This window comes from Sorangium sp. So ce321, assembly GCF_051530195.1.
Classification (GTDB): Bacteria; Myxococcota_A; Polyangia; order Polyangiales; family Polyangiaceae; genus Sorangium.
In genome coordinates this window covers 5,391,614-5,448,824 of record NZ_CP150329.1, presented here as the reverse complement: position 1 = coordinate 5,448,824, position 57,211 = coordinate 5,391,614, and the positions used below count along the sequence as shown (strand labels likewise).

Below are 57,211 nucleotides of genomic sequence, written 5' to 3'. Positions count from 1 at the left end.
CCCTCGTTCCGCGCCTGGTGGACGCGTTGCCCAACGGGCCGCGACACTATGCGACGGTTCAGGTCTTCCTCGCGGGAGGCGTCCCGGAGGTCATGCTCCATCTGCGCGAGCTCGGCCTGCTGCGGCTCGGTGCGCGCACCGTCAGCGGCCGGACCCTGGGCGAGAACCTCGAGTGGTGGGAGCAGAGCGAGCGGCGCCGGCGCCTGCGCGACAAGCTACAGCAGCTGGACGGCATCGATCCGGACGACGTGATCATGTCCGCCGGGAAGGCGCGCGAGCGCGGCCTCACCAGCACGGTGACCTTCTTGCGCGGCGACCTCGCGCCCGAGGGAGCGCTCGTGAAGAGCACCGCGATCGCTCCCCAGGCGATCGGACCGGACGGCGTCTATCTGCACGAGGGGCCCGCGCGCGTGTTCGGCAGCGAGCACGCGGCGATCGAGGCGATCAAGAACGGCGCCGTGCAGCCGGGTGACGTGATGGTGCTGATCGGCATCGGCCCCGGTATCGGAATGCCGGAGACGTACCAGATCACCTCCGCCCTCAAGCACGTGAAGGACGGGCACCGTATCGCCCTGGTCACGGACGGTCGTTTCTCCGGCGTCTCCACCGGGGCGTGCATCGGCCACGTCAGCCCGGAGGCGTGGGCGGGTGGCCCCATCGGCCGCGTGCGCGACGGCGACAGCATCAGGCTCCGGATCGACACGCGCAGGCTGGAGGGGACGGTGGACGTCGTGGGCGTGGAGGCCGGCGGTCTCGCCGCCCGTTCGCCCAATCCAGCCCTTCAGCCCGACGGCCGGGTGAACGCGGACACGCGATTGTGGGCTGCGCTTCAGGACGCCAGCGGCGGCAGCTGGGGTGGATGCGTCTATGATGCGGACCGCATCATCGGGCTCCTCGGTCGCGCCATCGCGGCCGAGCGGAGCTCCTTTGGTTCATGAGCTATTGATCGCGTCATTTTTCCAGGAGGAAGGCGGATAGCGTAAGGTCTCGCGGCTCGACCAGAGCGTGCAGCGTGGCTGCACGATGGGAAGGCCACCACGACGTGTGATGGGCCGTAGAGGTCTCTATCCGACCACATCTCTTTGCTCGAAAGGTAGCGGCACGATGTCGATTGGCCAGTTGAAGTCTCGTGGACCGGCGCGGCGCGCAGCGGCGGTGTTGAGCTGCGCGCTCGGGCTCTGGGGCCTCTCTGCCTGTAAAGGTAAGCCCGACAGCACTCAGGCCGCAGATGGCCCCGCCAGCGCCGCGGCCGAGCAGGCGCCGAGCGGGCAAGGGCCCAAGATCGTGCCAGGGCCCGGCTTCAACCCCGAGTGCTTCGCGCCGTGGAAGAAGGACACCAAGTACCTGCAGTGGACGGCGCGAAAGCCGCCGTTCCGCCTCGCGCTCGTCAACGGCTACGTCGGCAACGCCTGGCGCATCCAGATGGTCAAGACGGCCAAGGCCTTCGCCAAGGACCCGGCCATCGCGCCGCTGCTCAAGGAGTTCAAGGTGGTGTCGACCGGCACCGACGTCGCGGCCCAGCTCGGCGCGATCGAGGACTTCATCAACCAGGGCTTCGACGGCATCGCCACGCTCGCCGTCAGCCCCGACGGCTTCGATCGCGTGATCCGCCTCGCTGACAAGAAGGGCGTCATCCTGGTCCCGTTCGACAACGTGCTCGACACGGACAAGGTGATGCAGGTCAACGAGGACCAGCTGGCGATGGGGCGCCAGTGGGGCGAGTTCCTCGACAAGCAGCTCGGTGGGAAGGGCAAGGTGCTCGAGGTCCGCGGCCTGCAGGGCAACTCCGTCGATCGCGACCGCCACGACGGCTTCCGCCAGGTCATGGAAGCGCCGGGGAAGAGCTACACCATCGTGGAGGTGGTCGGCAGCTGGGACGACGGCAAGGCGCAGAAGGCGGTGGCCGACGCGCTGGCCGTGCACCGCCAGTTCGACGCGCTCTTCGCGCAGGGCGGCTCGACGGGCGCCGTCCGCGCGCTGCTCGACGCCGGCCACAAGCCGATCCCGGTCGCCACCGAGGCCGAGAACGGCGTGCGCAAGCTGATCGCGAAGCACCACGAACAGGGCATGAAGGGCCTTTCGCTCGGCCAGTCGCCGGGGCTCGCGGCCATCGCGATGAAGGCGGCGCTCGAGGGCCTGCAAGGCAAGGCGCTGCCGCAGATGATCTCCGTGCCGATCCCCGCGGCCGATCACACCACGCTGAAGGACGGCGAGAACTTCTTCTCCCAGCTCTCCGACAACTTCTTCACGCCCAACGAGTTCCCGCCCTGCGGGGTCAACATCTCGGGCGTGAAGATCATGAACGAGTCGGAATCCGACGTAAAGTAGACGCAAAGTAGACGTGGAGTAGCGCCCCGCGGGCGCCCCAGCACCATGACCGAACCGGTGAGCCCTCCGCTCCTCCAGCTCCGGGCCGTCTCCAAGCACTACGGCGGAGTCACCGCCCTGAGCGGCGTCGACTTCGCCTGCGAGGCGGGGAAGGTGCACGCGATCCTCGGCGAGAACGGCGCGGGCAAGAGCACCCTGATCAAGATCATCGGCGGCGTGGTCGAGCCGAGCGCCGGGGAGCTCTTGCTCCACGGCCAGCCGGTCCGGTTCGACCACCCGATCGAGGCGAACGCCGCCGGCATCGTCTGCGTCTTTCAGGAGCTGTCCCTGATGCCGACGCTGACCGTGGCCGAGAACATCGGTATCACCATGCCGACCAACCGCCTGGGGCTCTTCGAGCGCAAGGCGCAGGTCCGCAGGGCCGAGGAGCTCCTGGCGCGCGTCGGCTGCGAGGGCGTGAACCCGAACGCCTGGGTGAGCGACCTGCCGCTCTCGCGCCGCCAGATGGTCGAGATCGCGAAGGCGCTCGGCAAGGACCCGCGGCTGCTCATCCTGGACGAGGCCACCTCGGCGCTGACCAGCGGCGACGTCGAGAAGGTCTACGCGCTCCTGGCCGAGCTCAAGGCTCAGGGCGTCGGCATGCTCTACATCTCGCACCGCATGCACGAGATCAAGGAGCTCGCGGACGTGATGTCGGTCTTCCGCAACGGTCGGCACATCGAGACCTTCGCCAAGGGCCAGCACAGCGACGACCAGATCGTCGAGCTCATGATCGGCCGTGACATGGGCCACGTCTTCCCGCCGAAGCCGGCGGCGCGCAGCTTCCCGGCGACGCTCCTCGAGGTGAGCGACCTGAGCTGGGAGCGGCAGCTCGAGCGCGTCTCGTTCAAGCTCGGCAAGGGCGAGATCCTCGGCATCGGCGGGCTCGACGGCCAGGGCCAGCGCGAGCTGTTGCTCGGCTTGTTCGGTGTGCTCAAGGATCTGCGCGGCGAGATCAAGATCGACGGCAAGCCGGTCAAGCTGGCGAGCCCGCGCCACGCCAAGGACCGCGCGCACGGCATCGCCCTCGTGCCCGAAGACCGAAAGACCGAAGGCCTGATGCTGCCGATGGCCATCGCCGCGAACATGTCGCTGGCCTCGCTCGACAAGTTCACGAGCGGCGTGGTGCTCGACCGCCAGCGCGAGGCCGCGCGCATCGACGAGATGGTGCGCCGCATCCAGATCAAGATCGGCTCGCTCGACGACCCGGTGTCGTCGTTGTCCGGGGGCAACCAGCAGAAGGTCGTGCTGGCCAAGTGGCTGATGACGGAGCCGCGGCTGCTGATGCTCAACGACCCCACCCGCGGCATCGACGTCGGCACGAAGCAGGAGATCTACCAGCTGCTCCGCGAGCTGGCGGACGCCGGTACATCCATCCTCTTCTACACCACGGACTACCACGAGCTGATCGGCTGCTGTGACCGCGTGCTCGTCCTCTACCAGAACCGCGTGCAGGGCGAGCTCGTGGGGCCCGACATCACCGAGAAGAACATCCTGGACCTGGCCCTCGGTCTGCGCGGCGGGCCTGAGGGCGCGAAGCCCGAAGCCGAGCGCGCGCAACCCGAGGCACGATGAAGGACTGGAAGCTCCGCCTGCGCCAGAACCAGGGCCTGCTCGTGGCCGTCGGTCTGTGCATCTTCTTCTACGGGCTCTACTCGCTGTCCCACCCCAAGGGCTTCAGCGCGTCGCTGGTGGGGCAGAACGCCAACGAGTCGTTCGTGCTGGTGGCTGCGGCCATGGCCCAGACGATCCCCGTGCTGACCGGCGGCCTGGATCTGTCCGTGGGCGCGGTGATCACGCTCGTCAACTGCCTGGCCTCGCACGTCCTTGCCGGCGGCGCGCTCGAGAATCTCCTGGGAATCCTGCTGTGCCTGGCCGTGGGCATGGCGGCGGGCCTGCTCAACGGCTGCCTCGTCGTGTACGGCCGCCTGCAACCGATCATCGCCACCCTGGCCTCGGGCACGATCTTCATCGGCATCGCGCTGTTCCTGAGACCGACGCCCGGCGGCCAGGTCGACGGCGATCTGGCGTTCGCGGCTACCTTCGATCTCGACGAGCTGCTGCAGGCCGCGGGCGCCGCCCCCCTCGACGGCGCGCTGGACTTCGTCGGCAAGATCCCGTCGCCCGCGATCTGGATGGCGCTGCTCGCGCTGCTCTGGACCTACTACCGCCGCACCCGCTACGGCCTCGGCGCTTACGCCGTCGGCGCGTCGCCGGAGGCGGCGTACATGTCGGGCGTCCGCATCAAGCGCGTCAAGCTGGCCGCGTACACGCTGTCGGGGTTCTTCGCCAGCGTCGGCGGCCTCTACCTCGCGCTGCAGACGACGTCGGGCAACGCCGACATCCCGCAAGCCGGCTCCTACACGCTGAACTCCATCGCCTGCGTCGTGATCGGGGGCACCTCGCTGTACGGAGGTATCGGCGGCGCCATAGGATCGCTCTTCGGCGCGCTGGTGCTCCGCTCCGTCGCCTTCAACTTCCGCGTCATCAACGAGGGCTCGACGCTGGGCTTCCTCGCCAACCCCCTCTACCAGCCGCTCTTCGAGGGCCTCATCCTGCTCGCGGCCGTCTGCCTCGGCGCGCTCTGGGTCGTCCGCGTCAAGAACCGGCTGCACGTCTTCAGGTGAGCGCGATGCGACAGCTCCCCTCCCTCAAGAGCCGCTTCGGCGAGATCGACAGGCCGACCTGGTACACGCTGCTGTCGATCGGCGTCGTCCTCGTGATCGGCTCGATCGGCACGCTGGTCACCCAGGGCACGCTGAGCTTCCTGAGCCCGTACTACATCCTGCAACAGCTGCAGATCGCCGCCTTCCTGGGCGTGGCCGCCACGGGCGTGATGATCGTGATCCTGCTCGGTCACATCGATCTCTCGCTGCCGTGGGTGCTCACCTCGAGCGCCATGCTGGCCGCAGGGGTCGGCGGCTGGGCCGCGTTGCCCTGCGGCCTGGCCATCGGCGCCGCCGCGGGCCTCGTGAACGGGCTCGGCGTCGCCTACCTCCGCGTGCCCTCGATGATCTTCACGCTGGGCACGAACACCGTGCTTCAGGGGCTGATGGTGGTCTACACCGGCGGCTTCGCGCCGCGCAGCGAGGCGCCCGAGTGGATGGAGGCCCTGGCCGTGGGCAAGACGCTCTCCATCCCGAACTCGCTGTTCGTCTGGATCCTTGTCGGCGGCGTCGGCACCTTCGTGCTGAAGAAGACCGCGCTCGGCCGCTACATCTATGCCGTCGGCAACCAGGAGCAGGCCGTCTATCTTTCGGGCGTCAGGACGCACCTCGTGCTGATCGGCGGCTTCGTGATGTGCGGCGTGTGCTCCGCCATGACCGGCATGCTGCTGGCGGGCTTTTCGCACAAGGCCTACCAGGCCATGGGCAACGATTACCTCATGCCGGCCATCGCCGCGGTGGTGATCGGCGGAACCAACATCATGGGCGGACGCGGGACGTACCTCGGCACCGTCCTCGGCACGATCCTGATCGTGCTGCTCCAGAGCATGCTCAGCGTGCTGCAGATGCCCGAGGCCGGCCGCCAGATCATCTACGGCGCCGTGATCATCGCCATGCTGCTGGTCTACGGCCGACAGCAGCAGGAGGGCCGATGACCAGTACGCTCCGCCAGCTCTCGCGCGCGCCGACCCGCTAGCTAGCGCCCGGCGCCGCGGGTGTTCAGGTAGACCGCGTACAGCGACGTCGTGCCGCAGATGAACAGGCGGTTGCGCTTCGCGCCGCCGAAGCAGACGTTGGACACCGTCTCGGGGATCAGCACCTTGCCGAGCAGCGCGCCGTCGCTCGCGTGGCAGTGCACGCCGTCGCCGGCCGACAGCCACAGGTTGCCGTGCACGTCGACGCGGAAGCCGTCGTACACGCCCACCGGGCAGGTCGCGAACACCTCGCCGCCGGTCAGCGTGCCGTTCGCGCCGACGCGGAACCTGCGCACGTGGTGCGGGCCGTCCTCCACGTGCGTCGCGCCTGTGTCGGCGATGTACAGCAGCGACTCGTCCGGCGAGAAGGCGAGGCCGTTCGGCTGCACGAAGTCGTCCGCGACGACCGTCAGCGCGCCGGAGCCAGGGTCGACGCGGTAGACGCGCTGCGCGCCCTGCTCGCTGGGCGACGCGTCGCCTTCGTAGTCGCTGTCGATGCCGTAGCTCGGGTCGGTGAACCAGATGCTGCCGTCGGACTTCACGACCACGTCGTTCGGCGAGTTCAGCCGCTTGCCCTCGAAGCGCGACGCGAGCACCGTGCGCGAGCCGTCGTGCTCGGTGCGCGAGACGCAGCGGCCGCGGTGCTCGCAGGAGACGAGGCGGCCCTGCAGGTCGACCGTGTGGCCGTTGGCGTTCATCGCGGGCTGGCGGAACACCGAGACCGAGCCGTCGGTCTCGTCCCAGCGCAGCATGCGGTCGTTCGGGATGTCCGACCAGACGAGGTAGCGCCCCGCTGCGAACCACGCCGGCCCCTCCGCCCAGCGGCAGCCCGTGTACAGCTTGTCGACGTGCACGTGCGGGAGCGCGAGCTTGCGGAAGCGCGGGTCGATCACCTCGAAGCTCGGGGTCAGCTCGATGACCATCAGGTTCTCCTCATTCACTCCAGATGCCTGCGACCGCGGCCGTAGACCAGCGGCAATCGCCACGCGTGCGCGGTCAGCGACCCCCTGGCGGCACTTTTTTCCGGCCGGTGGCCTTCAGCGAGGTCCCCTGCCCTTCGGCCGCGCGGCAGGCGCCTTCGCGGGCCCGGGCTTCTCGAAGCGCACCGCGAACGCGCCGGCGTCCTCCTCGACGAAGCGGAGGAGCGCCTCCCCTTCCTCGGCGAGCTGCTCGCGCGCCTCCCTGGAGAGGGCCTCGAACGGCGCGACGACGAGCGTGGCCGCGGCCTTTTTCCGCTCGACCGTCCACGTGCCGGCCACGAAGCCGTCCACGAGGAACGTCGGCAGGATGCGCAGGTTGGCGGACAGGAGGATCCGACCGCGATGCTCGTCCGCGATGATCCGCGTGCGGTCGTCGTGCGCGAGCAGGAGGTTGTCGTAATCGGGGAGGAACCGGGCCGGCGCCGCGGTGTCCGCGGGCGGCCGCGGCGCATCGGGGAGGTCGAAGAGCTCCCGGCCGCGCTCGTCGCGGAACGTGCAGAGCCGCTCCCGCAGCGGCTGGAGCACTTCCTTGATCCGGGCCAGGCCGGACCACGTCTGCACATCGGTCGCCGTCGCCGGGCCGAACGACGCGAGGTAGCGGAGCACGAGCGCGCGAGGCCCTTCGTGCTCACGGAACGGCTTGCCCAGCCACGACCCCGCCGGGGCGAAATCGGCCGTTCCCGGGTATCCCCACGCGGCCTCGGTGGGGACCTGGACGACCGGCAGGTGCATGCGTACCGCCAGGGCCATGGCCCGCACGTCGCCCTCGGGGTGGAGCTGGGCCAGGTGGTCGCGCAGCTCGTCCATGGTCCGCGGCTCCTCGTCGAAGTACGCGCGCGCCTCGGCGACGAGCCGCTCCACGTCGAGGGCATCCGCGCGCGCGCGGAGGACCGACCGCATCGCCGCGTGGAGCATGGGCGCGAGGATCGGGTGCAGATCCAGGTAGTCCTTCGCGCTCACGAGGTGCAGCGTGCCCCGCAGGAACGGCGCCCGGACGACCTCGCGGCGCAGGGCGAGCTGGACGAGCTCCTCGCGCCGGAACCCCGCGAGCCGCGACCAGAGCCCGATGAAAGGCGGCCGCGCGAGCTGGGCCTGGAGGGCGATCAGCCGCTCGAGCCCGTGGACGGCCGTGGCCCGCTCCCGCGAGAGCAGCATCTGTCGCGCGAGCGTGGCCCGGCTCAGCTCCCTCCGTGTCAGCGTCAGGGTGGGCACGCCGGCGAGCTTACTCGAAACGAGGTTGACCCCGACCAGGTGTCATCACCTTCACCGGGTTGCTCGCCGCGAGCTCGCTGGACAGCGCAGCTGCGCATCGTCGCGTGCTTCGGCCCTGACGCCCGGGTCGGCCTGTAGAGGCCGCCGACGAGCCGGAGGGCTGCCTTCATCGTCATCGTCCAGGCGATCCACGCCGGCGCCCCCGCGCGCCAGGGGCGCCCGCGCGCTAAGATCGTCCCCATGCGAATCTTCCGTTCATACCTTCCGTTGACGACGGCCTTGGTCCTTGGATCGCTGCACGGAGCCGGCTGCTCCGACGACGATCCGGCGATCGAGCCGGCCGGCGGCCCGTCCGGCAACGAGGGTTCCGCGTGCGAGCCGTCGGGCGGCGGGCCGCACTGGCTCCTGGAGGGGGAGACCGTGACGTTCCCCGTCTCGTGCGCGACCGGCCTCGCGCTCGCCGACGGCGCGCTCGAGGTGGGGCCGCTCCCCGAGGGCGCCGCCTACGACCCCGTCGCGCGCGAGGTGACGTTCTCGCCCGGGCTCGATCAGGCCGCGGTCTACGAGATCGAGCTCCGCGTCGCCCAGACGGGCGAGGTCGGCCGCGTGAAGGTCGGCGTCGCGGACAACTGGGCCGATCCGGCGAACGTGCCCGTCGTCGATCCGGCCCGCTACCCCGAGGAGTACGGCCTGCCGGTGCTCTTCCTCTCGCCGGGCCCTGAAGCGAAGGAGTACGCCCCGGCCACGGTCGTCTACCGCGGCCACACGTACGAGGCCGAGGCGGAGCTGCGCGGCGAGAGCTCGCTCTCGTACCCGAAGCAGAGCTACACCCTCAAGTTCCCCAAGGGGGACAAGTTCAACGAGCCTGACGAGGCCGGTGGGTTCACCGATCGTCGCAAGGTCGTGCTCGTCAGCACGTTCGACGACAACTCCTATATCCGGCAGCGCCTCGCCTACGACCTCTGGAACCGCCTCGATCCGGCGCACATCCAGATCAAGACCTACAGCGCCGTGCTGTACATCGACGGGGAGTACCGGGGGCTCTACACCGTCGGCGATCACGTGGATGGATACCTGATGGAGGACCACGGCTACTCGCAGGACGGCAATCTCTACAAGGCGGTCAGCCACGACGCGAACTTCGCGCTGACGTCCCACGAGAATGACGACGCGCCGAAGGAGACGCTGCACGACGGCTTCGAGAAGAAGGAGGGCCTGCCGGAGGAGGGCGAGCCGGGCGCGTTCGAGGACCTGGAGGACCTCGTGAATTTCGTGGCCACGTCCGACAAGGAGACGTTCCTCGCCGAGCTCGGGTCGCGCATCGATCGGCGCGACTACGAGGACTGGTGGATCTTCGTCACGTTCATCGTGGCCAACGACTCGGCCGGGAAGAACAGCTATCATTACCGCGACCCCGCGGCCGGCGGCGTCTTCCGCTACGCGCCGTGGGACTTCAACGCGAGCTTCGGCCAGTCGTGGGAGACCGAGCGCGAGTCGGCCTCGGCGCGCGTCGATTACGCCGGCACGAACCTCCTCTTCCAGCGCTTCCTCGAGGAGCCCGCGATCGGCGACCCGCTGCGCGCCCGCTACGACGAGGTGCTCCACGGCGCCTTTAGCGACGCCGAGGTGCAGGCGCTCGTGGACGGCTACGTGCAGCGCATCGACGCGAGCGCGCGCCACGACGAGGCGAGGTGGGGTGAGGCCTACCGGACCTACGAGGGCTGGAGCAGTCGCCGCGACTTCACGACCTACGAGGAGGAGATCGCGTACCTGAAGGCGTGGCTCTCGGAACGGTGGCAGTACCAGGACGCGCTCTACTGAGCGCCGGCGCGGCGGGTGGGGGATGGTGTGGGCCCCGGTCGAGCGACGTCCGTCATGGCGAGCGCGCCGCGAGAGGCGTTATCGCGAGAGGATCGACCGCGAACCACGGTACGCTGGGCCAGAGCACAGACCCGGCCGCAAGAACCATCTTCTCGCCTCATCGTCGTCATGCGAGAGGGCGGACCGCATGCCTTCCACAGCGTCCTCTGTGATGCGCCTCATCGTCTCTGAAGCGCTGCTGCTCGCCGTCGCGCTGGCCGGCGGCGCGGCGCGCGCGCAGCCCGCCGGCGCGCCGCCGCCGGAGCCCCCGCCCTCCGGGGGCGACGGCGACACGGGCGGCATCTCCGTTCCCCGCGGCGGGGCCGGCGCGGTCGTCGTCCCCCAGCCGGGCACGGCCCCGCCGGCGCCGGCCGCCGCCACCGAGCCGAAGCTGATCAAGTACTCCCCGCCGGCGTATCCGGAGGAGGCCCAGCGCGCCGGCGTCCAGGGGAGCGTCGTCCTCAAGCTCGACATCGACAGGACCGGGCGCGTGACCAAGGTCGAGGTGGCGACGCCGGGCGGGCACGGGTTCGACGAGGCCGCGCTCGCCGCCGCGCCCGGCCTGGAGTTCGAGCCGGCGCGGCGCCCGGACGGCACGCCGGCGGCGGTCCGCATCCTCTACCGCTACTCGTTCACGCTCGCGCCGAAGCCCGCCGAGGCGGCCGCGCCCGCGCCCCCGGCGGACGTCGAGACGGTCGTCGGGACCGTCATGGCCGCGGGCACCGGCGAGCCGCTCCCGGACGTCGCGGTCAGCCTCCTGCGCCCCGACGGCGGCCGCGAGGAAGCGAAGACGGACCAGGGCGGCAAGTTCCGGTTCAAGAACCTCCCTCCCGGCAAGTACCGTGTCGAGGTCGCCGCCCCGGGGTTCGAGCCTTTCGCGGCCGACGAGGAGATCGCGGCCGGCGAGGCGATCGACGTGCGTTACCGCATCTCGCTCGCGGCCCCCAAGGACGGCAAGGCGCCGGCTGGCATCGAGGTGACCGTGCAGGGGGAGCGCCCGCCGCGCGAGGTGACCCGGAGGACGCTCGAGCGCCGCGAGATCGACCGCATCCCTGGCACCGGCGGCGACGCGCTGCGCTCGCTGCAGAGCCTCCCCGGCGTCGCGCGCAGCGGCTTCGGGCTGCTCATCGTGCGCGGCTCCGCGCCCGAGGACACGCTCACGTTCATCGACCGCACCCCGGTGCCGATCATCTACCACTTCGGCGGCCTCTCCTCGGTCGTGCCGACCGAGATGCTCGAGAAGATCGACTTCTACCCGGGCAACTTCAGCGCCGTGTACGGCCGCGCCATGGGCGGCATCGTCGATGTAGGGCTCCGCTCGCCGAAGCAGGACGGCAAGTACCACGGCGTCGTCCAGCTCGACCTCATCGACGGACGCCTGCTCCTCGAGGGGCCCGTCCCGCTCCTCGAGGACTGGACGTTCATCGCGGCGGGGCGCCGGAGCTGGGTCGACGCGTGGCTCGGGCCCGTGCTCAAGGAGGTGGGCTCCAGCGTGACGCAGGCGCCCGTCTATTACGATTACCAGTTCGTCCTCGAGGGCCACCCCTCGACGAGCGAGCGCGTGCGCGCGAGCTTCTATGGGTCGGACGACGGCTTCGAGATCACGCTGGACAACCCGCCCGAGGACGAGCCCGCGCTGACGGGCGATCTCGGGCTGCACACGGCCTTCCAGCGCCTCCAGCTCAGCTACGAGAACCGCCTCGGGAGCCGGGATCGGCTCCTCTGGTCGCTGGCGCTCGGCCGGGACGTCTTCGACTTCCAGGTCGCTCCCCTCGCCTTCAACGTCACCACGAAATCGCTCGACCTCCGGCTGGAGCTGTCGCACCGGTTCGCGCGGTACCTCACGATGAATGTAGGGACCGACCTCTCGGGCGGCGTCGCCACGGTCAACCTCCGCGCGCCGTCGCAGAATCCCGCCGGACACCCGTCGAACCAGCCTTTCTCGCTCGCCCCGTTCCAGGACCGCTCGTTCGACGGCGTGTACTCCCGGCCGGCCGCGTATGCCGAGTTCGAGGTCGTCCCCTCGCCCCGCGCGCGGATCGTCCCGGGGGTGCGGGTCGACTACGCGCTCGACACGCGCACGCTCGACGTGAGCCCGAGGATCAACGCGCGCTACGACATCAAGAGCGGCTTCCCGCGGACGACGGCCAAGGGCGGCGTGGGCCTCTATCACCAGGCGCCCCAGTTCCAGGAGACCATCGAGCCGTTCGGCACCGCGGGGCTCAAGTCGAACCGCGCCATCCATTACGGCCTCGGCGTGGAGCAGGAGCTCACGCCCCAGATCGACGTGACGGTGGACGGGTTTTACAAGGCGCTCGATCGGCTGGTCGTCTTCTCTCCGGAGAAGGAAGGCTACGCCAACGACGGCACCGGGTACGCCGTCGGCGGCGAGCTGCTCCTGAAGTACAAGCCGGACGAGCGCTTCTTCGGCTGGGCGGCCTACACGCTCTCGCGGTCGGTGCGCACGGACGGCCCGGGCGAGGAGGAGCACCCCACGCCGTACGATCAGACCCATGTCCTCACCGTGCTCGGGAGCCTGCGGCTCGGCCGCGGCTGGGAGCTCGGCGCGCGCTTCCGCCTCGTGTCGGGCAACCTGCAGACGCCCTATGTCTGCGATCCCGAGGAGAAGGGGTGCAATCCGAACCGGGTGAACGCGATCTACCACGCTTCCTCGGCGAGGTACTCGCCCATCCCGCTCGGGGGCGACTACAGCGAGAGGATGCCGCTGTTCCATCAGCTCGACATCCGCGCCGACAAGACGTGGAAATTCAAGGATTGGCAGCTCGGCCTCTACCTCGATATCCAGAACGTCTACAACCACGCGGCGGCGGAGGGCATCAGCTACAACTTCAACTACACGAAGCGGGAGTACGTGACGGGGCTCCCCTTCCTGCCCACGCTCGGGCTGCGAGGAGATTTCTGATGAAACGGACCGCACTGCCCGCGCGCCGCGCGCTGCTCGTCGCGCTCTCGGCGCTGGCCCTGGGCGTCCCCTGCTGCGCGGGGAGCGACCTCTCGCCCTCGTCCGAGGTGGAGGGGCTCCGCGTCCTCGCCGTGACGGCGGACAAGCCGTACGCGGCGCCGCCGTCCGCGCGCGGCCCGGGCGAGGACGTGACGTTCGAGATGACCTACGCCGACGGGCTCGGCAGCCCGGAAGGCGGCGCGCGGCCGGTCGAGATCACGTGGCTGGGCGGCTGCGTGAACCCGCCTGTCGGCGTGGACGAGCACATCGGGTGCCTCCCGCAGCTCCTCGGCGCGGTGGCGCAGCTCGCCGCCGGGGGCGCGGACGACGGCGCGAACGAGGAGGGCGACGACGCGCCCCGGCTCTTCGATCGGGACATCCTCATCACACCGGAGCCGAGCGACGAGCCTGGCAGCGAGCCTCCCAGGGCCAGGTTCACGATGGATCTGCCCGACAGCATCCTCGACGACGCGCAGCCCACCGAGACGGGGACCGTGTACTCGGCGGCCTATGTGTTCTTCACCTTGTGCGCCGGCAAGGTGCGTGTCGCGTCGGCGCCGGCGGAGGCCGGGTTTCCGCTGGAGTGCGTCGGCGAGGACGGGGCGGTGCTCGGCCCGGACAGCTTCGTCGTGGGCTACACGCAGGTGTATGTCTTCGGGGACAGGCGGACCAACGCGAACCCGCGGATCGATGGCTTCACGCTGAAGCTCGAGGGCAACGAGGTCACGCCGAGCGAGGACGGTTTGTCCGTCGTGAAGCGGTGCGCTCGGCCAGAGGAGCAGGCCCAGGGCTGCAGCGCGACGCAGCCGGCGGACGGCGAGTGCACGACCTACGAGATCGAGGCGCTCGTGCCGCCCGACGCCGCCGAGGAGGACGTGGAGGCGGCCGGGCTCGGCGGGCCGCCGGTGCGCGAGGCGATCTGGGTCGACTATTACACGGACGGGGGCGAGTTCGACGGGGCGCGGCGCCTGGTGAGCGACACGGTGACCGGCGACCGCGCGGACAACGGGACCACGTGGATACCGCCCTCGGAGCCGGGGCGCGTGTCCCTGTGGGCGGTGGTGCACGACACGCGGGGCGGCGCGAGCGTGGAGCATCGAGAGGTGCTGGTGAAGTAGCGCGCGCGTCGCGCCGATCTACATCGCCGGCGCCCCGCTCGCGCGCGGCCACGTCGGGCACCCCGGGCTCACGCTTCTTGGCCGCTCGACCGCGCTTCCCCGCCCGACAGAAATGCGATGAGGCCGTGCGGGGCGGTCTCGCCGAAGCAAAGCTCGAAGGTCGCCGCGGCTTCGGGAGCGGCCTTCGCTCCACGGACGAACATCTCTTCTTCGTATCCGGCGAGCGCGGCTTCGAGGTCATCCGGGTGCGCGGCGATGGCCTTGCCGAGCTCCGCGCCGTCGTACATCGCGAGGTTTGCGCCTTCCCCGTCGGGCGGGCTCAGGTGCGCGGCGTCGCCGAGGAGCGTCACGCCGGGCACGCGATCCCAGCGATGCCCGGCGGGGAGCTTGTGGATCATGCGCGGGACCGGATCGGTCTCGCCGTCGGTGATGAGCGCGGTCAGGGCCGGGGCCCAGCCTTCGAGCTCCGCGGCGACGCGCGCCCGCGCCGTCTTCGGATCGGTGAAGTCGATGCTCTCGATCCACGCCTTTGGCTTCGTGAGCGCGACGTAGGTGTGGAGGACGCCGTTCTTCTCGCGGTGCGTGATGATGCCTTTGCCGGGCGTGAGCGCGTAGAGCGCGCCCCCGCCGACGAGCTTGGCGCTGGCGGAGTGCCGCGCGTCGGCGTCGAGCAGGTACGTCTCGATGTAGGCGGTGCCGACGTATTCGGGCTTCACGTCGGAGAGGAGCGGCCGGATCTTCGACCACGCGCCGTCGGCGCCGACGACGAGGCCGGCGGTCACGGTCGACCCGTCCGCGAAGGTGAGCTCGTGCTTTCCGTCGCCGAGCGCGCGCGCGCCCGTGAGCTTGCGGCCCCATTGCACGGTGTCAGGCGGGAGTGAGTCGAGGAGGATGCGCCGGAGGTCGCCGCGGAGCACCTCGGGGCGAACGCCGGTGCCGTCGTCCGGCTGGTCGAGGAGGACCGTGCCCTGCGGATCGACCATGCGCATCGCCTCACCGCCTTCGTGGACGATGCGGCGGAACTCGTCGAAGAGGCCGGCGGCCTTGAGCGCGAGCTGGCCGTTGTAGTCGTGGATGTCGAGCATCCCGCCCTGGGCACGCGCCTCGGCGGAGGCGTCCGCCTCGTACACGGTCGCCCGGATTCCGTGGACGTGGAGGACGCGCGCGAGCGTGAGCCCGCCCGGTCCGGCGCCAATGATGGCGATAGAAGTCATCGTGATCCCTCTCGGTCTTCAGCGTGGAACGGCGTTCCACTCATTTACTTGGAACGCCGCTCCAGAAATGTCAAGATGGAGCCTTGGCGAAGAAGGAGACGCGAGGGCCGGAACGCGAGAAACGCCGCGAGGATGCGCTGTCGCGCGAGCGGATCGTCGAAGCGGCGATCGCGCTGCTGGACGCGGACGGTGAGGATGGGCTGACGTTCCGCGCGCTCGCGACGAGCCTGGCGACGGGCCCGGGCGCAATCTACTGGCACGTCACGAACAAGAGCGAGCTCCTCGTCGCCGCGGCCGACGCCGTGGTCGCGCGCACGATGGGCGAGGTGCGCAGCTCGACCAGGCCGCGCGAAGCGATCCATCGCGTCGCGCTCGGCGTGTTCGACGCGATCGAGGCGCATCCGTGGGTGGGTGCGCAGCTCTCACGCGCTCCGTGGGAGACGGCGATGCTGCGGATCTACGAGCGCCTCGGTCGCCAGGTCGAGGCGCTGGGCGTTCGCGGGAGCGCCCAGTTCACCGCGGCGTCGACGCTGCTCAGCTACGTCATCGGCGTGAGCGTCCAGAACGCCACGGCGAGCCAGTTCGCGCGCCGCGAGCTCGCGCCGTCGACGAACCGCGTCGACTTCCTCGAGGCGGCAGCGGCGCGATGGCGCGAGCTCGACGCCCGTGAGTACCCGTTCACGCGAAACGTCGCCGCCCACCTCCCCGGCCACGACGACCGCGAGGAGCTCCTCGCCGGGATCGACCTGATCCTCGCCGGAATCGCGGGCTCGGAGTGAGCCGCGGACGTCGCGATGCGAGCGCCGGTCGGTGAAACCTCCGAGGGCGCGAGGACGCGCATCGTCGTCGCCGACGACGACGCGGACATGCGCGGCCACCTGGAGCGCTTCAGATCCGCTCTCTTTTCACAGGCTCGCGACATGTGCACGACCCGGCGTCGAGCGCGAGGTCGCGGGCCGCGTCGGCCGGCACTGCGAATCGCTGGGTTCTCACCCGGCTCAGTCTGGTCGCCCGGGACGCCGAGCTCCATCCAATGATCAGGCCGACATCACCTATGCGACGTCGGGCCGTGTCATCAATGGCGACCGCAGATGCAACATCAGATCGGGGCTGGTCAGGGGCACGGTGCTCCACGTCGCCACCGCTGTCCCCGCGTCGGCGTCGACCACCAGCCGGACCCGGTGCGGTGTGGTGATGACGTAGAGCTCGGCGACGAACGTGTCGCCCTGCCAGGCGCCGGCCGCGACGACAGGGCGGCCGAGCGGCGAGCTCTCCCGCCATTCGCCGTGGCCGACCTCGACGTCGAGGAGCGACCCGAATCGCAGGAGCCATCCACCGTCCACGGGCTCGACGATCACCGCGGTCCCGTCGGGCAGCGCCGACCCCGCGGCGGAGGCGTCGAGTCTCGCCTTGGCAGAACGCTCCGGGGCGGCCGAACCCGGCACCGGCGCGAAGGACAGCCGCCGCAGCCGATCGGCGAGGATCTCGTCGTCCCGGGTGCTTCCCGCGTCGTCCAGGCCGGGCAGCAGGCACTCCCACAAGGGGTCGAGCACTGCCTCACCCTGCGTTGTGGCGCCGGTCACGACGATCACGAGATCGTGCGACGGGACGACCACGCACAGCTGCCCGAAGGCGCCGTCACCGCGATAACCGTGGCGCGACATCCAGAACTGGTAGCCGTACCCGCAGAGTGAGTCGGGGTTCTCCGACCAGTCCTCGATTTGCACTGTCTCGATGTGCCGTCTGGTCGCGAGCTCCACCCATTCGCGCGGGACGAGCCGCCGGTCGCCCCAAAGGCCTCCGCGCAGCAGCAGCTCGCCGAAGGCGGCGACGGCCTCGGTCGTGAGGTGCAGTCCGTGGAATCCGAAGGCGGCGCCGCTCGCCACCCGGTCCCATTCGGCGTGCTCGACGCCCATCGGCTTGAAGAGGCGCTCGTCGAGCAGCTCCGGGAGGCCGCGGCCGGTGACCCGTTCCACCATCCGGGCCAGGACGAAGGTGGTCGAATTGTCATAGGTGTGCCGTGTTCCCTCCGCCTCGGTGAACGGTACGCGCAGGAAGCCTTTCACCAGGTCGCCCGGCTCCAGTTGCCAGGCCTCGGCGAGGCTGTCCGTGCGGTGTCCGGCCGTCATCGACAGCAGGTGGTGAACGGTGAGGCGGCGCCCCTGCTCCGGGATGTCGGCCGGAACGTGGTCGGGCAACACGTCCACCACCCGGTCGTCCAGCGAGAGCAGCCCGTCGGCGATCGCGAGCCCCACGGCGACCGAGGTGAACGACTTGGTCAGCGAGTAGAGGAGGTGCGGGCGCTCGGCCGAGTACGGCGCCCACCAGCCTTCGGCGACGACGTGACCGTGGCGTACGACCATGAGGGAGTGACACTCGACGGATTGCGCTTCGAGCCGGTCCAGCAGCGCGGCGATCGAACGGGACGACATCCCCGAGGCAGCCGGCGCCGATCGCGGCAGCAGGGTGCGCTGAGAAGGCATCCGGGCACCGTAGCAAGACCCGCCCGATCGAGTTGCCGGATTCGGCTTGGTCAGACGGGCCAGGTGACGCCGGTCAGGCGCTCGGAGATCTCACAGAGCCGCCGCTGCGCCGCCTCGTCGCGGGTCGGGTCCCCGGGCTGCACCAGCGATCGATTGTCGATCAACACACCTTGAGGGGGCGTCTCCGGCGCTGGAGGAACAGGCCGGCGAGCACCAGAAGGAACGCTGGCGTCGCGGCGGAGGACCCGGCCGCCATGTGGCATCCGCCGCCACCGCTGCTGCCGGCGCCAGCGCCGCCGCTGCCGCTGCCAGGGCCAGAATTGAACGAGACAGTGGCGATGTCGACCAAGGCGCGAGACCAGAGTATCACGATGCTAGAGCGTGGCGCTGGACTGCCCCATGTGAGAGGGAACAGCGAAGCTCCAGGCTTCGGCGAGCTGTTGAACGGGTCGATCCGTGATCGGATCGGCATGGGCCACGAGGATTCGCTGGAGTGGCAGCGCGCGCATCTGCGCGATCGATCCAGCCACCGCCGAGCTCGCACGAGTATGCATCCGGACGTCAGGGGGCGTCCGGACTTTTCCGTAGCGTCCCCAGATGCGCGCTGCAATTCGCCAGGTCCAGTGGTCGCGTGCGCAGGCGGACAGGAGCAGATCCGCAGCGATCAGGGAACCGCTGGCTGGGTGGAAGAAGACCGTCTCGTCAAGAAAAGGAACGCCCCTCAGCTGAATAGAGACCAGCTCAGGCGTGGAGCGGATATACGCGGCATCGTCCGCGCCCATGGTCACGCCGACGTGCGGGTTGCGCGACTCGGCAGACTTCGGTCCGACGACGAGCGCGCCTGGGTACCGAGCGGCAGTAGCTGGAGTTTGCAGGTGATGGAACCGATTCGGCACCACGATCCAGCGCACCTCGCCTAGCGCATCGAGCGCCGCGCACACATCGTCGGTGGGCGTGCAGGGGCTATGAACCCAGAGGGCATCACCCGAGAGTCGAACGACGGTAGTTCTCGATCGTAGGCGAACACCGCCGAACCATATCGGACGTTCGGTGACCCAGATGGATCCTGGCACGACGGCTTCGAAGACGCTGGGAGCTGCCACTGGCATAGCTTACCCTCCTTCGGGTCTTGCTGCGAGAAATCTGCTCACAGGGCGGCTCGCGCGCGGTCTGGCGCTGGAGCTCGCACCGCCGTCCGCTGTATGGCAGAATCCGGAGTGGGCCGGTGGATCCGGCCACCGTTCGGAGGACGACATGATCACGCTCTATGGCTTCGGAAATATCTTCCCCGAGGGGGTCGGCGAGACGAAAGACCTCCGGGCGCAGTGGGCGCTCGAGGAGACCGGGCTGCCGTATCGAGTCCACGCGCTCGACCACGCCGCCGGCGAGCTCGACAGCGACGCCTACGGCCGCATCAGCCCCTTCCACCAGGCCCCGGTCATCGACGACGACGGCTTCGTGGTGGCCGAATCTGCCGCGGTGGTGCTCTACCTGGCGGAGAAGGCCGGCAAGCTGATCCCGGGCGACGTCCAGGGCCGCACCCGCGTCGTCCAGTGGTGCTTCGCCGCGGTCAGCACCGTCGAGCCGACCCTGGTGTGCATCGACATGATCGGGATATTCGACAGCGGCAAGGCCGCACACAAGCTCCACGCGGAGGTGCCCAAGCTCGCCCGCCGCTGGCTCGGCGGCGTCGAGCGCCGCCTCGAGGGCCGCGAGTGGATCGCCTGCGACGACTTCACGGCGGCCGACATCATGATGGCCGGCGTCCTGCGCAGCACCCGCAAGACTGACCTGATGGATCCCTTCCCGAGGCTCAAGGCCTACTACGAGCGCTGTCAGGCCCGCCCGGCGTGGCAGCGCACCCTCGGCCTCTACGCCGAGCGACTCGGCGTGAGCGTCGACGACATCCGCTAGCGCGTAAGTCCTCGTCACGACGGGGCAGCGCAGGCAGCGCGAGGAGTCAAGAACAACGCGCACCAGCCGCCGCAATTGCTCGACAGGGCGGCCACCAGTCGGTCTGACGCCTTGCCGGTCTGCCGCGGAGCGCAGTGCCGCCGGCAGCTGCGGCTCGTTGGGCGGGAGACAGAGAAAGAGAGAGTACACAGGGAGGCGGGGAGGCGGGGAGGAGAGAGAGAGTACGGACAAGGATGGGAGGCGAGAGCGGGGGACCATCGTTTGAGCTCGCTCGGGGGCGGCTGCCTCGAGGTCGCTCGTTCGCAGGGCGGGTGCGGGGACGTCAATTCCGCGCAACTGGGTCTGCTGGCTTCGCATCGAAGACGACCACTCCGGCACCACCAGCCGCCCCGCATCAACGCAACCCGAAACAGCCGGCGCTGCGACTGCTGGTTCGAACGGCTGATCCCGGCTCTCGCCTCCCGGCCTCCCCGCCTCCCTGTGAATCTCTCCCTCTCCATCTTCCTCTCCGCCCAACGCCTTGCCGCGCAGCGGCGCGTCCGCCGCAACGGCGCTGGTTGGCCGGCATGAGCACCCCGCGCGGTGACATCCCTATCCCTCCCACAAGTCGAGGACAGAAAAATTGCGGGGGCGGCGCAGAGCCGCTCGCGCAGGCGGCGGAGCAGCGGATAGCGTGGAAGGATGAAGAACCATCTGCAACTTCCCCTGGTGATCGCGCTGCTCCTCGCCGCCTGCGACTCCACGCCGGGCTCCGGCGGCGACGGCGGCTCAGGGCCGGACATGCCCTCGCCGCACCCCGACGGCGGCGGAACGAGCGCTGGCGGCGGCGGCGGCGGAACGAGCGCTGGCGGCGGCGGCGACACATCGCCGCCCCCCGGCACGCTGAGCGAGCGCTACCCGGGCGACGTCGGGATCGCCGGTGACCCGGCCGTGCTCTTTCACGACGACTTCGAGCAAGGCTGGGGGCGCTGGGACGGGCCAACCGCCGACACGCGCTACCTTCACATCGAGACCGACCCGGCGACCGCCCACGCCGGACAGGGCTACCTCCGCTCGACCGTGACGACCGCCGATCTGGCCGAGGAGACGTACGTCTCGTCGTCCACATGGGTCACCCACGCGCGCGTCGACGCGACCTACTGGCGCTTCCACGTGCGCTTCCCCGAGCTCGCTCCGAACCCGCACCACTGGGTGCGCATGGCGGCGGGCACCGAGAGCTGGGACAGCAGCGGCCTGGCGAACACGGTGCCGCCCGGAGACGAGGGCTTCTGGTTCGACTTCGACACGAACACCGACGACGTCTTCAACTTCTACGCCTACTGGTACAAGATGCGCTCCGGCCGCTGTAACGACGGGACCACCACGCCTGGCTGCGCGGGAGATCAAGGCACGACGTACCACTACGGAAACGGCTTCCAGCCGCCGGGGCAAGCGCCGTTCCCGCGGGACCGCTGGTTCTGCGTCGAGATGCACGCGCGCGCGAACACGGTCGGCCAGAGCGACGGCGCGCTCGCGTTCTGGATCGACGGCGTGGCGGTCGGCGACTACCGCCCCGGCCACCCCGACGGCACCTGGCTCCGCGACCAGTTCCACACGGGAGGGTGCGATTTCAGCGCGTGCACGCCGCCCGAGCCGTTCGAGGGCTTCGACTTCCGATCGAGCGATGATGTGCGCTTCAAGAGCTTCATGCTCGACGCCTACTACGAGCGCGACTCCGACGCTCGCCGGCGGGCGGAGATGGAAGAGCGCGGGTTGACCGTCTCCGACGCGCACACCATTCTCTACGACGACGTCATCGTCGCGACCGAGCGCATCGGCTGCCGCCGCTGAAGCACGCGCCGCGGCCTCTCGCGCGCAGGCGCACGGTGGTGTTCCCTGTCTCCCCGACAGGCGCGCAGCGCCACGTCACGTTGCTCGGCAGAAAACGGAGGGGACCCGCGCCTTCGGCGACCCGCCGGCCCACGACCCGCGCGCCCACAAGTGGCGACGCCCATGACGCTGGCTGGGTGGTTACGCCGGTGCGGCGCTCGTGATACACGTCGTGATTGACGATGTCTGCGAACATCCGCAAGCTTCCGCTCTTCCTCGGCCTGCTCGCCCTGGTGGCGACGCCGCTCGCTACCCGCCTGCTGGTCCACGGCGACATGCCCGACACATGGGGCGTGTTCCCGCCGCCGAAGAGCCCGGACGTACCGGGCTTCAGCTGGTTCGTGTTCGGCCTCGGCGTCGCCCTGGCGCTGCTGATTCTCGGCTTCCTGTGCGCGCCGCGGCGGTTCGGGTTCGCCCCGCCGGCGGCGACCCAGCCCGCGCGCGTCCGACCGGTCCCGTTCCCGCCGTGGTGTGTGCCGGGCGTGCTGCTGGCGGCGGCCTCGTGGGGGCTGATGTGGGGCAAGCCGCAGGAGGCGGCGGCGCTGGTGCCGTACAGCTTCGTGCCGCAGTGGTGGGGCTTCATCCTCGCGCTCGACGGCGTGGTCTATCGCCGCACCGGTGGGGTCTCGCTTGTATCGCGGCGGCCGGCGGTGATGCTGGCGATCGCGGCGACCTCGTGCGTGTGCTGGTACTTCTTCGAGTACCTCAATTACTTCACGCGCTCGAACTGGTACTACCCCAACGACGCGATCTTCTCGCGGCGCGGCTACCTGGCGTGGTTCGGCCTGGCCTTCACCACGGTGCTGCCGTCGATCTTCGTTGTCTATCAATTGCTGACGACGATCGCGCCGCTGCGGGCTCGCTTCGAGCGTGGGCCGCAGATCGCGCTGTCGCGCGCGGCGGTCCGTCGATTGCTGTGGATCGGCCTCTTGTCCCTGGCCGCCCTGGTGCTGTGGCCGGCGCCGCTGTTCCCGCTGCTGTGGTTGAGCCCGCTGCTGGTGCTGACCGCGGCGGTGTCGCTCGCGGGCGCGTGGACGCCGTTCTCGGCGATCCGCAGCGGCAACTGGGCGCCGGTGGCGTTGATTGGCCTGGCGTGCGCGCTCAACTACCTGGTCGGCGAGATGTGGAACTTCTACAGCACGCCGCACAACCCCAACTTCTGGAAGTACGACGTGCCCTACGTGAACGTGCTTCTCGTGTACGAGATGCCGCTGCTCGGGTACTTCGGCTATCTGCCGTTCGGCATGCTGTGCTGGGTGTGGTGGATCCATCATGCACATCTGTGCGGCGTCGATCCGGCGATCGACGTCGTCGCCGGGGCCGGGCCGACGCTCACGCAGCCGCAGGACAGGTGACGTCGGAGTGCTGAGGCTGGCGTCTCTGGACGGCAGTTCAAGCCGATATCCCTTCGGTGGGATCACGCGCTCGGCATTCCGGAACTGCCAGCGGAGCCCAAGCGGCGCGAGGATCTCCCTCGCCCTCGCTGGCACAGTCACAGTACCTGAAAGACGCATCCTGCCGCCACGGCCAGTACAGGAGAGGTGCCGGGCCTCCCGCGGCGTGGCGAGAGCGCGCCCTCGCCCTTGTCACCCCCCTGATGGGAGGCCGACGCTGGCGAGGTAGGCTTCCAGAGCCGGTGCATGCTCGGACGACACGATGGCGCCGATGTATCCGTCCGGCCGCACGAGCACCCAGTCGCCGAGCGACACGCCATAGGCAGCGCGGAGATGGTCGCCATCCTCGACAATGTCGCCGCGCGGCCCGACGGCGTGGATGTGAAGCCCGGGGCGCGGCTCGACGGCCGAGAGCCGGTCCAGCCCGTAACCCAGCAAGGTCCAGTGCGGCCCCTGGAAGAGCTTGAAGAGCCGTGTCGGCATCCCCGCCACGCCGCGGACGGGCGCGTCGGGCGCTCGGTCGCCCGCCTTGATGCCGCCGCTGCGTTGCGGCTTTTCCATGGCCAGCGACGACTCCGGGTATCCCAGATCGAGCTGATGCACCTCGCGACCGCGGCGCATGACGCCTCTCTTGGCCGCGTCCAGGAGCTTCGTCGTCAGGCCGAGCGTCGCCGCGGCGACCGGCCGGCGCTCCTCCTCGTAGGTCGCGAGCAGCGTCTCCGGCGCGCCTGCCAGAACGGCGGCGAGCTTCCAGCCGAGGTTGTAGGCATCCTGCACGCTCGTGTTGAGGCCCTGCCCGCCCGTCGGCGGGTGGATATGCGCGGCGTCGCCGGCGAGGAAGACGCGCCCGTCCCGGTAACGGTCGGCGAGGCGCGCGTTCATGGTGTAGGCGGAGGCCCAGGAGACCGAACGGATCACGATGTCGCCTCGGCCCGTGCGGCCCGCGACCATCGCTGCGAGGCCTTCCGCGGAGAGATCGACATCGCCCTCCAGGGGAATCGGCGCCTGCAGCTGGAACATGTCGGTGCCGGCGAGCGGGCACAGCGACATATTCTTTTCCATCGACCCCTCGTTGAAGCGATGCCAGGCGTCCCTGCTGAGCCCATCCAGGACGACGTCGGCGACGACGGCGCGCACCCCCAGGGTCTTGCCGGGAAAGCCGATCGCGAGCGCGTGCCGGACGACGCTGCGGCCTCCGTCCGCTCCGACGAGATAGCGGACGCGGATGGTCTCCTCGCCCGTCGGGCCATTGATGCGTGCGTCGACGCCCTCGCCATCCTGCTCGAAGCCCTTCAGCTCGCGGCCGAACTCCGGGTAGCTCCCGAGCTCCGCCAGACGCTCACGCATCGCGGCTTCGGTCAGGAACTGGGGCACAAGGAGCGCCAGACGATAGGGCTCGCCAGGCGTCGGGTCCTGAGGCCCCATGACCTGCGACTCCTCGTAGCCTCCGTCGTCGCGATACTGCCGCGGGGGTGGGTACAGGCCGCCGGTCGCGACGACGCGGTCGAGGATGCCCAGATCCTCGAACACCTCCTGGCTGCGCGGCTGGATCCCTTTGCCGCGCGAGCCAGGAAACGGCCCGCCCAGCCTGTCGATGAGTCGGAACGCGACGCCCCGACGGGCGAGCTCGATGGCCAGGGTCAACCCGGCAGCACCTGCGCCAACGATCAGGACATCCGTCGAAAAATTGGGTTCCATTTCAAGCTCCGCTTTTCTTGGACTGCGTCTCAGATATGTGTACTATGCATATAGTCACACCCCCCGAAGCGTCAAGAGAATTTGTGCAAAATACACGCATTGCAAAAAAGAGGGTCCGCGAGCTCCACGGAGCCATGGTCGATCTGATCGCCTTCATGAATCAGCCGCAGCGCGATCTGGCGCTGCTCGCGGAGGCGGGCATCTCCCTGGATCGAGCCCTCTTTCCGCTGCTGGTGGGGATCGAGCGCTTCGGGCCGATCGGCGTGGTCGAGCTCTCGGAGCGAGCCGGGCGCGACTACACGACCGTCAGCCGCCAGGTCGCAAAGCTCGAGACCCTGGGGCTGATCGAGCGTCGGCCAAGCCCAGCCGATCGTCGCATCCATGAGGCGGTGATCACCGACAAGGGGCGGCAGATGACGGACGCCTTGGACGCCGCGCGCCAGAGGATTGCGGCCCCTATCCTCGCCAAGTGGAGCGAGGAAGACCTCGGCGATCTGGTGCGCCTGATGCGCCGGTTCGTGGACGATTTGATGGCGTCGTCAGGCGGAACAGACGGGACCTGAGGCTACGATGCGCGGCGGTAGACGATCTGGCCGCCGGTCTTCGACAGCGCGTAGGTGAACCCGAGCTCCAGGGTCGAGCGCGTGACGACGCTCCCGAGGTCCACGCCCTCCTCCACCATCAGCCGCGCCGTCGCCGCCGTGATGCCGACGAGCACGAGCTCGGCGCCGAGCAGCCGCGCCGCCCGCGCCGCCCGCAGGAGGTGCTCCGCCGAGGCGGCGTCGACGGCCGCCATCCCCGTGACGTCGACCAGCACCACGCGCGCTTGACGCTCGGTGATGTCCTGCAGCATCGACTCGATGAAGCGGGCGGACCGCTGCGCGTCCATCGTCCCGATGACGGGCATCACCAGGATGTTCCGCGCGATGGGCACGACCGGGCTGGAGAGCTCGCGGATCGTGTCGAGCAGCGACTCCTGCTGCCGGTTCGCCTGCTCGAGCTCATGGGTCCGCTCGGTGATCCGGTTGACGAGCTCTGCATTCTCGACCGCCACGGCTACCGTGTCGGCGACACGCTCGAGGAGCGCGACCTCCTCGAGCGAGCACGCCGCCCGGCGCTCGCTCTCCAGGACGAGGACGCCGAAGGGGGTCCCGCCCGCGAGGAGCGGGACGCCGACCAGGGTGTGCACCCCGCGCCCGCGCGCCTCGACGACGTCGGGCGCGCCGTGGAGCTCGCTCGCGTGCGTGTCGACGATGATCGATCCGGCGGTGCTCAGCACGCGCTCCACCAGCGACCCCGCCTCGAGAGGGGCGCGCTCCTCGCGGAAGTCCTGTTCCCCCACGTTCATGCCGGCGACGAGGAACTCGAGCGGGCGGCCGGCCCGGTTCAACCGGCGCCGCCGCTTCGTCGCCCTGCGGGTCGCGTCCAGCGTCAGGTAATCCGAGAGAGCGATGGACCACGGCGTGTTCTCGATCGTCACGACGTCGACGCCGGTGTCGATGAAGCGCAGCGCGTGCCCTTCCCCGGCGGCCGCGCGTGCTGGCAGCCCGGCAAGGGTCGCCTCGGCGCCGTTCGACACGATGTCGTGGAGCAACTGCACCGAGCGATAGCCCATGTCGTGCTCGCGCTGGACGATGGCCGCGTGGATGGTGCCCTCCCTGAGCATCGCGATCGTGTCCATGATGAGATCGAAGGCGATGACCTTGAGCTTCCCCTCCCGTCCCAGCTCCCTGGCGGCCCCCCCCCAGAACGGGCCATTCGCCGCGCAGACGCCGAAGGCGCCGGCGACGCCTTGGTCCTCGACTGCCTCCCGGACGAACCGCATCGCGGCAGGCAGATCGTGCAGGTCCTCTGTCGGCGGCTGCACGTCGAGGGGCGTGCCGGAGAGCGCCGCCTGGAACCCCGCGATGCGCTCCGTGCTGTGGATGGATGCGACGGAGTACGTCTGAACACCGATCTTGCCTCCGTCCGGGAGCAGCCGCGCCAGCAACTCCCCCGCGATCCGCCCCGCCGCCGCGTTGTCGGTGCCGACGTAGGCCAGAGCGCTGCTGCCGTCGACGGGCGGCGTATCGATCGTGACCACCGGGATCCCGGCCGCCGCCGCGCGCCGGATCGCCGGCTCGATGAGCTCCGGGTTCATCGGCGTCACGATGATGCCGTGGACTCCCCGGTCGATGCCCTCGTCGACGAGCTCGCGCTGGGCGATGTCGGCGGGGGCGCCGCCGCTGATGATGCTGGCGCTGCGGACGTCCATGTCGATGCCGAGGCCGCGCCCCGCGGTGAGGGCGCCGTCACGGATGTTGTTCCAGTACGCCACCGGCGGTCGCCGCGGGACGTAGTAGCTGCGGGTCTCCGGAGCCGTGGCGCCGCCGCGCGAGGCGGAGCCCCCGCGGGGGGCGTCGCTCAGCAGGACGAGGTGCACCGAGCTCCACTGCGGCCTGACCTGCACGCTCTTGATGCCTTTCGAGATCATCTCCACGAGCTCGTGCGGGCTGGTCCGCGCTGACACGGCGTTCAGCACCGCCTCCAGCACGCGGATCTCCTGCGCCGACTGGGCCTTGTCGTCGTAGAGCTTTCGCCGCTCCAGCGCCGCGCCGGCGCGGTCGGCCAGCGAGAGGAGCCGCGCCCAGCGCTCGTCCGAAGGCGCCTGCCCGTCCTGCTGCTCGACGGCGAGCACGCCCAACGTCTGTCCCTGCGCCCGCACCGGGATGAGGACCACGGCCGCGCCCGCGGGCACGAAATGCAGCGCTGGCTCGCCCGGCAGGTGCGCTCGGTACCACGCGGCGGCCGCGACGACGCGAGCGCTGTCCGCGGAATCGAGCATCGAGAGCTCGGTGGACGGCCCCGCATCGGCGAAGAGACGCGGCGGATTCGCGAGCACGCCGTCGAGGCCGACAGAGAGCCTGTGGACCAGCCGCTCTCCGTCCCGCGTCAGCAGGATCCCGCGCTGCGCGGAGGGCAGGATGCCCATTGCCTCCTTCACGATGCGATGGAGCGTTGCGAAGAGATCCAGACCGGTGATCATACACCTCCGCCCGCGACCTACCCCGACGACGGCGAGGGCTCACGTCAGAAGGCGCGATCGAGCGGCACCTTGTCAAGAGGAGACGGGGCCGCGCGGGGGCGACGCGCCCCCTCTCCGTCCTGGGTCCGCGTTGCACGGTGTACGCGCAGGTGAGCTGTAACCAGCCTCGCTGTGGGCTCGGTGGAGAGGAGGGCTCAGCGCGGCCTCACCTCATCGCGAAACGTGATCTCGGCCACCTTTGCTTCTCTGGATTCCACCCGGGAGTCGGTTTGCTCATGATGCTGCCTCAACCTGGCTGCTTCTCCATGTACGCCCGCACGCGCGCGAACGCGTCCGGCTGCGTATAGACGTCCCCGCGGCCGCTCAGGGCCGCGTCGCACAGCACATGCGCGACCTCCTCCGCCGTCTGCGTCGCGCCGCCGATGGCGGCGAGGACCTCAGCGGGGAGCTTCACGCTATCAGCCGTGCGCTGCCCCAGCGCGTTCTGACCGAAGTCGGTCGCGATCCGGCCGGGGTAGACGACCACCACGCGGATATCGGGGTGCGAGCCCGAAAGCTCGATGCGGAACGCCTCCGAGAGCGACATCATCGCGGATTTTGCCGCGGCGTAGGCGGCGCGCGGAGGTAGTGGGGTGCGGCCGAGGAGCGACGACACGTTCACGATCGCGCCCGTGCCGCGGGCCTGGAGGTGCGGCGTCACGACCTGCATGCCGTAGAGCGCCGACTTCATGTTGTCGCGGATCATCGCGTCTATATCGTCGTCGGTGATCTCGAGCAGGGGGCGGCCCATGCCTCGACCCACGTTGTTGATCCAGATGTCGACGCGACCGAACTTGGCGACTGCCTCGTCGAAGATGCGCTGTACGTCGGCGCGCTTCGTCACGTCGGCGACGACGGCGTGGGCCTGGTCCCCACAGCGCTTGACCACCTCGCCGAGCGGGCCGGCGCGGCGCGCGGCCAGCACGACCGACGCGCCACGCCGCGCGAGCTCCTCGGCGGCCGCAGCGCCGACACCCCCGCTCGCCCCGGTGACAACAACGACCTGGTCCGAGAAATCTCGGTTGCTCATGGTGTACCTCCACCGCCTTCGTACATCCCGCCCCCGCCCTCCGATTGGAAGGACCGGACATTTTCATCGTCCTTCCGCCCTGGCTTGAGCGACCGCAGCGGACGCGCTAGACTACGAGGGTGCCGCGCACGATGGATTCTGCCGCCATGACGTCCTCGCTCTCCCGCTTCGTCGAGGACGTCCGCACTTTCGTGCCAGTCGCCGGGCGCGCATGCCACGTTGAACGGCTGCCCGACGGAAGAACGACCCTTGTTGTCCGAGTGATCGACGGGGGTCGGAGAGGGGATGTGACCGTCGCTGGCCCGCGGACGCGGGCGCTGTTCAAGGACGCGACCGGCGTCGCGCGGGCGGTGATGCTCCAGTTCAAGCCAGGCTGGTCGGCGCCGCTGCTGGGCGTGGCAGCGAACGCGCTGACGGACCGGATCGTCCCGCTGGAAGACATCTGGGGCCGTTCGGGCGGCGACCTCTGCCTCGAGCTCCTTGCGGCGCGAAGCCTGCCGGAGGTGCTTGACCGACTCTCCAAGGCGATCGCCCTTCGTACCCACCAGACATCCGAGCCAGCGTCGGCGCGGCTCGCTCGCCGCGCGGTTCGCTTGCTCGAAGGGGACGAGGTCCGGGTGGAGAGCGTGGCGGAGCAGCTTGGCGTCACGGCGCGGCACCTTCGCCGCGCCTTCACCGAGAGCGTCGGCATCGGGCCGAAGGAGTTCGCGCGGACCGTTCGCCTGCAGCGTGCCGTGCGGATGGCGGCGACCTCGAAGGACTGGGCACGCATCGCCGCAGACGCGGGCTATTACGACCAGGCGCACCTCATCGCCGACTTCCGGGAGCTCGTCGGGCTCACACCGGGCGCCTTCCTGAAGCGCGCGGGCGATCCGGGCGTTCGGCTCGACTGCGGCGAGGCGGAGGCCGTTCTCCACCGGTCACCTCCGCCCCGGCAGGTGATGCCGGTACCCCTGCCCAGGTCGGCCTAATCGCCGCAGAACGGGATCGTGTGATCGCCGTCGACCGGCCAGTGGTCATCCCCGACGCCGCGCACCTTCACGACCACCGACGTCTCGTCGCTGCTGACGATCTCGATCGCTCCCCTGTGGCCGTTGCCCGCCCCACCCCCACCGCCGCAATCGGGAAGCATCGTTTCCTCGTGAAAGCCGATCCGGGTATCCACCCTGGCGGTCTCGCGCGGCCGTGCGGCCGGCTGCGGATCGACTTGGAGCGAGCATTGCGTCCGTTGCGTCATGACCCACGTCTACCCCCGGCGGGCGACCCGGTCTTGGACGCATTGGAAGCGGCAGGGCTCGTCGCCTGTCGCGCTGCAGTACGTCCGGGCACCGCGCCGATCCTTCGCGGTCATCGGATCAGGACACCTCGAGGTCGCGCGTGCTGCCGGCCCCTTCCCCGCGCCCCCTCCGGCGCGGCTGACGCGGCGATGGCGATGTGGTGCAACTTGACACGTTCGCGGGAGGACCGGGCGATGAGCGCGGTCGGCGAATCGCCGGAGAGGGCCACGAACTCGCGGATCAGGTGCGATTGATCGCAGAACCCTGACGTGGCAGCCAGCCGGGCCCAGTCCGGCTCGCGCTCCCGCTCGGCCTGCGAAAGCGCCCGCCGAAAGCGTGTGATCCGAGCGAAGGCCTTCGGGGCGAGGCCGGTCTCGGCGGTGAACACGTCGATGAGCCGGCGGTGGCTGATGCCGAGCGCGGCCGCGACGTCGGCGACGCGCCTTTCGCCGCCCTCGAGCGCCGCGATCGCGTGCGGCACCAGGGGATGACCCGGGCGCGCCTTCGAGAGGCGGTCGAGCAGCGCGCGCTCGAGCAGCGCGAAGCGAGCGCGCGGCTCCGGCGCCGCGCACAGGCGCTCGCGGAGCTCCGCCGCGCGCAGCCCCCAGAGCTCCGCGAGGTCGGCGTGCGCGTCGGTCAGCGCGCCGGGCGGCGCGCCGAGGAACGGCCACGCGCCGCCGGGGCGGAAGTGGACCCCGACCATCGACGCGTGCTCGCGTGTGTCGACGCCGAAGGAGGACTGGTAAGCGCCCGACACGACGACACCGGAGCAGCGTCGAATGGTGGGGCCGTCGTAGATGCGAAGCTCGTCCTCGTCGAGGTTGACGACCAGCTGGAGCGTACCGGAGGGCAGGATGCGCTCGGCCGCGCGAGGCGGAGCAGCCGAGAGGTACCAGAGCTCGGCGACGTGCGCCGAAAGCGGCGGGCCCGGCACGTGGCGGACATACAACACGTGGACATGATGGCCGACAATCATGTCGCCAGCCACATCGCTGCGCGGCACCGGCGATGGTGGATTGCGCAGAAGCACGCGCTCGCACATGGGCCTCGGCCGCCGGCGGCTCAGCGACCGCGCAGGACCGATGAGGGTCGCAGATCACCTGCGTGGCTCGATGTCTGCGCGGGAGACGCCGGGCGGAGGAGGTGAGCCGCGCGCGAAGCGTCTCGGTCACCCCCTTGACAAGGTGCCGTTCGATCACGCCTGCTGGCGTGGGCCCGCGCCGTCATCGGGGTGGGCTGCGGGAACGCAAGGCGCATGGTCACCGGTCTCGATCTTCACGCAACCCTGCATCGTATCGTGATGGATGCCGTGGGCACCCTGCCCTCCGCGCGGCGCGGGAGCCTCCTGGTCCGGGACGGGGAGCAGCTGGTCTACAGGGCCTCTGTCGGCCTCGCTGGCGTGCTGACGAGCCCGCTGGAGGTCGTCGGCGACGCGGGGCGGGCCACCACGATCGCGACGCTCGACGCCGCGGACAGCACCCGGGTCATGGCGGCCGCCGACTGGTACCGCGAGCACCTGCCGGGCGCGTCGGCGCTGCACCTCGTGCCCGCGGGCGCCATCGTGGCCCTCACCCCGGTGCGCGTGCAGGGACGGACGATCGGCGTGCTCGCCGTCGAGCAGCCGGACGACCAGGCGCCTTCCGGCGAGCGCTGGGCGCGGCTCCGCGCGCTGGCCGAGAGCGCCGGCGCGGCGCTGGAGCGGCGAGAGCTCTACAACGCTCAGGCGCGGTCGGCCCAGGAGGTGCGCGTGCTCGAGGCGGTGCTGAGCGCGGTGGCCGCGCAGAACAGCCCGCATGAGCTCGTCGAGACGATCTCGAAGGGGCTCAAGAGCGTGCAGCTCAGGCCCCAGTGGCGCTCCGCGCACCTCGTCCTGCTGAGCGACGCCCCCTCCGGGGGCTCGCGCGGCGACGCCGAGGCCCGCGAGGTCCGCATCTACCACGTCCCACAGCGGGCGTCGGTGGCGTTCTGGAACAACATCCGTGACGGCGCCCTCGTCGCGGGGCGCGGCCACGGCATCCACGTGGATGTCCGCAACGCCCCCGCCGGCAGCGCCGTCGAGCAGCGCGGGCTCATCGAGGAAGGCATCGACCGGCGCGTGCACGGCATCGCGGTGGCGCCGCTCGACCCGGAGGTCCTCGAGCCGGCGATCCGTCGGGCGGTGGAGGCCGGGATCCCGGTGGTCACGATCGACACGCCGCCCGTCGAGGGCAGCCGCGCTCAAGCCTACGTCGGCACCGACAACGTGGCGGCGGGGCGGCTCGCCGCGGAGATGATGGCCCGGCTGCTCCCGGGCGGAGGCAAGGTCGGCGCGCTGACGTTCTGGCTCAGCGCCAACAACAGCCGCGAGCGCATCGAGGCGTTCCGCGCGACGGTCTCCGGCGCGCGCCTCGACCTGCAGCCGCCGGCCGAGGACCGGTTCGACATCGAGCTCGGGATGCGGATCGCCCGGGAGGCCGTGCAGGCCGGAGGGATCGCAGGCGCCCTCGGCGTCTGCGCCGAGAACGGCCTGTCGTGGGGTACGGCCGCGAGGGCGCTGGGGCGGGCCGGGGAGCTCAAGATCGTCGCCTTCGATCTCCTCACGGAGACGCTCGCGATGCTCCGGGAAGGGACCATCCACGCGGCCCTGGTCCAGCGCGAGCACGAGATGGGCTACCGCGCGGTGCGGCTGCTCCACGACATGCTCTCGAAGGGCGTCGAGGCGGCCCTGGCCGGGCTGCCCACGCGCGCCGTCTCCGGGGGACGGTCCGCGCTGCGCTTCATCGACACGGGCCTCGACGTCGTGACCCTCGAGCGCACGCCCTGGTCGCTCCCCCTCTCCGACTACCTCGCCCTGGACACGAACCGCAAGGCGGCAAAGCGGCGGCAGCAGCTCCCCCACGAGAGCCGCGCGATGGATCTCCTCTTCGTCGGCGTGAACGCGGGGGAAGACAGTTTCCGCGAGGAGCGAGCCCCCCTCGACGCGCGGTCGATGGTCGGGCGGGTGCTGGGCACCGCCCGGCCGATCGTCGTCGACACGCTCGACACGCACGCGAGCGAGCTCCACGACGCGCCCGATGTCGTCGAGGCGCGCGGGCGCGGGGTGCACACCCTGGTCGGCGTCCCGCTCCTCGCGGGCGGGTCCGCCTTCGGCGTCCTGGTCCTGGAGAGCGGGCGCCCTGCGGCGTGCTCGCTCGACGATCTCACGACGATCGAGCGCGTCGTCGACACGATGGCCGTGGCGATCGAGAACGCGCGGCTCGTCCGCCGGATCACGGAGCGGACGTTCGAGCTCGAGCAGGCGAACCGGCAGCAGGAGTCGCTGCTCGGCACGATCCGCGAGCTCTCCAGCCCGGTCGTGCCCATCGCGCGGAGCATCCTCGTGATGCCGATCGTCGGGACGATGGACGCGCAGCGGTCCGGCCGCTTCATCGAGTCGATGCTGCAGGACATCACCGAGCGCCAGGCGCGCGTGGTGCTGGTCGACGTCACGGGGATGGCGGTCGTCGACGCCGCGTCGGTGGAGCACCTCCTGCGCGCGGCGCGGTCGGCGCGGCTGCTCGGGGCCGAGGTCGTGCTCGTCGGCATCACGCCGGCGGCGGCGCGCCTGATGGTGGAGGAGGGCGTGGACCTCGGGAGCGTCACCACCCGCTCGACCCTGGAGCTCGGGTTCGCTCACGCGCTGTCGAAGACCGGCGGCCAGATCGTCTATCGCCGCTCAGCGTAGCTTCAGCCCTCCTGAGTCGCGACCGGTATATCAGCCGGATCTGACACGAGATTGTCGCGCGTCCCGCTCGCCGATGCGCTCCATTTCCCGGAGCCAGGTCGCTCGCTGCACCGGGGTTCGGGTGTTCTGATTGAAATAGGTGGTCTCGCGGACAGGCCCGAAACCGACGAAGCGCAGCGTTGCGTTGACGAACGAAGCGTGAACGGAGCGTCGGTGCCAGAAGCGGTACCACCAGCTCGGGCTATCCATCGTCGTCACGACGCGCGCGCTGCGACCGGCGAGCAACCCCTCGGGCAGCGCGCTTCGCTTTCGATAGGCGAACGACCAGCCGGGCAAGAAGGTGCGGTCGATGAAGCCCTTGATGAGCGCAGGCGGCCCCGCCCACCAGGTGGGAAAGAACCACGCCACGTGGTCCGAGCGCTCGATGGCGGTCCGGGCCTGGAGGAGGTCTGGCTCGAGCTCCTGTCGACCGGTGAAGCCGGCGCGCAGGTGCGGATCGAAGGTGAGCGAACGCAGGGCCAGGTGCTCGACGCGGGCTCCGCCTCTCTCGAGGCCGCTGGCGTAGGCCCGAGCGAGCGAGTCGCTCAGGCTGTCGGGAGCTGGGTGACCTTGGATGACGAGGTGCATGCGTCGATCTTGGCCATGCAGCGGCATCTGGGTAGACGGATTTGAGCAGGCGTGCCATGCGTGGGTGCATGGCTCGCTCTCCCGCCCCCCCGCGCGCTGGCGTGCCGCCCGCCGACGTGGACTGGGCCGATCTGCGCCTCTTCCTGGAGGTGGCGCGCACCGGCAGCTTCTCGGCCGCCGCCCGCAAGCTCGGAGTCGAGCAATCGACCGTGAGCCGGCGCATGGCCGCCTTCGAACGGAAGCTCCGGGTGGCGGTGTTTGATCGGCTACCGGGAGGCTCGATGCTCACCCCGCTCGGCGAGCGGCTCCGCCGCCATGTCGAGGCGATGGAGGCCGGCGCCGACCAGCTCGTGCGCGAGGCGAATGGCCACGAGAAGGAGGTCGAGGGCCTGGTTCGCCTGGCGCTCACCGAGTCGATCGCCGTGCACGGCGTCATTCCGCGCGTTCTCCCGGTGCTCGCCGAGAAGCACCCGCGCGTGTCGGTCCACCTGCTGACAAGCTACGAAGCGGCGGAGCTCGGCCATCGTGAGGCCGAGATAGCCGTGCGCTTCTTCCGGCCGACGAGCGGCGATCTGGTGGCCGCGCGCATCGTCACCCTGCCCACGGTGCCTGTCGTCCACCGCAAGCTCTCGGAGAAGAGCCGCGACGAGCTCGACTGGGTCGGCGTCGATCTGGGCCGCATCCCCACCGTCGAGGAGGACTACCAGAGGCGGCACGTGAAGAAGGCCCCCAGGCTCGTCGTGAGCAGCTACATCGCCCAGATCGAGGCCGTGCGTGCGGGTCTCGGCGCCGCCGTCTTGCCGTGCAGCGCGCTCGATCTGGACGCCGACCTGGTGGAGCTCGATCTGGGTCTACCCGCAGGTCCAGTGCTCGAGCTCTGGCTCGTCACACCCCGCAGCCTGCGCCACGTGCCGCGCATTGCCGCCGTGTGGAGCGCTCTCGAAGAGCAGCTCCAGTTCCTGCACGACGCGCGGCGCGTGCGGGCCCGTCCGCGATCGCGGTGAGTCGCGTGGCCACCGCTGCGCCCACGGCTGGCGGAGGGGCCCCACCGCGGCATGACGCAACGCAGCACGAGGCTCGGACGAGGGCCGGCATCGTCGACGTGTCCGCGCATCCTGCACCCGCCCGCGCCCCGACCCGCAAGCCGAGGTCGGCTGTCAAGCCGCGTTGCACATCGTCGAGACCGCCCCTCTTGCGACAGTGCGCGAAGTGTTCAACAGGCCTGCATTCAGGGTCGGGCTCAGCGCCTGAACCGTAAGAAACGCGAGCTGCATCTGCAAGCACGTGATCAAGGCACCCTGCACCGGGAATGTCTCATGGGGTCGCGCTGCGGTCCGGTGTTCCCTATGGAGGAAGACGCGGCAGGACCGGTTCGAGCATGAGCATGCCGAGCCGCGGAGACGCAGCGCACGACATGCCTCGAGCATCCCGGCACGTTGCGCCCTCGGTGAGGCTACGGCTTTCCCTGTCCCCCGGGACGGGGATTCCGGCCAAGGAAACACGGAGAGAGCCACATGATCGAGCCCGGTATGTGGGGCGAGATCCACGTGGTCTCATGGTGGATCCGCCACGCATCGGCGGGCTCGGCGGCCGAGAGATGCGGCAGGGTCCGGGGTCCCCAGGCATCGTCATGCAGAGGTGCTGTACAAGGTCACCCCGACGGTCCAGTGCGATTCTTCGTGGAGCTTCACCGCAAGGGAGGAATGTGGCTGTACGCTTCACGGCAAGCTTCACGTCGAAACATCTGTGAGAAATAAAAGAGCCTTGCCTTCCGGCACGCATCTGCATAAATGGTCCAATCCCCCTTGGCGACCTGGGCCGTTTCCGGCCGGGCGCTGCCGACTCGGGGTGAGGTTACTGCCGGGATGCCTCGCTTCTTGCGGCTGCGCGTCCGAGCTGCTCTTGCTTCCTCTGATGCCCGGCCTCATCTCGCAGGGTATCCGCGATGTGAGTATCGCTCCGACAAACATCATCCATGCCAGGCATGTGGTCGGCACAGGTCCGCGGGTGCAACCGTGATCAAAAGCACGCTGGCCGGGAATCTTGATCTCTAACCGATGGAACGGGAGAGCTCGCAGGCGTCTCGCTGGTTCACATCCCCTTCTTGAGAGGATGCCCGCGGCTCAAACGGTCCGAACATGGAGAACCTGAATGCGCATCACTCGCTTGCTTGGCTACATCTCTGCTTCGCTCGCGTGCAGCCTGACGGCGTGCACCGGTGAGTACATCGAGGACGAGGACATCGACATGCTGGACTCCGGGCTGAGCAGCCCGGACGGCACCATGTCGGCGGAGCTGGTACTTCAGTCGCAGTGGGGTAGTGGCTACTGCGCGAACGTCACCGTGAAGAACACGAGCACCAGCCGGACCACGGCCTGGGGGATGGTCGTCGCGCTCAATGGCTCCACGGTGAGCAACTCGTGGGGCGCGCGGGTCACGCCGTCGGGCGGACAGCTGAGCGCGGCCAACGAGACCTACAACGGCGCGCTGGGCGCGGGCGCGTCGACGAGCTGGGGCTTCTGCGCGAACGGCACCGGGAGGCCTTCGCTGGTGTCGGTCAACGGCAGCGGCGGGTCGAGCGCGTCGAGCAGCTCCAGCAGCTCGAGCAGCACGGCGAGCAGCTCCAGCAGCAGCACTTCGAGCAGCTCCAGCAGCACCTCGAGCAGCTCAGGGACAGGCGGCGCAGGCGGCGCGGGCGGCGCAGGTGGCGCGGGCGGCGCAGGTGGCGCGGGCGGCGCAGGCGGCTCGGGCGGCGCGGGTGGCTCGGGCGGCTCGGGCGGCTCGGGCGGCGGAGGCGGCTCGGGCGGGACCTTCGTGGAGGATCAGGGGACCGATTGTGCGGTCTCCAGCCTGCCGGAGGCTGGGTCTCTCCCCGCCATCGCCAAGCTGCCCGACCCGTTCAAGAAGCTCGACGGGACGCGCATCGCCGCCAAGGCCGACTGGCGCTGCCGAAGGCAAGAGATCAAGAAGCAAGCCGAGAAGTACATCTACGGCACGAAGCCGCCGAAGCCTGAGAGTGTCACGGGGACCGTCTCCAGGACCAGCATCACTGTCAACGTGTCTCATCAAGGCAAGAGAACCAGCTTCACTGCCAGCGTCGAGCTGCCCACGACCGGCTCGGGTCCCTACCCCGCGATCGTCGGCCTGGGGGGAGGCTTCCTCGGGTTCCCGTTGAACACCAGCCTCGTCAAGGGCGAAGGCGTCGCCATCATCAACTACGATCCCTACGCGGTTGGAGCCGAATCCGGGTCGCGGAGCGCCAAGCGAGGGGCGTTCTACGACATCTACGGCTCGAACAGCACCACGGGCCTCCTGGCCGCGTGGTCCTGGGGCGTCAGCCGGATCCTCGATGTCCTCGAGCAATCGGGCGGTACCATCCTCAAAGCAGATTCCGTCGGGGTCTCGGGGTGCTCCCGCTTCGGCAAAGGGGCATTCACGATCGGCGCCTTCGACCAGCGCATCGCCCTGACCCTGCCGATCGAGTCTGGCAGCGGTGGCGTCCCGATCTGGCGCGGGATCCCCGGGGAAGGAGCCCAGAGCCCGAGCAGCGCCTACGGCGAGACCTACTGGCTGGGCGACGCGTTCAATTCGTTCACCAGCAGGGTCACGTCGCTGCCTCTGGACACGCATGAAGTGGTGGCCATGGTCGCGCCGCGTGGCCTCTTCATCATGGATAATCCGCACATCGCGAACCTCGGTCCCAAGTCTGCGCACGTGGCCGCTCTGGCCGGCGCAGAGGTGTACAAGGCGCTGGGGGCAGGGAGCAACATCTCCTATATCTCGGCGGTGGCGGACGGCTCTCATTGCGCGCAGCGCCCCGAGTGGAACGAGCCCCTGCGGCAGAACATCCGCAAGTTCTTGACGAAGACTGGAAGCAGCTCTGGCACCATCTCGGCGGCGAGCAGGGCGACCGGCAACCTGTCAGAGTGGAGAGACTGGACCACTCCGACGCTGCCTTAGTCGTCATCGAGCTCCAGGCCCGGCGCCAGGCGCCGGGCTTCCTCGTGTCGCCCGCTCCGCGAGCCGGTGAGGAGCACGTTGCCCGAGGAGTCCACCGCGGAGCCCTCGGCGCGGGACTCGCCGGGGAAGAGCCAGCCCGCGTCCGGCGGTGGGGTGCCCTCGTAGGTCCGGCTCGCGGGGACCCAGGGGGCGCCCCGCCTAGTTCGACTCGGACAGGAGCTCGCAGGCGGTGAGGCCCCCACGGAAATCCTGGGCCTTCCAGTTGGCGATGGCCTCGTCCACGTTGTTTCCACACACGACGTCGAACCCCGAGTTGAAGAACGGTTCGAACCGGCGATCCGTGGTCAACATGTCGAACGTCATGAAAACGACGTCGTACCCCCAGCCGAAGAGCTTCTGGCCGATAAGGGCGTTGGTGAGCCCGTCCTTCAGGTTGGGCAGCGAGGTGTCCGTCACGTCGAAGCCCACGGAGACGATCTCCCCCGAGCGCTGCCGGGACGACCATTTCGGTGCCTTCTGGGCCAGATCGAGCTCGCGCAGCACGCGCCCGCGCGCCAGGTACCAGCCTTTGATCTCCGGGTGAGCCTCGGTGACCTCCTCGAGGAGCTGGGCGCACCCGGCCTTTTCCATGACCTCGACGGGACCGCAAATGACGGACGTAGAGATTGATAACGAGTCGTGCTTCCCGATCTCGTCCTTGAACGCGTTGATGCGCTCGATGTACGCCCCGGAGGTGTCCTCGGAGGTCATGATCGCGATCTGGCCAGAGTACCCCATCAATTTCGCCAGCAGCCTGGCTGCCGTCATCGATGCGTCGATGGTGTCGATGCCGTAGTACGTGACGCGGTCGCTGTCGGGTGCGTCGCTGTCGAAGGTGAGCGTGGGGATGCCGCGCGCTGCGGCCTCGTTGATGAGCGGCGTCGCCGACGGAGGATCCAGGACGCTCATGTTGATCGCGTCGACGTTCATGTCGATGGCTTCCCGCACCTTTGCGGCCTGCAGCTCCGCGTCCGCGCTCGCCGGCTCGACGAGGAGCACCCTCACCTCCCGGCCGCTGGCGCTGGTCAGGTCCCGCCCAGCGACCAGCGCGGCTTGCCTGCTGAGGTCGAAGAACGGGTTGTCCGCCGCTTTGGACATCCAGGCGATGGTGATGGGTTCCTCCGCAGGGGTGCCGCCGCAAGCGACCGAACCGAGCGTGAAGGCGAGTGCCACCGACCAGCGCAACACGGTATGCATGGAACCCTCCCGACGCCATGCAGGGTACGTTCCTGCACTATACGCCAAGAAAGCTGTGCGCCAAGAGAAAAGCAGAATACCCTCTGAAGAGCCGCGGTGCTTGGACGAGTGAGCTGGACTTGTGTCCCCCGCGAGCGCGCCAGGGCACATGATCCCGAACGACTGCCCCGCCGGACGAGCACCCGTCCGGCGCACCCTGTCTCCTACGGGGGGAGAGAGGGGCCCGGAGGTGGCACGATGCCGGCCCGACGCTGGCTGCTGGCGCTGCCGCCAGCCTCTTCACCGCGATGCCCCGGGCCGAGCGATGCAACGACGGCGGCTCGAGGCATCCTCGATGCCACGACACTGCCGACAACCCCCCTCCACTATTGCGCGATTGCGCGGATCGAGTCGAGAAAGTAGTAGGATGCGTCAATCTTGTTCGCCGGCACCACGTCGAGACCGATATCGAATCGGGCATCGCCCAGCATCTGTGTGGCAAGGATCTGCTTGGTTGCGTCGAGGAGGCAGGTGTCGGGGATCCGGTTTCGCTTCGGCGCTCGGTTGGCTTTCGATATCTGGATCGACGACATCTCGTTCGTGACGTGAGCGGAAGCCCGGCATGGCACGGTGCGCATGCAAGCGGACTCCTTTTCTCACGGCTCCCGTGGCGCCCGCAGTTCCGCCATGGCGTCGCCAGGCATCATCGCGGCAAAAGGTTGGTCGCCCGCGCCCGCCTCCCCGGCACAGGTCTGCTGCTTGCCGACAGCACTTCGGAGGTCGTGTATACCGGGTCGGAGCCGGGAGCGTGTACGGCGCCGGGGGGCGGGTGGCCGGGACGGAGCGCTGCGCTGGACGCGTCGGCGGCAACCTGGGTGCGGGCGGCGGCCCTGGCGGCGCTGGGGGCGACCTGGGTGCGGCGGCGCTGGGGGCGCGGGGGGCGACCTGGGTGCGGGCGGCGCTGGGGGCGACCTGGGTGCGGGCGGCGGGCCCTGGCGGCGCTGGGGGCGACCTGGGTGCGGGCGGCGCTGGGGGCGCGCGGCAACCTCGGCGCCGGCGGCGAGGAAGGCCGCGGCGATGAGCCCCGGGCCGAGCAGCTACGGGTCTGCACCGCGAGCGGACAGCCGCCTGCCGGGAGGGCGCGCCGGGCTTCGCGACGGTGTCCAGCGCCGGAAAGTACTCGGTCGAGGGGGACGTGAACCGCGCTGAGCCCACCGAGCTGGAGGCGCTGATCAGGGGCGAGGACGTCGGAAGGCGCTTGCGCTGACTCGCCTCCCGCGGCCGCTCCACGCCACACCGCGACGCCACTGTAAACTGCCGCCGTCAACCCGTGTCAACCACGGGTTGACAGCGCACACGGGGGCGCTCGTCCGGCGGGGGGTCAGTCACGCGCTCCCGCCGAAACCGACGAGGTCTCTCCTCTTGCGGGCCAGCCGCGTCTTATCTCTTGCGGGCCAGCCGCGTCTTATCGCGCTGGCTCGCCGTGTGCATCGAGCCGTCCAGCGCTCGCCATCGTGAGCTGACGATGAGGACGGCACACGTCGCCACATGCAACGTCCGGTGTTCGTTCCCGTTGCTCACGCCCCTCGACTCCCGCGGCGTGGCCGTGCCGGGCCGACCATGGCCCGAGAGCTCGGGCACGATGGCGCTGCGAGCGAGCCTCTCGACGCCGAGCGAGATCATGCGCGTCGGTTCACATGGACTCGAGACAGCGTGCCAGGCGGCCGCCGTCGCCGCGAGCCATGGAAGCGCCGAGACGATTGCGTCAAAATAAAATGACGCTTGAAATGCACACACGATTGATTATTGTCCTACACACGGATTGCGGTCCCTGGAAACGCTCGTGAGGAGTGCACGCATGACGCATCGTGGGACGCTCGCGGTAGCCGCTTTTTCATTGTTCGTCGCTTCGCTGGCTGCACCTGCAGAAGCGCATCGGCCCGCATATACGGTCCGCGTGGCGACGCCGTTTGCCGCGGGTCACATCCTCGCCGACACGGCGAACAAGTTCAAGGAGCTGCTCGAAACGAAGACGAACGGAAGGATCACCGTCCAGGTGTCGACCTCGGTCCTCGACGAGCAGACCATCGATCCGGCCATGACGAGCTGCGCGGCCGAAGAGCGCGTCGCGGATATCATGCTCACCGGTGGCCAGCCGATCCAGGACTGGGCTCCCCGGTACTTCTTCTTCAACGGTCCTTACGTCATCCGCGACTACGAGCACTTCCAGAACGTCTGGGGCGGCGAGCTCGGGCAGGAAGCGCAGGACCTTCTCCTCGCCGGAGGCAACCTCGAGACGCTCGGCACCGTGTACCGCGGCTTCCGTCAGTTCACGTCCAACGCGCCCATCAACGGCCCGGCCGACCTCGTCGGCCTGGACCTGCGGCTCCCTCCGGTGCCGGACTGGATCGCCGTGTGGTCCTCGCTCGGCGCCGCGCCCGTTCAGGTCCCGCTGACCGGGATCCACGCGGCGCTGGCGAACGGAACCGCGGATGCATCCGAGGGCGACCTCACCCAGATTCGCTCGCTGAACCTGCACGAGGTGCAATCGCACCTCTCGCTCACGAACCACCTGGTGGGCTTCGGCCTCGTGCTGGCCAACGACTGCTTCATGGACGGGCTGTCGGCCGGAGACGAGCTGAAGCTCCGCAAGGCCATGAGGAGAGCCGTGAAGTGGGGCTCCGCGGACATGGCCGCCCGTGAATCCACGCTGCTCGCCGAGCTCGAATCGCTCGGTATGACCGTGGTGACTCCGGCCGCGGCGGCGGTCCGCGCCGCGGCCGAGCCCGCCATCGACAGTCTGTTTGCCACCAGGTGGAACGTCACCACCTGGAGCGAAGTCCTCTCCTACTGATGAGATCGGCTCCGGTGCTCGCGTGTCCGCGTCCGCCGCGCGCGGGTGCCGAAGGAGGGCTGACGCTCCCCGCGCTATCTGCGGCGTCCCCACGACGCTCCGCGCAGCGCTACAAACCGAAGAGACACCATGCGGAAATGGTTGATCCCCATGCTCGTCACCGCCCTGCCAGCATGCTCCAGCGGCGAGGATCCCGGTGCGAAGGGCGTCCTTCAGCTGGGAGGGGTCGTCGACCGCACCGGCGACATCGCCAACCCGAACTGGTACTCGGCCATCGTGATGGCGCAGGACCAGATGAACCACGCTCTTGACCGAGCGGGCTACAAGGATCTGGCCTTCGATATCACGCTGAGGGACTCCAAGAACACGAAGTCGCTGGCCATCTCGCTGGCGCAGGAGCTCGTGGAGGGCGGAGCGAAGGCGCTCGTGCTCGACTCCAGCCCGAACACGGAGGGCGTGGCGAGCCTGAGCTATGACCCCGACCCCGCGAGGCGGGTGGGCGTGCCCACGGTGTCGATGGCGGCCTCGTCGCCGTTCTTGAACAACCCTGACGACCAGAGCACGGATCCCGTCGTGCGGGCAGCGCGGCGCGACGCGGATGGCTGGGTATTCCGCACGTCCATGAGCGCCTTGCCCCAGACGCGGGTCATCATGAACATCCTCATGCAGCGGGGCATCGCCGACAGGGAACAGCTCAAGATCTCGGTCCTCGGACCGAAGAACGCCTTCGGCGTCGGCTACGTCTCGGCCCTCGCCGACGCAGCGAAGGACGTGCGCTCGCCGGGCGCTCCCGCGCCGATCGTCGAGGGGATCTTCTATGTGCCGAGCGGCGCTGGAGGCGTGCCCACGGACTACAACTTCGCGGATGAGCTCAACCGTCTCGTCGACGATATCACGGAGCTGACCGACGCAGACGGCAACAAGGTCGGTGAGGCCGCGCCCAGGAGCCCGCCCGACGCCATCATCGATGCGTCGAACTCGGGTCACAACATCAACGTGACGAAGAACTACAGCGGCTCCATGCCCCTGCTGCACCATGATACGTTCCGGCGCGCGCAGGTCGTCGAGGGGCTCGGGAGCGCCGGCGACGGGCAGGAGGGCACTTCACCCGTTCTGTTCGAGCCAGGGCCGTCGGGCGAGGCGTTCGTCCGGGCACTCGAGCGCGTCGGCGCGTTCGAGCTCGGCGCCTTCGACGCGGTAGCTTATGACGCCGCGGCCGTGCTCATGCTGGCGTCGCTGGTCGCGTCCGCACCGCTCCAGGACCCGACCGCGGTGACTCCGGCACAGATCCGCGACGCGCTGACGAAGATCAACGAGCCGTCCGGGGACGTCGTCCGCCCCGGCGGTGACGGGTTCGCACAGGCGATCTCGCTGGTCGCCGAGGGCAGGCCGCTCAACTACGAAGGAGCCTCTGGCAGCTGCGACTTCGATGCCGAGGGCGATGTGCTCATGAAGGTCGCGCGCTGGAAGATCGAGCAGCGGATGTTCCGAGATCTCGACATTTTCGACTGCGTCCAGCCCACGTGTCCGCTCGTCCCGAACCCGTGACCCGATCTCGTGGTGACAGCATGACGAGTCGGGCGTATACGGTTCGAGCTCCCGTGTTTGTGGCTGCGCTCATGGGCGGAGCGACGCGCGGCGCGAGCGCACAGCAATCCAGCGCGCCGCCTCCGCAGGCGACCTCGGTCCATGAGACAGCTGCTCTGGCACAGATGTCGCTGGAGGAGCTGCTCAACGTCCAGGTGGTCACCGCGAGCGGCGGTGAAGCAGAGGACAAATCGGTCGCCGCCGCGAACCTGGTGGTCATCAGCAAGGAAGAGATCAGGACGCGCGGGTGGCGCTCACTCGTCGAGGTGCTCGCGAGCACCCCGGGGCTGTATGTCGTCGACGACCTGGTGCTCCCATCCGTCGGCGTGAGGGGGGTAACCGGCGGGCTCCGAGCGGGCTCGCGGATCGTCAAGGTGATGATCAACGGGCACTCGGTGATTTTTCAGCCCGATCTGACGGCGCTCCTGGGGCCGGAGTACATCCCGATCGAGTGCGTCGAGCGAGTCGAGATCGCGAAGGGTCCCCTGTCGTCCCTGTATGGAGCCAACGCCTTTCTCGCCACGGTGAACGTCATCACGCGGAATGCCAGCGACGGCGCGTCCGGGGCGGCGCTGTCCGCGCGAGGCAACTGGATCTCGAAGCAGCCTGGCTACGGTGGGACCATCCTGGCGCACCAGGTGACGGGCAGCTTCGGCATCCTCGCCGCGTACAGCTTCGACCGCATCGATCGTTCGGGCCTGAGGATCGAGCGTACGTTCCCCGGGCAGCGCCCGGAGCTCCCGGCTTACGCGCCGTTCTTCTCTGACGAGAGCCGGAACGACATCGCTGCGCCTTCGAGCTTCTACGCCCAGCTGAGCGTCGAGACCGACGCGATCGGCAGCCTGAGGGTCCAGGGGGGCTTCCAGAGGCTCGATTCCATGGGGGAGTTCCAGCTCAACTCCGCGCTCACCCACGGCTCTCGGTATTCTCTTCAGAACGCGTGGGCGAGCGTTCATCACGACAAAGCGTGGACGCCGCGCATCGCGACGCAGCTCTCGGCCGGCTTCTCGCGCGGCGCGCCGACCAGGGACGAGGAGCTCTTCCTCACGGGCGTCCGCGCGACGTCGTTCCGCCGCAACTTCTCGTCGACCGCGTTCCAGGCGGGAGCGCGCGTCGATGCGTCGCTCGCAGCGGACATCACCCTGAGCGGCGGCGCGGACGCCATCGTCGACCTCGCCGACGTGCTGTATTACACGGAGATCTACCGGTCCGACCTCGGCGGCCACTCGAGCGGCGACGAGGTGGACCTGGTGTCCGATGAGGATCTGCGCACTGCCATGCTCTCGACGGGGGGCGCCTTCGCTCAGATACAGGTGGACCGGCCTCGATGGCTCGAAGGGCTCCACCTCTCTGGAAATGCCCGGCTCGACAAGCCCAACCAATGGGGTGCACAGGGGTCCTGGCGGGCCTCCGCTGCGTACCGCTGGAACGACAGCCTCGTGACGAAGCTCATCGTGGGCAGCTCCTACCAGACGCCATCGGCCGTTCTCCTGTATGGCTTGACGGGCTTCGGCCGGAACAATAATGTCATCGGCAGCGAGACGCTGCCTTACGTGCCGCCGCTCGAACCGCAGAAGAGTCGCTCGGCCGAGCTCGTCGTGAGCGGCGGGCTCTCGATGGTCCTGTTCGAAGCCGCCGTCTACGGCCAGGAGATCGCCGACCGGATCGAGTTCACGTCGCTGGGCGCGAACTTCGTGGGGCGCAACCAGGGCGATGAGACGCACGTGGGCGCCGAGCTGAGCTTGCGGCTGGCCCACGATCGGATCGCGCCTTACGTGAGCGTCGCGGCGAACAGCCGCGTCGCCCACGTCGAGGACGGGAAGCTGGTCTACGAGACAGACACGAAGCTCCCGCTGTATCCCTTCATCTTCGCGCTGGGTGGCGTCGACATCCGGATCCCCGAGATCTACTCCAACATCAACGTCCACGCGAGGATCGTGGGCGCGCGAGTCGCCGCCCAGGGCAACGTCTTGCAGAACGACGACGAGCCGTACACGTTGCCGGCCTATGCCACGGTCGACGTCACGCTCGCGAGCGTACGCGCGGATCTGCTCGGTGATCGCTCGGAGACGGCGGCGAGCCTGTCGGTCAAGAACCTCTTCCACCAACGGCACTCGGAGCCCGGATTCGGGGGCTTCGACGTCCCTTCTATCGGGCGGAGCCTGACGGTCAACGTGACGCATGGATTCTAGGCGCCGCCTCTACCCGAGCCTCTGGATGATGATCGTCGTGAGCGTGCCGGCGCCTGCCGGCGCGCCAGCGGCCATGCTCCTCGCGTCACGCGAGGACAGAGCCGTCGAGCTGGGGCCGTGAGCGACCGGCGTACCACCAGTCAGACGAAGCCGCCGACCGCCGGCGCGCCGGATGATGCAGACCCTGCGCCGAGCGCCTCCGCGCGCTCTGTGATTCCTCCGAGCGGAGCGATGACCGCGCCTGTGGTCGTCATCGACGACAGCGAGATCGCGCGCGAGGAGGTGTCCCGTATTCTGCGGGATGCAGGCTGGCAGGTCATCGCGCTGCCGTCTCCCATCGGCGCGACGCAGGCGATCGTGCGATATCAGTCGCGCGTCGTCATCGTCGACGTCTTCATGCCGACCCTCCGGGGAGACCGGCTGCTCACCCTGTTCCGGAAGAACCCGCGGCTCGGGCACCTCAGCGTCATCCTGATGTCCGGGCATTCCGAGCGGGAGCTCGAGCGCCTGCGGGCGGAAGCCCAGGCGGACGCGGTCATCTCGAAGCGCAACCTGCAGCGCTTGCCGGCCATCGTGAGGTGGCTCGCCAGCAAGGACCGCTGACGTGGGGACCGTGGTCGCCATGCTGCACTCCCCCTCCCTGCCGCCGAGCCCGCGGCGGCGCGCCTCGCAGCTCCGCCGAACCGTCTCAACACTGATCAGAGAGGCACGATGTCTCCGAGCTCTTCAGTCCGGATGTTGACGGCGGTCGCGATCCTCACGACGTGCAGCAGCGAGGGGCTCTCTGCGCCTGCCGTTCCCCACGAGCTGCGCGGAGCCATCCTCCTGCGGTCGATCGGCTATGAGAGCGGATTCGCCAGCAGGACGGGCGCAGCGGTGTTCGCGGTCGTCGGCGACGAGTCGGGCGAGAGCGCGGAGGACGCGAACGCGATGACGGCCGTGCTCTCGAGGCTGGCGGCCAGGACCTCCGTGGCCAGGCGGCCGGCCACCGCCGTGCGCGTGACGTACGGCTCCAAGGTCCAGCTGCAGGAGGCGCTGCGCAACAGCGGGGCCGAGGTGGTCTACGTGGCGCGCGGCCTGTCCTCGATCATCCCCGAGATTGTGACGCGCGAGGGCTCCGTCGTCCGTATCATCGTGTGCGGCGACGGTGATGACGTCAAGCGCGGCTGCGCCGTCTCCGTGGGGCTGGCCGGCACCAAGCCCGAGCTCTTGCTCAATGTGAAGTATGCGAACGCCATCGGCCTGCGCTTCGATCTACAGCTCCTCCGGCTCGCGCGCATCGTCGAATGAGCCCCCCGGAACGTCAGCCGCCGCGACTCCGGCTTCACGTCGCCTGCGAGGGTCGAGCGCGGCGAGCGCCTGGATGTTCGGGGGACACGAGAGCTGGGCCATCGGCGAACAGCCCTGTGAGACGGGCTCTCTTACCGAACCGTCAGCGACGAAGGATGCTCGTCGCCGACCGTCACCGAGAGGTTATGGACCATGATGCAGAAATATGCGCGCCATGCGCCGGGCGCAATCGCGGCCGTTCTCTTGACCATGCTGGCTGCTGGCCCTGCGGGCTGCGGGGGATCCGATCACGATCCCCACGGGGGCGGGGGGCCGGGGCGCGAGGACATGCCACGGGACGTCTGGTCACCGCGCAGGAAAAGCGAGCCCGAGTTGGCGGGGCCGGACGAACGGCCACGTATTTCCGACAAAATGTCATGGTCGCGCGTCGCGCCGCCTCCAAGAATGTAGGCCCGGCCCCCCGCACGAAAGCGAGAGGCAGTGTCCGGAGCGATCGATCGCTCGAAGGGAGCGTGGACGTGAAAATCGGCGTGATCGGCACAGGGAACATGGGACGTACGTTCGGCCTGCTCTGGGCGTCGAACGGGCACGACGTCCTCTTCGGCTCGAGGGACCGCGCCAAGGCCGAGGCGGTCGCCGCAAAGCACGAGCGGGCGCGCGCGGGCGACTTCGACGACGCGGCCGCGTTCGGCGACGTGATCCTCTACACGGTGCGCGGCGTGTTCCCGTCGACGCTGCTGCGCGCCCCGCAGGCGCTGGCCGGAAAGGTCGTGATCGACTGCAACAACCGCGACTTCGACTCCCGCATCGATCGCCCGACGCCGGAGGTCTCGCTGGCCGAGCGGCTCGCGGCGGACGTGCCGCAGGCGAAGATCGTCACGGCGTTCCAGACGATCCCGCACGTGGTCGCCGAGCTCGGGCGCGACAAGCTCGCCCCGCAGCGCATCTCCGTCTTTTTATGCTCGGACGACGCGGCCGCAAAGGCCGCCGTGCAGGGGCTCGTCGATGAGCTGGGCCTCGTGGGCATCGACAGCGGCGAGCTCAAGCGCGCCCGGCTCCTCGAGGCCGTGGGGGATTTCATCCGGCTCCACATCGGCGCCAGGGGCCACGGTATCTACACGTCGCTCTCCATCCAGCCCGTGCAGAGGTGAGCAATCTTGCTGGCGAGATGCTCTTTCACTCCACAGCCGGCGGGGGGGACAGGTCTAGTCCGCGCAGGGAGCGGGTGCGACGGCATCCGACCGCGACGCCCCCGGTCATCCCCGTCGAGCCCGGCGGCCTGCGCCCCCGCGCGGGGCGCGAGGGCGCTCAGGTCGCGGAGAGCGACGCGCTGTCGATGACGAAGCGGTAGCGCACGTCGCCCCGAACCATCCGCTCGTACGCCGCGTTGATCTGCTGGACAGGGATGATCTCGACATCCGAGACGATCTTGTGCTTGGCGCAGTAGTCGAGCATCTCCTGCGTCTCGGCGATCCCGCCGATCATCGAGCCGGCGAGCCGCTTGTTCCCGGCGATGAGGGAGAACGCGGCCACGGGCGTCGCCTCCGGCGGGACGCCGACGAGCACCATCGCGCCGTGGGGGCGCAGCATTCCCAGGTACGCGTTGTAGTCGTGCGGGGCGGAGATGGTGTCGATGAGCAGGTTGAAGCGACCGGCCAGCTTCTGGAAGGTGGCCTCGTCCTTCGTGACCTCGAACGCGCTCGCGCCCATCCGGCGCGCGTCGGCCTCCTTGGCGCGCGACGTGCTGAGCACGGTCACCTCCGCGCCCATCGACGCGGCGAGCTTGACGGCCATGTGGCCGAGCCCGCCGAGGCCCACCACGCCGACGCGGTCGCCTCGCTTGCAGTTCCACTGGCGCAGCGGCGAGTAGGTGGTGATGCCGGCACAGAGGAGCGGCGCCGCGCCGGCCGGGTCGAGGCCGGCCGGGATCTTCAGCGCGTAGTGCTCGGCGACGACGATCTGCGACGAGTACCCGCCCTGGGTCGGCGTCTTCCGGTCCATCTCGGTGCCGTTGTAGGTGGGGGCCATGCCCCGCTCACAGAACTGCTCCGTGTTCCCACGGCACGGCTCGCACGCGCGGCACGAATCGACGAAGCACCCCACCCCGGCGAGATCGCCGACCTTGAGCTTCGTGACCTGATCGCCGACGTGCTTGACCCGGCCGACGATCTCGTGCCCCGGCACCATCGGAAAGATGGCGCCCCCCCACTCGTCGCGGACCTGATGGATGTCGGAGTGGCACACGCCGCAGAAGAGGATCTCGATGAGAACGTCGTGCGGCCCCGGATCACGTCGCTCGATCGTGAACGGCCGGAGCGGCTCCTTCGCGGACACAGCAGCATAAGCGGGAGTCTTGAGCATGAGGCTGTCCTTTCGCCCGGGAGTTTGCGCTCTGCGTCGCGCCCGTAAAACCCCTATTTGCTCTTATTTCGCTCGCGCGCTCAGGGCAGCGAGGCGACAACCGGGCTGAGCAACGGCCCATGATCCGAGGCGCCCGCCGAGCGCGGCCTCAGAGCAGCCGCACGGGGAGCCGGGGCGCCACGATCTTCACCAACGTCGCCACCGGGTAGACCGACGCGTGCCCCGTGCCCGGCGCGTCGCTGCGCGCCTGCTCCAGGCTGAACGCGAGCACCGCCGACTGCATCTGGATGCCGGCAAGCATGCCGGTGAGGGTCCCCATGGGGATCCGGAGCAGCCGGTGGCCGACGAGGAGCGTCCCGAAGGCGAGAACCGCGGTGGTAACCGCGCCGCTCCCGATCAGCGCCGCGGCACCGCCTTGCTGCAGCGTGCGCGCGAACGAATAGCCAGAGGAGCTGCTGGCCGCGGTGGATGCGGCCGAAGAGCACGTGCAGCCGTGCCGCTGTCGGATCTCGCCGGCCGGCACGCCGAGCGCCTCGTCGCGGGCGACACGCACGGTGACGTTGGTGAGGCGCTGCCCGATCGTCCCGGCGTCGAGGCGGCTCTGCAGCTCGGCGTCATGGGCTGGCACATCTCGGCGCCCGGCATGACGCGCCGATCGGTCCGGCCCCGCGCTGGGCAGTGCGTTCGGCGCCGAGCGCGCCTCGGAGCTCGTTGGCCCCGCGATTGTATCGGGCTCGGCGTCCATGTTCACCTGGCGGCGCGTCCCGACGGCGGTCCCCTTCCTTTGCGTGGCGCTCGCCGTCCGGGCCGGGGCGGCGCAGGAACACCCCATCGCGCTCACGTGGCAGGCGCCCGACACGTGCCCTTCGAGCGCGGCCGTGCTCCGGGAGGTCGATCGCCTCCTTGGCGGGAGGCCGCGGGCGAACGAGGGGCAGCGGCTCGTGGCCAGGGCGCAGGTCACCCGCGCCAGCGATGGCCACTTTGCGCTCACGCTGCGCACGGAGACCCGCGACGGCACGGGCGAACGCGCGCTCAGCGCGCCGACGTGCGAGGCGCTCGCCGGCGCGGCCGCGCTCGTCATCGCGCTCGGCTTCGACCCGGCGGCGGTGACGACCGGACCGGCCGAGACCCCCACGGCGGGTCCGCCATCGCCATCGCCCGCCGCTCCAACCGCCGCGCCGCCCCCAACCGCCGCGCCGCCAGCGCCTGTCTTGCCCACCCCCGTCGCTTCCGCCCGCGTCGACGCCGCTGCCCGTCCGGCGCTGCCTCCCACCTCGCCTGCGCCCTTCGGCCTCGGAGCCGGCGTCGGCCTCGGCGTCGACGTGGGCGCGTTCGACGGGCCTGTCCCGGTGGTCCGCGCCTGGGCGACGCTCCTCGTCGCCCGCCTCCGCTTCGACGCGGCGCTCTCGTACGTGCCGACGACGTCCATCGCCGTGCCGGAGCGCCCTGCGGCAGGCGGCCGTTTCACCTTGCTGGCAGGCTCGACCTCCGCGTGCTTCACGCTGCGCTCCTGGACGGCGGCCACGACAGCGGCCTGCGCTGGCCTGGAGCTCGGGCAGATCTCCGCGGAAGGCTACGGCGTCTCGCGGCCCCGCGAGGGCCACGCGCTCTGGATCGCGCCACAGGCGAAGCTCGACCTCACCCTGCTGATCGCGCCGCCGCTCGCGTTGCGCCTCGACGCGGGCGTCGAGGTGCCCCTCGGCAGGCGGCCCTTCGTCCTGGAGAACGTCGGCGTCGTCCACGAGCCGTCCTCCCTTGCGGGCCGCGCGGGTCTCGGCGCCGAGGTCCATTTTTGATCATGGATCCGGGCGCGCGACGTCACTCAACGATCATGGCTTCCTCCAGCGCGGCGTACGCGCGCCCGCATCCGCTCGCCGGCCCTCTCGCTGCCCCCCCGGCGGGCCGCGGCGCCGGCGCCGGCGGCCGAGCGGTCGCGGAGGGCCGCGCGGCCGCGGAGGGCACGGCGCGCGCTCCTGATCCGGTGCACCCGCCGTGCTTCGAGGCGCTCTACGACGAGCACTTCGCCTTCGTGTGGCGCAGCCTGCGGCGCCTCGGGGTGATCGACGCCGCCCTCGACGACGCCGTGCAGGACGTGTTCCTCGTCGTTCATCGGCGGCTGGCAGAGTTTGAGGGGCGCTCGTCGATGAAGACGTGGCTCTTCGGCATCGTGCTCCGCGTCGCGCGCACGCACCGCCGCGCCGCGCTCCGCGGGGGTCCGCGCGGGCACGCGGCCGAGGCGCCGGCGGACCCGGAGGCGGTCGCCGGCCCGGAGGCGGATCAGCCGGATGCGCGGACCGAGCAGGCCGAGGCTGTGCGCATCCTCCACGAGCTGCTCGACGACCTCGACGAGGAGAAGCGCGAGGTGTTCGTGCTCGCCGAGCTGGAGCAGATGACGGCGCCCGCGATCGCGGAGGTCGCAGGCATCAACGTGAGCACGGTGTACTCGCGCCTGCGCGCCGCGCGGCACGACTTCGAGCAAGCCGTCCTGCGGCACCGGGCGCGGGGCACGTGGAGGTGCGCGTGAAGCCGCTCAGCCGCGATGCTCGCCGGATCATGGACGCAGCGCGCTCCGCCGAGGAGCCATCGAGCGCCGATCGCGCGCGTATTCGCGAGAAGCTCCTCCGACGCGCGGGCGCCCTCGCCGCCGCGCAGGCGACAGCCTCGGCGACGACCTCGACGGCCTCGGCCACGCTCCCGGCGGCGCCGTCTGCAGTCGCGGGCGGCGCGGGAGCGGGAGGCGCGGCGGCCACCGGCGCGGGAGGCATGGCGGCCACCGGCGCCGGCGCGGCGGTCCCGTTCGCGGCCGGCGGACTCGGCGGGCTGCTCGCGAAGATCGGCGCGGCGGCCGCGTTGCTCGGGGCGCTCGGCGGCGGTGCCGCGGTCGCGCTGCGCGAGCCTCCAGCCGCGCCGGCCGCGCGGCACGCGGCGGTTCACGTCACGCGCATCACCGAGGCCGGGATCAACGCACCGCCCCCTGCGCTCGCCACGGCAGCTGCACCCTCCAACACCGCGGCTGCAGCTCCTCCGGTGCCGCCGCGGCTCCCCGCCGCGCCTCCGGCTGCGGAAGCGTCTGGTCCCGGCGAGCCTTCGCCGGTCACCCCGACGCCCGCGCGGCGCGTACCTCCAGCGTTCCCGGTCGGGTCGGACGCGCGAGCGCCCTCTGCGGCCAGCGCCTCCGCGTCTCCGGCGGGCAGCACCTTGCCCGGAGAGCTCGCCCTGCTGCGGGGCGCGCAAGGCGCCCTTCGCGCGGGCGACGCGGGCCGGGCGCTCGCGCTGCTCGAGGATCACGCGGCGGAGTTCCGCGACGGCGCGCTGCGAGAAGAGCGCAGGGCCGCGCGCGTCTTCGCGCTCTGTGCGCTCGGCCGGATCGACGAGTCGCGGGCCGAGGCCGCGCGCTTCCTCCGCGATGCGCCCCGCTCCCCGTTGGCCGAGCGCGTGCGGGCGGCATGCACCCGCGCCGCCGCGCCCTGACCCGCGCGCGGCAAACGCGCAGCTCGGCCTGCGACCGGGGCGGCGGTCTCGCCGGACACGAGCGCTGACGGCACGAGTGCCCCGAGGCATCCGACGCCCCCAGAGCTCGATGGACTCCACCCCGAGCGGTCCTCTCCATTGCTTCACATCCAGCGCCCTGGTCCTCCGGCGGACGTCCGGCTGCGCGCCAGCGCAGCCGTCTTGCGCAAGGACGCGCGGAAAGACGATTCGAAGATGGATCCGCCGCGCTCCAGTCACCCATCCAATGAAGGCCGGCGCAGAGAGCGGCCGGCTGAATACGCGCTCATTCAAGGAGACACAGGACCATGAACATCTCCAGCAAACATCGTATCGCCATGGCGCTCGCGCTGCTGGCTCTGCCGGTGCTCACCGGCGCCAAGGCGAACGGCTGCAACGACCCCGTGGTGATCGGCGGCGATGGCGGCAGCGGAGGAGGCGATGACAGCCCCGCGTGCCCGGGGTTCGAGCGCCTCGCGACGCCCGAGGAGCTCGCCCTCACGCCGATGGACGACCCCGGGGCCGAGGTGCTCGCCCGGGAAGCGACGCAGTCGTTCATCGCGCCCCTCGACGTCTACGAGCGGGTGAAGCGTGATCTCGCCGCCATCCACGCCATGGATCCAGATCTCGCCAACATCTCCGGCGCGCATCGCTCGCTCGTCGAGCTGGGGATCGGCTGGACCGAAGCCGGCAAGGCAGCGATAGACGCCGGGACCTATCATGCGTGGGACTGTCTCAATGAGTATTACGGAGCGACCTCGTTCACGAACTTCGATCGGACGCCGGTCACGTTCCTCCGGTTCGCCGGCAACTTCGACATGGAGATGCTTGCGCGGGAGTACGCGAAGCTGCCGGAGGTCGAGTCCACGGACGCGGCTGGGCTGTCCGGAGACGGCTCCACCGCATGCCTGAGCATCGACGGCGAGGAGTACAGGTACATCCTGGATCTCGCCAGCGGCGAGGACTGCATGGCGGGTTGCTCCGACCACCTGTACTTCGGCTTCTCGACGACCCCGGACGGGATGGTGACGCCCCTCGGCAGCCATGCGAACTCGGATTCCGCCGTGCCCGCCTGGTTCACGGAGCTCGAGGATTGCCGCAGCAGGCTCTACTGAGCGCCCCTCGGCGGCGAGCTCGCGGTTCACCGCGCTGCAGAAGCCGGCCAGCCCGAAGGCCTTGCGGGCGAGAGGATGGCGTCACGGGCCACGCCCCTCGGTCGGCTGCTGCAAGGCGGCGGATGACCTCGGTCCGTCGCTCAGGTGGCGGCGCGTCCAGCCCGAGCAGCTCCGCCATCCACAGGCCGTCGACGGCGAGCCGGACGACCACCCGCTACGCAGGCGCGCGGCGCGTGGATTCATCGTCTCCGGCGTCGGGCGGAGCCATGGAGACGAGCCCTCCATCCTCCGCACCGAGCGTGCGGCACCTCGTCGGCGGAGCGGTCTCGCCCGCATTCCCGGCGCGCGTCGGCTGCGCGCACAGTCGGGCCAGTACGGGCCTTTCCGTGTCAAATTGTGCCAGCAACGCAAAATTCCAGCGTCAAGACCGAGGGGCAGAGCCTGACCTACCGCCGATGCCGAGCGGCCGGATCTGCGCGCTTGACCAACCATAAGCCTTGGCTTATGGTTGATCATGCAGAGCGCGGCGGTGGCCGAGAACAAGATCTTCCAGGCGCTGGCGGACCCCAGCCGCCGGGCGATCTTCGAGGCGCTGACGCGCGGCGAAGCGGCGGTGAAGGACCTCACGGCGCGCTTCGACATCTCGCAGCCGGCGGTCTCGCAGCACCTCGCCACGTTGAAGGACGCCGGCCTGGTGAACGGCCGGCGCGAGGGGCGCTGTGTCTACTACCGGGTGGAGCCGCGCGGGATGAAGCCGCTCATCGACTGGATCGCGCATTACCGCGCCTTCTGGACGGAGCACGTCGATCGCCTTGAACAACTGCTGGAGAACATGGACGAGTGAACCTCATCGACAAGACCGCCTCATCGCAAACCGACTCCATTTCGTTCGAGTTCGATCTGCGTCATTCGCCGGAGAAGGTGTGGCGCGCGATCACCGACCCCGTGCTGCTCACCGAGTGGCTCCTGCCCGTCGCCGGTTTCAAGCCCGAGCCGGGGACCGCGTTCACGTTCAAGACGCAGCCGTACCCCGGGTGGGACGGCACCGTGAACTGCCGGGTCCTCGAGAGCGAAGCGCAAAAGAAGCTCAGCTACGCGTGGGTCGTCGGCGACATGGAGATTGACACCGTCGTGACCTTCACGCTCACGCCCACGGCGTCGGGCACCCGCCTCTCCCTCGTGCAGTCGGGCTTCAAGCCGGAGCAGAAGCAGAACTTCGGCGGCGCGCGCTACGGCTGGAGGATGATGGGCGAGAAGCTCGTCGACCTGCTCGAGAGGAACCCATGAGCGCTCAACTTCAATCGGCTTCGGGCTCGTCTTCGGAGGACGTGCCGTTGAGCTGGAACAACTGGGTTCGGCAGACCCACCGCTGGCTGTCCATCGCCTTCACGGTGGCCGTCATCATCAACATCGCCGTCATGGGACAGGAGAAGGCTCCGGTCTGGGTGGGCCTCCTGGCGCTGCTCCCGCTCGCCTTGTTGCTGTTCAGCGGTCTGTACTTGTTCGTGCTGCCGTACGCCACGAGGTGGCGCCGCGGGCGACGTACTGACTGAGCGCCCCCTCGGTGCACGAGTCAGGCGCTGCGGCCGGTCGCTCGCTCACGGCTCCTCATACCCGCCAGGACGGGAGCGTCGCGGTCGGGCACCGTCATCGTCGAGCCGTCTACCGGTATTGAGCCAGCAAGATAAGCCTCGACCACGCCGGATGCTTGGCACCCATCACTGACCAGCCGCCCAGACGCATATCTTCCTTCGCCAAGCACCGCGACATTTCCAGCACAGGCCCCGGAACGCCACGGTACTGCCGAAACAGCAGTGGCAAATCCCTGCTGGGAACATGCTCAGAAATAGAATAAGAAGACCACTGCCCGTCGGAGCCGACGTATGAGGTAAATGTCGCGAACTGTAGTCGAAGCTGAATCCATCCCGCGTCGTGGATCACTGGTTCTGCGGCAACGAGGTCCACGCTCTGCACACGGCCTTCATCGGCAGCATCGAGCATCCACTCATGATTTCGTAGCTTCACAAACAATGCTCTTGCGACCGCGCCTTCATGCGATTCGATATCCTCGCGCTCCTCCGCGCTCAACCATTGGTCGACCCGGGAACAATCATCGACGTCAAGGACAATGAATTCACAAGACGTGTCAGGGTGAGCGCCACCAGCATAGCGCCAGTCACTTTGTGTCACCAGAAAGTAAGGACCAACTGACCCGCGAATTGTGACGCACCGGTCGTATTCAAAGTATTCGCAGTGCGCGAGCGGCGCTGGGTCGGTACTGGCTAGCGGCATGCGAAGGCCCGTCTCGTGCTCGACGAGCGCCAGATCGACGAGATGAATGGCCTTTCGGGCATCACGAGCGGAAAATTCTCTACTATCCTCCAGCCATCGGGAGAGCACGTCCTCCGGCAAGATACATACAGGACGGCGCTCCTTGCGGAGCTCCCACAGGCGCTGCGTGGTCGCATGCAAGAGGCCAGAGATTCTCACCCGGCGAGCGCCGGCTGTTGCATCGGCCGGCACTGCGAAGGTGACGTATTCACCTGTTCCGCGTTCTTGTGCCCACACCAGATAGGAATCCTCCAACTTGATCGGAGGATTTCGCTCGAACGACACCATCTTGGTTTCAGCTGTGCCTCCGCCTGCCGATCCAGCTCCACGGCGCGCCGCGCTCCCGCGCGAAGAGAGATTTTGTCGCGCGAAGGCAATCACACACTCAGCAGAGGCACGCGCGGC

50 protein-coding genes (2 of these 50 cut by a window edge) are annotated in these 57,211 nt (G+C 69.6%); 31 read left to right on the top strand and 19 right to left on the bottom strand.

Annotated features, from left to right (window positions below):
- The 5 genes from WME89_RS20045 to WME89_RS20025 all read left to right on the top strand — a co-directional run.
- Positions 1–938, top strand: the final stretch of a protein-coding gene (locus tag WME89_RS20045) for a YjhG/YagF family D-xylonate dehydratase (protein WP_438010725.1). It extends 1,012 nt beyond the left edge of the window; 938 of the gene's 1,950 nt are visible here — the last part of the coding sequence; the start codon falls outside the window, past its left edge; its stop codon occupies positions 936–938.
- 181 nt (positions 939–1,119) lie between these two features.
- A complete protein-coding gene (locus tag WME89_RS20040; protein WP_438010724.1) occupies positions 1,120–2,328 on the top strand; it encodes a sugar ABC transporter substrate-binding protein in 1,209 nt (402 codons plus the stop codon).
- A 45-nt stretch (positions 2,329–2,373) separates the two neighbouring features.
- Positions 2,374–3,942, top strand: coding sequence for a sugar ABC transporter ATP-binding protein (locus tag WME89_RS20035; protein ID WP_438010723.1), 1,569 nt, complete (start codon positions 2,374–2,376; stop codon positions 3,940–3,942).
- The gene (locus WME89_RS20030; protein ID WP_438010722.1) at positions 3,939–4,994 is read left to right on the top strand and encodes an ABC transporter permease; all 1,056 of its coding nucleotides are present in this window, start codon (positions 3,939–3,941) and stop codon (positions 4,992–4,994) included. Before WME89_RS20035 ends, WME89_RS20030 begins: the two co-directional genes overlap by 4 nt.
- A gap of 5 nt (positions 4,995–4,999) precedes the next feature.
- On the top strand, positions 5,000–5,968 hold the full coding sequence (locus WME89_RS20025; protein ID WP_438010721.1) for an ABC transporter permease: 969 nt from the start codon (positions 5,000–5,002) through the stop codon (positions 5,966–5,968).
- A 41-nt stretch (positions 5,969–6,009) separates the two neighbouring features.
- Here the strand turns inward: WME89_RS20025 and WME89_RS20020 are convergent, their stop codons facing one another.
- Positions 6,010–6,930: an SMP-30/gluconolactonase/LRE family protein gene (locus tag WME89_RS20020; protein ID WP_438010720.1), complete on the bottom strand. Its 921-nt coding sequence runs from the start codon at positions 6,928–6,930 to the stop codon at positions 6,010–6,012.
- A 114-nt stretch (positions 6,931–7,044) separates the two neighbouring features.
- Positions 7,045–8,199 (bottom strand): winged helix DNA-binding domain-containing protein, encoded by a 1,155-nt coding sequence (locus tag WME89_RS20015; protein ID WP_438010719.1) that lies wholly within the window; start codon positions 8,197–8,199, stop codon positions 7,045–7,047.
- A gap of 279 nt (positions 8,200–8,478) precedes the next feature.
- On the opposite strand from WME89_RS20015, the gene WME89_RS20010 reads away from it, so the two are divergent.
- From WME89_RS20010 to WME89_RS20000, 3 genes are all read left to right on the top strand, one after another.
- Positions 8,479–10,020, top strand: a complete 1,542-nt coding sequence (locus WME89_RS20010; protein WP_438010718.1) for a CotH kinase family protein — start codon at positions 8,479–8,481, stop codon at positions 10,018–10,020.
- Between the two features lie 211 nt (positions 10,021–10,231).
- On the top strand, positions 10,232–12,982 hold the full coding sequence (locus WME89_RS20005) for a TonB-dependent receptor domain-containing protein (RefSeq protein WP_438010717.1): 2,751 nt from the start codon (positions 10,232–10,234) through the stop codon (positions 12,980–12,982).
- Complete coding sequence (locus WME89_RS20000) at positions 12,982–14,139, top strand: hypothetical protein (protein ID WP_438010716.1); 1,158 nt, start codon at positions 12,982–12,984, stop codon at positions 14,137–14,139. The genes WME89_RS20005 and WME89_RS20000 overlap by 1 nt, the downstream gene beginning before the upstream one ends.
- A gap of 68 nt (positions 14,140–14,207) precedes the next feature.
- On the opposite strand, the gene WME89_RS19995 is transcribed toward WME89_RS20000, so the two are convergent.
- Entirely contained in the window at positions 14,208–15,353 is a 1,146-nt protein-coding gene (locus WME89_RS19995) for an FAD-dependent oxidoreductase (RefSeq protein ID WP_438010715.1), read from the bottom strand.
- 83 nt (positions 15,354–15,436) lie between these two features.
- On the opposite strand from WME89_RS19995, the gene WME89_RS19990 reads away from it, so the two are divergent.
- Positions 15,437–16,132 (top strand): TetR/AcrR family transcriptional regulator, encoded by a 696-nt coding sequence (locus tag WME89_RS19990; RefSeq protein WP_438011952.1) that lies wholly within the window; start codon positions 15,437–15,439, stop codon positions 16,130–16,132.
- A gap of 273 nt (positions 16,133–16,405) precedes the next feature.
- On the opposite strand, the gene WME89_RS19985 is transcribed toward WME89_RS19990, so the two are convergent.
- From WME89_RS19985 to WME89_RS19975, 3 genes are all read right to left on the bottom strand, one after another.
- Positions 16,406–17,836: a serine hydrolase domain-containing protein gene (locus WME89_RS19985; RefSeq protein ID WP_438010714.1), complete on the bottom strand. Its 1,431-nt coding sequence runs from the start codon at positions 17,834–17,836 to the stop codon at positions 16,406–16,408.
- 160 nt (positions 17,837–17,996) lie between these two features.
- Positions 17,997–18,308: an MYXO-CTERM sorting domain-containing protein gene (locus WME89_RS19980; protein WP_438010713.1), complete on the bottom strand. Its 312-nt coding sequence runs from the start codon at positions 18,306–18,308 to the stop codon at positions 17,997–17,999.
- Positions 18,211–18,945 carry a DUF4336 domain-containing protein gene (locus WME89_RS19975; RefSeq protein ID WP_438010712.1) on the bottom strand — a complete coding sequence of 245 codons (735 nt, stop codon included), beginning with the start codon at positions 18,943–18,945 and terminating at the stop codon, positions 18,211–18,213. Before WME89_RS19975 ends, WME89_RS19980 begins: the two co-directional genes overlap by 98 nt.
- A 145-nt stretch (positions 18,946–19,090) precedes the next feature.
- On the opposite strand from WME89_RS19975, the gene WME89_RS19970 reads away from it, so the two are divergent.
- The 3 genes from WME89_RS19970 (at position 19,091) to WME89_RS19960 (ending at position 22,974) form a co-directional block, all read left to right on the top strand.
- Entirely contained in the window at positions 19,091–19,750 is a 660-nt protein-coding gene (locus WME89_RS19970; RefSeq protein ID WP_438010711.1) for a glutathione S-transferase family protein, read from the top strand.
- 681 nt (positions 19,751–20,431) lie between these two features.
- The gene (locus WME89_RS19965) at positions 20,432–21,580 is read left to right on the top strand and encodes a hypothetical protein (protein WP_438010710.1); all 1,149 of its coding nucleotides are present in this window, start codon (positions 20,432–20,434) and stop codon (positions 21,578–21,580) included.
- 221 nt (positions 21,581–21,801) lie between these two features.
- Entirely contained in the window at positions 21,802–22,974 is a 1,173-nt protein-coding gene (locus WME89_RS19960; protein ID WP_438010709.1) for a small-conductance mechanosensitive channel, read from the top strand.
- Between the two features lie 231 nt (positions 22,975–23,205).
- On the opposite strand, the gene WME89_RS19955 is transcribed toward WME89_RS19960, so the two are convergent.
- Positions 23,206–24,711, bottom strand: a complete 1,506-nt coding sequence (locus tag WME89_RS19955) for an FAD-dependent oxidoreductase (protein WP_438010708.1) — start codon at positions 24,709–24,711, stop codon at positions 23,206–23,208.
- 44 nt (positions 24,712–24,755) lie between these two features.
- On the opposite strand from WME89_RS19955, the gene WME89_RS19950 reads away from it, so the two are divergent.
- Entirely contained in the window at positions 24,756–25,274 is a 519-nt protein-coding gene (locus WME89_RS19950) for a MarR family winged helix-turn-helix transcriptional regulator (RefSeq protein ID WP_438010707.1), read from the top strand.
- Between the two features lie 2 nt (positions 25,275–25,276).
- Here WME89_RS19950 and WME89_RS19945 read toward each other — a convergent pair whose 3' ends face one another.
- Complete coding sequence (locus tag WME89_RS19945) at positions 25,277–27,736, bottom strand: substrate-binding domain-containing protein (RefSeq protein ID WP_438010706.1); 2,460 nt, start codon at positions 27,734–27,736, stop codon at positions 25,277–25,279.
- Positions 27,737–28,022: 286 nt separating this feature from the next.
- Complete coding sequence (locus WME89_RS19940) at positions 28,023–28,805, bottom strand: SDR family NAD(P)-dependent oxidoreductase (RefSeq protein ID WP_438010705.1); 783 nt, start codon at positions 28,803–28,805, stop codon at positions 28,023–28,025.
- A 287-nt stretch (positions 28,806–29,092) separates the two neighbouring features.
- Here WME89_RS19940 and WME89_RS19935 point away from each other — a divergent pair, with 287 nt between their 5' ends.
- Complete coding sequence (locus WME89_RS19935) at positions 29,093–29,776, top strand: helix-turn-helix domain-containing protein (RefSeq protein WP_438010704.1); 684 nt, start codon at positions 29,093–29,095, stop codon at positions 29,774–29,776.
- Here the strand turns inward: WME89_RS19935 and WME89_RS19930 are convergent.
- The 3 genes from WME89_RS19930 to WME89_RS19920 all read right to left on the bottom strand — a co-directional run bounded on the left by WME89_RS19930 (position 29,773) and on the right by WME89_RS19920 (position 32,021).
- The gene (locus WME89_RS19930) at positions 29,773–29,937 is read right to left on the bottom strand and encodes a hypothetical protein (RefSeq protein WP_438010703.1); all 165 of its coding nucleotides are present in this window, start codon (positions 29,935–29,937) and stop codon (positions 29,773–29,775) included. The genes WME89_RS19935 and WME89_RS19930 overlap by 4 nt on opposite strands.
- Positions 29,938–30,152: 215 nt before the next feature.
- The gene (locus tag WME89_RS19925; RefSeq protein ID WP_438010702.1) at positions 30,153–31,058 is read right to left on the bottom strand and encodes an AraC family transcriptional regulator; all 906 of its coding nucleotides are present in this window, start codon (positions 31,056–31,058) and stop codon (positions 30,153–30,155) included.
- 219 nt (positions 31,059–31,277) lie between these two features.
- The gene (locus WME89_RS19920) at positions 31,278–32,021 is read right to left on the bottom strand and encodes a PAS domain-containing protein (RefSeq protein ID WP_438011951.1); all 744 of its coding nucleotides are present in this window, start codon (positions 32,019–32,021) and stop codon (positions 31,278–31,280) included.
- Between WME89_RS19920 and WME89_RS19915 the strand changes: the two genes are divergently transcribed.
- Positions 31,914–33,785 carry a substrate-binding domain-containing protein gene (locus WME89_RS19915; protein ID WP_438011950.1) on the top strand — a complete coding sequence of 624 codons (1,872 nt, stop codon included), beginning with the start codon at positions 31,914–31,916 and terminating at the stop codon, positions 33,783–33,785. The genes WME89_RS19920 and WME89_RS19915 overlap by 108 nt on opposite strands.
- A gap of 30 nt (positions 33,786–33,815) precedes the next feature.
- On the opposite strand, the gene WME89_RS19910 is transcribed toward WME89_RS19915, so the two are convergent.
- Complete coding sequence (locus WME89_RS19910) at positions 33,816–34,439, bottom strand: NAD(P)H-dependent oxidoreductase (protein ID WP_438010701.1); 624 nt, start codon at positions 34,437–34,439, stop codon at positions 33,816–33,818.
- Positions 34,440–34,480: 41 nt separating this feature from the next.
- Between WME89_RS19910 and WME89_RS19905 the strand changes: the two genes are divergently transcribed.
- Positions 34,481–35,416 (top strand): LysR family transcriptional regulator, encoded by a 936-nt coding sequence (locus tag WME89_RS19905; protein WP_438010700.1) that lies wholly within the window; start codon positions 34,481–34,483, stop codon positions 35,414–35,416.
- 1,147 nt (positions 35,417–36,563) lie between these two features.
- Positions 36,564–38,372: a glucuronyl esterase domain-containing protein gene (locus WME89_RS19900; RefSeq protein ID WP_438010699.1), complete on the top strand. Its 1,809-nt coding sequence runs from the start codon at positions 36,564–36,566 to the stop codon at positions 38,370–38,372.
- Positions 38,373–38,570: 198 nt separating this feature from the next.
- Here the strand turns inward: WME89_RS19900 and WME89_RS19895 are convergent, their stop codons facing one another.
- Both WME89_RS19895 and WME89_RS19890 read right to left on the bottom strand, forming a co-directional pair.
- Positions 38,571–39,509, bottom strand: coding sequence for a substrate-binding domain-containing protein (locus WME89_RS19895; RefSeq protein ID WP_438010698.1), 939 nt, complete (start codon positions 39,507–39,509; stop codon positions 38,571–38,573).
- Positions 39,510–39,973: 464 nt separating this feature from the next.
- Entirely contained in the window at positions 39,974–40,225 is a 252-nt protein-coding gene (locus WME89_RS19890; protein WP_438010697.1) for a hypothetical protein, read from the bottom strand.
- A 1,319-nt stretch (positions 40,226–41,544) separates the two neighbouring features.
- On the opposite strand from WME89_RS19890, the gene WME89_RS19885 reads away from it, so the two are divergent.
- The 7 genes from WME89_RS19885 (at position 41,545) to WME89_RS19855 (ending at position 48,661) form a co-directional block, all read left to right on the top strand.
- Entirely contained in the window at positions 41,545–42,441 is an 897-nt protein-coding gene (locus tag WME89_RS19885) for a TRAP transporter substrate-binding protein (RefSeq protein WP_438010696.1), read from the top strand.
- Positions 42,442–42,570: 129 nt separating this feature from the next.
- Complete coding sequence (locus tag WME89_RS19880; RefSeq protein WP_438010695.1) at positions 42,571–43,989, top strand: hypothetical protein; 1,419 nt, start codon at positions 42,571–42,573, stop codon at positions 43,987–43,989.
- Between the two features lie 164 nt (positions 43,990–44,153).
- Positions 44,154–46,220 (top strand): TonB-dependent receptor plug domain-containing protein, encoded by a 2,067-nt coding sequence (locus WME89_RS19875; protein ID WP_438010694.1) that lies wholly within the window; start codon positions 44,154–44,156, stop codon positions 46,218–46,220.
- Positions 46,210–46,341, top strand: a complete 132-nt coding sequence (locus WME89_RS19870; protein ID WP_438010693.1) for a hypothetical protein — start codon at positions 46,210–46,212, stop codon at positions 46,339–46,341. The genes WME89_RS19875 and WME89_RS19870 overlap by 11 nt, the downstream gene beginning before the upstream one ends.
- Positions 46,342–46,451: 110 nt before the next feature.
- Positions 46,452–46,823, top strand: a complete 372-nt coding sequence (locus tag WME89_RS19865) for a response regulator (RefSeq protein WP_438010692.1) — start codon at positions 46,452–46,454, stop codon at positions 46,821–46,823.
- A 132-nt stretch (positions 46,824–46,955) separates the two neighbouring features.
- Positions 46,956–47,510 (top strand): YfiR family protein, encoded by a 555-nt coding sequence (locus tag WME89_RS19860; protein ID WP_438010691.1) that lies wholly within the window; start codon positions 46,956–46,958, stop codon positions 47,508–47,510.
- A 512-nt stretch (positions 47,511–48,022) separates the two neighbouring features.
- Entirely contained in the window at positions 48,023–48,661 is a 639-nt protein-coding gene (locus WME89_RS19855; protein ID WP_438010690.1) for an NADPH-dependent F420 reductase, read from the top strand.
- 157 nt (positions 48,662–48,818) lie between these two features.
- Here the strand turns inward: WME89_RS19855 and WME89_RS19850 are convergent, their stop codons facing one another.
- Entirely contained in the window at positions 48,819–49,871 is a 1,053-nt protein-coding gene (locus WME89_RS19850; protein WP_438010689.1) for an NAD(P)-dependent alcohol dehydrogenase, read from the bottom strand.
- A 148-nt stretch (positions 49,872–50,019) separates the two neighbouring features.
- Complete coding sequence (locus WME89_RS19845) at positions 50,020–50,499, bottom strand: hypothetical protein (RefSeq protein WP_438010688.1); 480 nt, start codon at positions 50,497–50,499, stop codon at positions 50,020–50,022.
- Between the two features lie 115 nt (positions 50,500–50,614).
- Between WME89_RS19845 and WME89_RS19840 the strand changes: the two genes are divergently transcribed.
- The 4 genes from WME89_RS19840 to WME89_RS19825 all read left to right on the top strand — a co-directional run bounded on the left by WME89_RS19840 (position 50,615) and on the right by WME89_RS19825 (position 54,475).
- Positions 50,615–51,667, top strand: a complete 1,053-nt coding sequence (locus WME89_RS19840; protein WP_438010687.1) for a hypothetical protein — start codon at positions 50,615–50,617, stop codon at positions 51,665–51,667.
- Positions 51,668–51,702: 35 nt separating this feature from the next.
- On the top strand, positions 51,703–52,395 hold the full coding sequence (locus tag WME89_RS19835) for an RNA polymerase sigma factor (RefSeq protein WP_438010686.1): 693 nt from the start codon (positions 51,703–51,705) through the stop codon (positions 52,393–52,395).
- Positions 52,392–53,342 carry a hypothetical protein gene (locus tag WME89_RS19830; protein WP_438010685.1) on the top strand — a complete coding sequence of 317 codons (951 nt, stop codon included), beginning with the start codon at positions 52,392–52,394 and terminating at the stop codon, positions 53,340–53,342. The genes WME89_RS19835 and WME89_RS19830 overlap by 4 nt, the downstream gene beginning before the upstream one ends.
- 326 nt (positions 53,343–53,668) lie before the next feature.
- Positions 53,669–54,475, top strand: coding sequence for a hypothetical protein (locus tag WME89_RS19825; protein WP_438010684.1), 807 nt, complete (start codon positions 53,669–53,671; stop codon positions 54,473–54,475).
- On the opposite strand, the gene WME89_RS19820 is transcribed toward WME89_RS19825, so the two are convergent.
- On the bottom strand, positions 54,438–54,686 hold the full coding sequence (locus tag WME89_RS19820; protein WP_438010683.1) for a hypothetical protein: 249 nt from the start codon (positions 54,684–54,686) through the stop codon (positions 54,438–54,440). The genes WME89_RS19825 and WME89_RS19820 overlap by 38 nt on opposite strands.
- Positions 54,687–54,989: 303 nt before the next feature.
- Between WME89_RS19820 and WME89_RS19815 the strand changes: the two genes are divergently transcribed.
- The 3 genes from WME89_RS19815 to WME89_RS19805 are packed head-to-tail and all read left to right on the top strand — an operon-like array spanning position 54,990 to position 56,028.
- Positions 54,990–55,319 carry an ArsR/SmtB family transcription factor gene (locus WME89_RS19815; RefSeq protein ID WP_438010682.1) on the top strand — a complete coding sequence of 110 codons (330 nt, stop codon included), beginning with the start codon at positions 54,990–54,992 and terminating at the stop codon, positions 55,317–55,319.
- Positions 55,316–55,762: an SRPBCC family protein gene (locus tag WME89_RS19810; RefSeq protein ID WP_438010681.1), complete on the top strand. Its 447-nt coding sequence runs from the start codon at positions 55,316–55,318 to the stop codon at positions 55,760–55,762. The genes WME89_RS19815 and WME89_RS19810 overlap by 4 nt, the downstream gene beginning before the upstream one ends.
- 47 nt (positions 55,763–55,809) lie before the next feature.
- On the top strand, positions 55,810–56,028 hold the full coding sequence (locus WME89_RS19805) for a hypothetical protein (protein WP_438011949.1): 219 nt from the start codon (positions 55,810–55,812) through the stop codon (positions 56,026–56,028).
- Positions 56,029–56,137: 109 nt separating this feature from the next.
- Here WME89_RS19805 and WME89_RS19800 read toward each other — a convergent pair whose 3' ends face one another.
- A protein-coding gene (locus WME89_RS19800; protein WP_438010680.1) for a hypothetical protein crosses the window boundary here: on the bottom strand, positions 56,138–57,211 show its 3' portion. The gene runs 957 nt beyond the window's last position; the window shows 1,074 of its 2,031 coding nt (coding positions 958–2,031); the start codon falls outside the window, past its right edge; its stop codon occupies positions 56,138–56,140.

Bases quoted from the DNA above. Each gene is read 5' to 3' on its own strand.
- WME89_RS19815 (WP_438010682.1), top strand. From the start codon at position 54,990: ATGCAGAGCGCGGCGGTGGCCGAGAACAAGATCTTCCAGGCGCTGGCG.
- WME89_RS19875 (WP_438010694.1), top strand. From the start codon at position 44,154: ATGTCGCTGGAGGAGCTGCTCAACGTCCAGGTGGTCACCGCGAGCGGC.
- WME89_RS19940 (WP_438010705.1), bottom strand. From the start codon at position 28,805: ATGAGCAACCGAGATTTCTCGGACCAGGTCGTTGTTGTCACCGGGGCG.
- WME89_RS19905 (WP_438010700.1), top strand. From the start codon at position 34,481: ATGGCTCGCTCTCCCGCCCCCCCGCGCGCTGGCGTGCCGCCCGCCGAC.
- WME89_RS19960 (WP_438010709.1), top strand. From the start codon at position 21,802: ATGTCTGCGAACATCCGCAAGCTTCCGCTCTTCCTCGGCCTGCTCGCC.
- WME89_RS19860 (WP_438010691.1), top strand. From the start codon at position 46,956: ATGTTGACGGCGGTCGCGATCCTCACGACGTGCAGCAGCGAGGGGCTC.
- WME89_RS19970 (WP_438010711.1), top strand. From the start codon at position 19,091: ATGATCACGCTCTATGGCTTCGGAAATATCTTCCCCGAGGGGGTCGGC.
- WME89_RS19910 (WP_438010701.1), bottom strand. From the start codon at position 34,439: ATGCCGCTGCATGGCCAAGATCGACGCATGCACCTCGTCATCCAAGGT.
- WME89_RS19880 (WP_438010695.1), top strand. From the start codon at position 42,571: ATGCGGAAATGGTTGATCCCCATGCTCGTCACCGCCCTGCCAGCATGC.
- WME89_RS19840 (WP_438010687.1), top strand. From the start codon at position 50,615: ATGTTCACCTGGCGGCGCGTCCCGACGGCGGTCCCCTTCCTTTGCGTG.
- WME89_RS19955 (WP_438010708.1), bottom strand. From the start codon at position 24,711: ATGGAACCCAATTTTTCGACGGATGTCCTGATCGTTGGCGCAGGTGCT.
- WME89_RS20020 (WP_438010720.1), bottom strand. From the start codon at position 6,930: ATGGTCATCGAGCTGACCCCGAGCTTCGAGGTGATCGACCCGCGCTTC.
- WME89_RS19985 (WP_438010714.1), bottom strand. From the start codon at position 17,836: ATGCCTTCTCAGCGCACCCTGCTGCCGCGATCGGCGCCGGCTGCCTCG.
- WME89_RS19950 (WP_438010707.1), top strand. From the start codon at position 24,756: ATGCATATAGTCACACCCCCCGAAGCGTCAAGAGAATTTGTGCAAAAT.
- WME89_RS19930 (WP_438010703.1), bottom strand. From the start codon at position 29,937: ATGCTTCCCGATTGCGGCGGTGGGGGTGGGGCGGGCAACGGCCACAGG.
- WME89_RS19925 (WP_438010702.1), bottom strand. From the start codon at position 31,058: ATGATTGTCGGCCATCATGTCCACGTGTTGTATGTCCGCCACGTGCCG.
- WME89_RS19980 (WP_438010713.1), bottom strand. From the start codon at position 18,308: ATGCCGATCCGATCACGGATCGACCCGTTCAACAGCTCGCCGAAGCCT.
- WME89_RS19825 (WP_438010684.1), top strand. From the start codon at position 53,669: ATGAACATCTCCAGCAAACATCGTATCGCCATGGCGCTCGCGCTGCTG.
- WME89_RS19965 (WP_438010710.1), top strand. From the start codon at position 20,432: ATGAAGAACCATCTGCAACTTCCCCTGGTGATCGCGCTGCTCCTCGCC.
- WME89_RS19890 (WP_438010697.1), bottom strand. From the start codon at position 40,225: ATGCGCACCGTGCCATGCCGGGCTTCCGCTCACGTCACGAACGAGATG.
- WME89_RS20030 (WP_438010722.1), top strand. From the start codon at position 3,939: ATGAAGGACTGGAAGCTCCGCCTGCGCCAGAACCAGGGCCTGCTCGTG.
- WME89_RS20025 (WP_438010721.1), top strand. From the start codon at position 5,000: ATGCGACAGCTCCCCTCCCTCAAGAGCCGCTTCGGCGAGATCGACAGG.
- WME89_RS19995 (WP_438010715.1), bottom strand. From the start codon at position 15,353: ATGACTTCTATCGCCATCATTGGCGCCGGACCGGGCGGGCTCACGCTC.
- WME89_RS20005 (WP_438010717.1), top strand. From the start codon at position 10,232: ATGCGCCTCATCGTCTCTGAAGCGCTGCTGCTCGCCGTCGCGCTGGCC.
- WME89_RS19900 (WP_438010699.1), top strand. From the start codon at position 36,564: ATGCGCATCACTCGCTTGCTTGGCTACATCTCTGCTTCGCTCGCGTGC.
- WME89_RS19870 (WP_438010693.1), top strand. From the start codon at position 46,210: ATGGATTCTAGGCGCCGCCTCTACCCGAGCCTCTGGATGATGATCGTC.
- WME89_RS19945 (WP_438010706.1), bottom strand. From the start codon at position 27,736: ATGATCACCGGTCTGGATCTCTTCGCAACGCTCCATCGCATCGTGAAG.
- WME89_RS19850 (WP_438010689.1), bottom strand. From the start codon at position 49,871: ATGCTCAAGACTCCCGCTTATGCTGCTGTGTCCGCGAAGGAGCCGCTC.
- WME89_RS19865 (WP_438010692.1), top strand. From the start codon at position 46,452: ATGACCGCGCCTGTGGTCGTCATCGACGACAGCGAGATCGCGCGCGAG.
- WME89_RS20035 (WP_438010723.1), top strand. From the start codon at position 2,374: ATGACCGAACCGGTGAGCCCTCCGCTCCTCCAGCTCCGGGCCGTCTCC.
- WME89_RS20000 (WP_438010716.1), top strand. From the start codon at position 12,982: ATGAAACGGACCGCACTGCCCGCGCGCCGCGCGCTGCTCGTCGCGCTC.
- WME89_RS19975 (WP_438010712.1), bottom strand. From the start codon at position 18,945: ATGCCAGTGGCAGCTCCCAGCGTCTTCGAAGCCGTCGTGCCAGGATCC.
- WME89_RS19895 (WP_438010698.1), bottom strand. From the start codon at position 39,509: ATGTCCAAAGCGGCGGACAACCCGTTCTTCGACCTCAGCAGGCAAGCC.
- WME89_RS19835 (WP_438010686.1), top strand. From the start codon at position 51,703: ATGGCTTCCTCCAGCGCGGCGTACGCGCGCCCGCATCCGCTCGCCGGC.